Origin of the sequence: Streptomyces sp. NPDC006529, assembly GCF_040611795.1 — a bacterium.
In the GTDB taxonomy this organism is placed as follows: domain Bacteria; phylum Actinomycetota; class Actinomycetes; order Streptomycetales; family Streptomycetaceae; genus Streptomyces.
Genome location: NZ_JBEXPB010000043.1, coordinates 1 through 56,541, shown reverse-complemented (window position 1 = coordinate 56,541; position 56,541 = coordinate 1). Strand labels below are relative to the sequence as shown.

Annotated in this window: 51 protein-coding genes, 2 tRNA genes and 1 riboswitch (1 of these 54 only partly in view); of the genes, 34 read left to right on the top strand and 19 right to left on the bottom strand. The window is 72.3% G+C overall.

What is annotated here, in order from left to right:
- From ABZY31_RS25125 to nudC, 3 genes are all read left to right on the top strand, one after another.
- A protein-coding gene (locus tag ABZY31_RS25125) for an ATP-dependent DNA helicase (protein WP_356414048.1) crosses the window boundary here: on the top strand, positions 1-2,522 show its 3' portion. 919 nt of this gene lie to the left of the window's left edge; the window shows 2,522 of its 3,441 coding nt (coding positions 920-3,441); its start codon lies beyond the left edge, outside the window; it ends in the stop codon at positions 2,520-2,522.
- Positions 2,523-2,532: 10 nt separating this feature from the next.
- Complete coding sequence (locus tag ABZY31_RS25120; protein ID WP_356414045.1) at positions 2,533-3,945, top strand: dipeptidase; 1,413 nt, start codon at positions 2,533-2,535, stop codon at positions 3,943-3,945.
- A gap of 151 nt (positions 3,946-4,096) precedes the next feature.
- Positions 4,097-4,996, top strand: a complete 900-nt coding sequence (gene nudC, locus ABZY31_RS25115) for an NAD(+) diphosphatase (RefSeq protein ID WP_356414065.1) — start codon at positions 4,097-4,099, stop codon at positions 4,994-4,996.
- A 123-nt stretch (positions 4,997-5,119) separates the two neighbouring features.
- On the opposite strand, the gene ABZY31_RS25110 is transcribed toward nudC, so the two are convergent.
- Positions 5,120-5,380: a mycoredoxin gene (locus ABZY31_RS25110; RefSeq protein WP_356414042.1), complete on the bottom strand. Its 261-nt coding sequence runs from the start codon at positions 5,378-5,380 to the stop codon at positions 5,120-5,122.
- A gap of 184 nt (positions 5,381-5,564) precedes the next feature.
- On the opposite strand from ABZY31_RS25110, the gene ABZY31_RS25105 reads away from it, so the two are divergent.
- From ABZY31_RS25105 to ABZY31_RS25085, 5 genes are all read left to right on the top strand, one after another.
- The gene (locus ABZY31_RS25105; protein WP_356414039.1) at positions 5,565-7,733 is read left to right on the top strand and encodes an ATP-dependent DNA helicase UvrD2; all 2,169 of its coding nucleotides are present in this window, start codon (positions 5,565-5,567) and stop codon (positions 7,731-7,733) included.
- Between the two features lie 167 nt (positions 7,734-7,900).
- Positions 7,901-8,233, top strand: a complete 333-nt coding sequence (locus ABZY31_RS25100) for a hypothetical protein (RefSeq protein ID WP_356414037.1) — start codon at positions 7,901-7,903, stop codon at positions 8,231-8,233.
- A 178-nt stretch (positions 8,234-8,411) separates the two neighbouring features.
- Entirely contained in the window at positions 8,412-8,783 is a 372-nt protein-coding gene (locus ABZY31_RS25095) for a WhiB family transcriptional regulator (protein ID WP_330332501.1), read from the top strand.
- Positions 8,780-9,109: a hypothetical protein gene (locus ABZY31_RS25090; protein WP_356414034.1), complete on the top strand. Its 330-nt coding sequence runs from the start codon at positions 8,780-8,782 to the stop codon at positions 9,107-9,109. The genes ABZY31_RS25095 and ABZY31_RS25090 overlap by 4 nt, the downstream gene beginning before the upstream one ends.
- Before the next feature lie 161 nt (positions 9,110-9,270).
- Positions 9,271-9,477, top strand: a complete 207-nt coding sequence (locus ABZY31_RS25085) for a hypothetical protein (protein WP_356414032.1) — start codon at positions 9,271-9,273, stop codon at positions 9,475-9,477.
- Positions 9,478-9,504: 27 nt separating this feature from the next.
- Here ABZY31_RS25085 and ABZY31_RS25080 read toward each other — a convergent pair whose 3' ends face one another.
- Positions 9,505-10,833, bottom strand: coding sequence for an AarF/ABC1/UbiB kinase family protein (locus ABZY31_RS25080; RefSeq protein WP_356414029.1), 1,329 nt, complete (start codon positions 10,831-10,833; stop codon positions 9,505-9,507).
- A 44-nt stretch (positions 10,834-10,877) separates the two neighbouring features.
- Positions 10,878-12,011 (bottom strand): ThiF family adenylyltransferase, encoded by a 1,134-nt coding sequence (locus tag ABZY31_RS25075; protein ID WP_356414026.1) that lies wholly within the window; start codon positions 12,009-12,011, stop codon positions 10,878-10,880.
- Between the two features lie 233 nt (positions 12,012-12,244).
- Between ABZY31_RS25075 and ABZY31_RS25070 the strand changes: the two genes are divergently transcribed.
- From ABZY31_RS25070 to ABZY31_RS25055, 4 genes are all read left to right on the top strand, one after another.
- Positions 12,245-12,784: a M48 family metallopeptidase gene (locus ABZY31_RS25070; protein ID WP_356414024.1), complete on the top strand. Its 540-nt coding sequence runs from the start codon at positions 12,245-12,247 to the stop codon at positions 12,782-12,784.
- A 123-nt stretch (positions 12,785-12,907) separates the two neighbouring features.
- Positions 12,908-14,602, top strand: a complete 1,695-nt coding sequence (locus tag ABZY31_RS25065; protein WP_356414021.1) for a TerD family protein — start codon at positions 12,908-12,910, stop codon at positions 14,600-14,602.
- Positions 14,603-14,631: 29 nt separating this feature from the next.
- The gene (locus ABZY31_RS25060) at positions 14,632-15,312 is read left to right on the top strand and encodes an AIM24 family protein (protein ID WP_356414062.1); all 681 of its coding nucleotides are present in this window, start codon (positions 14,632-14,634) and stop codon (positions 15,310-15,312) included.
- Positions 15,313-15,329: 17 nt separating this feature from the next.
- A complete protein-coding gene (locus tag ABZY31_RS25055; RefSeq protein WP_356414019.1) occupies positions 15,330-16,085 on the top strand; it encodes an AIM24 family protein in 756 nt (251 codons plus the stop codon).
- Positions 16,086-16,176: 91 nt separating this feature from the next.
- Here the strand turns inward: ABZY31_RS25055 and ABZY31_RS25050 are convergent, their stop codons facing one another.
- Together ABZY31_RS25050 and ABZY31_RS25045 are read right to left on the bottom strand one after the other, a co-directional pair.
- A complete protein-coding gene (locus tag ABZY31_RS25050) occupies positions 16,177-16,719 on the bottom strand; it encodes an NUDIX hydrolase (protein ID WP_356414017.1) in 543 nt (180 codons plus the stop codon).
- Entirely contained in the window at positions 16,716-18,167 is a 1,452-nt protein-coding gene (locus ABZY31_RS25045; RefSeq protein ID WP_356414014.1) for a zinc-dependent metalloprotease, read from the bottom strand. The genes ABZY31_RS25050 and ABZY31_RS25045 overlap by 4 nt, the downstream gene beginning before the upstream one ends.
- 191 nt (positions 18,168-18,358) lie before the next feature.
- On the opposite strand from ABZY31_RS25045, the gene ABZY31_RS25040 reads away from it, so the two are divergent.
- The 4 genes from ABZY31_RS25040 (at position 18,359) to ABZY31_RS25025 (ending at position 21,767) form a co-directional block, all read left to right on the top strand.
- Positions 18,359-19,513 carry an SDR family oxidoreductase gene (locus tag ABZY31_RS25040; protein WP_356414012.1) on the top strand — a complete coding sequence of 385 codons (1,155 nt, stop codon included), beginning with the start codon at positions 18,359-18,361 and terminating at the stop codon, positions 19,511-19,513.
- A gap of 266 nt (positions 19,514-19,779) precedes the next feature.
- Positions 19,780-20,241, top strand: a complete 462-nt coding sequence (locus tag ABZY31_RS25035) for a molybdenum cofactor biosynthesis protein MoaE (RefSeq protein ID WP_356414009.1) — start codon at positions 19,780-19,782, stop codon at positions 20,239-20,241.
- A 116-nt stretch (positions 20,242-20,357) separates the two neighbouring features.
- Entirely contained in the window at positions 20,358-20,549 is a 192-nt protein-coding gene (locus tag ABZY31_RS25030) for a hypothetical protein (RefSeq protein WP_356414006.1), read from the top strand.
- A 132-nt stretch (positions 20,550-20,681) separates the two neighbouring features.
- On the top strand, positions 20,682-21,767 hold the full coding sequence (locus ABZY31_RS25025) for a PDZ domain-containing protein (RefSeq protein WP_356414003.1): 1,086 nt from the start codon (positions 20,682-20,684) through the stop codon (positions 21,765-21,767).
- Between the two features lie 30 nt (positions 21,768-21,797).
- Here the strand turns inward: ABZY31_RS25025 and ABZY31_RS25020 are convergent, their stop codons facing one another.
- Positions 21,798-22,367: a PPA1309 family protein gene (locus tag ABZY31_RS25020; RefSeq protein WP_356414001.1), complete on the bottom strand. Its 570-nt coding sequence runs from the start codon at positions 22,365-22,367 to the stop codon at positions 21,798-21,800.
- 150 nt (positions 22,368-22,517) lie between these two features.
- Between ABZY31_RS25020 and ABZY31_RS25015 the strand changes: the two genes are divergently transcribed.
- The 4 genes from ABZY31_RS25015 to ABZY31_RS25000 all read left to right on the top strand — a co-directional run bounded on the left by ABZY31_RS25015 (position 22,518) and on the right by ABZY31_RS25000 (position 27,806).
- Positions 22,518-25,403, top strand: coding sequence for a UPF0182 family protein (locus tag ABZY31_RS25015; protein ID WP_356414059.1), 2,886 nt, complete (start codon positions 22,518-22,520; stop codon positions 25,401-25,403).
- Between the two features lie 60 nt (positions 25,404-25,463).
- Positions 25,464-25,537, top strand: a tRNA-Met gene (locus ABZY31_RS25010).
- Positions 25,538-25,784: 247 nt separating this feature from the next.
- On the top strand, positions 25,785-27,662 hold the full coding sequence (locus tag ABZY31_RS25005; RefSeq protein ID WP_356413998.1) for a tetratricopeptide repeat protein: 1,878 nt from the start codon (positions 25,785-25,787) through the stop codon (positions 27,660-27,662).
- A gap of 70 nt (positions 27,663-27,732) precedes the next feature.
- A tRNA-Met gene (locus tag ABZY31_RS25000) sits at positions 27,733-27,806 on the top strand.
- Positions 27,807-27,970: 164 nt separating this feature from the next.
- Here the strand turns inward: ABZY31_RS25000 and ABZY31_RS24995 are convergent.
- Positions 27,971-28,390 carry a Fur family transcriptional regulator gene (locus ABZY31_RS24995; protein ID WP_356413995.1) on the bottom strand — a complete coding sequence of 140 codons (420 nt, stop codon included), beginning with the start codon at positions 28,388-28,390 and terminating at the stop codon, positions 27,971-27,973.
- 130 nt (positions 28,391-28,520) lie between these two features.
- Here ABZY31_RS24995 and ABZY31_RS24990 point away from each other — a divergent pair, with 130 nt between their 5' ends.
- Positions 28,521-29,990: a catalase gene (locus ABZY31_RS24990; RefSeq protein ID WP_356413992.1), complete on the top strand. Its 1,470-nt coding sequence runs from the start codon at positions 28,521-28,523 to the stop codon at positions 29,988-29,990.
- 82 nt (positions 29,991-30,072) lie between these two features.
- Here the strand turns inward: ABZY31_RS24990 and ABZY31_RS24985 are convergent, their stop codons facing one another.
- Together ABZY31_RS24985 and hisN are read right to left on the bottom strand one after the other, a co-directional pair.
- The gene (locus ABZY31_RS24985; protein ID WP_356414056.1) at positions 30,073-30,483 is read right to left on the bottom strand and encodes a CBS domain-containing protein; all 411 of its coding nucleotides are present in this window, start codon (positions 30,481-30,483) and stop codon (positions 30,073-30,075) included.
- Between the two features lie 109 nt (positions 30,484-30,592).
- The gene (gene hisN, locus ABZY31_RS24980; RefSeq protein WP_356413990.1) at positions 30,593-31,396 is read right to left on the bottom strand and encodes a histidinol-phosphatase; all 804 of its coding nucleotides are present in this window, start codon (positions 31,394-31,396) and stop codon (positions 30,593-30,595) included.
- Between the two features lie 142 nt (positions 31,397-31,538).
- Between hisN and ABZY31_RS24975 the strand changes: the two genes are divergently transcribed.
- Positions 31,539-32,090, top strand: coding sequence for a TetR/AcrR family transcriptional regulator (locus ABZY31_RS24975; protein WP_356413987.1), 552 nt, complete (start codon positions 31,539-31,541; stop codon positions 32,088-32,090).
- Here the strand turns inward: ABZY31_RS24975 and ABZY31_RS24970 are convergent.
- The 4 genes from ABZY31_RS24970 to ABZY31_RS24955 form a co-directional block, all read right to left on the bottom strand.
- Complete coding sequence (locus tag ABZY31_RS24970) at positions 32,056-32,379, bottom strand: multidrug efflux SMR transporter (protein ID WP_330298490.1); 324 nt, start codon at positions 32,377-32,379, stop codon at positions 32,056-32,058. The two genes, ABZY31_RS24975 and ABZY31_RS24970, sit on opposite strands and share 35 nt — an antisense overlap.
- 147 nt (positions 32,380-32,526) lie before the next feature.
- Entirely contained in the window at positions 32,527-33,537 is a 1,011-nt protein-coding gene (gene rsgA, locus ABZY31_RS24965) for a ribosome small subunit-dependent GTPase A (RefSeq protein ID WP_356413984.1), read from the bottom strand.
- A gap of 8 nt (positions 33,538-33,545) precedes the next feature.
- A complete protein-coding gene (aroA, locus tag ABZY31_RS24960) occupies positions 33,546-34,886 on the bottom strand; it encodes a 3-phosphoshikimate 1-carboxyvinyltransferase (RefSeq protein WP_356413982.1) in 1,341 nt (446 codons plus the stop codon).
- Between the two features lie 127 nt (positions 34,887-35,013).
- Positions 35,014-35,739: a M50 family metallopeptidase gene (locus tag ABZY31_RS24955; RefSeq protein WP_356413979.1), complete on the bottom strand. Its 726-nt coding sequence runs from the start codon at positions 35,737-35,739 to the stop codon at positions 35,014-35,016.
- Positions 35,740-35,793: 54 nt separating this feature from the next.
- Between ABZY31_RS24955 and ABZY31_RS24950 the strand changes: the two genes are divergently transcribed.
- The 8 genes from ABZY31_RS24950 to def all read left to right on the top strand — a co-directional run bounded on the left by ABZY31_RS24950 (position 35,794) and on the right by def (position 43,586).
- Positions 35,794-36,609: an SOS response-associated peptidase gene (locus tag ABZY31_RS24950; protein WP_356413977.1), complete on the top strand. Its 816-nt coding sequence runs from the start codon at positions 35,794-35,796 to the stop codon at positions 36,607-36,609.
- Positions 36,610-36,710: 101 nt separating this feature from the next.
- The gene (locus ABZY31_RS24945; protein WP_356413975.1) at positions 36,711-37,370 is read left to right on the top strand and encodes an alpha/beta family hydrolase; all 660 of its coding nucleotides are present in this window, start codon (positions 36,711-36,713) and stop codon (positions 37,368-37,370) included.
- 358 nt (positions 37,371-37,728) lie between these two features.
- Positions 37,729-38,373 (top strand): sigma-70 family RNA polymerase sigma factor, encoded by a 645-nt coding sequence (locus tag ABZY31_RS24940; protein WP_356413973.1) that lies wholly within the window; start codon positions 37,729-37,731, stop codon positions 38,371-38,373.
- Positions 38,370-38,717 (top strand): mycothiol system anti-sigma-R factor, encoded by a 348-nt coding sequence (gene rsrA / locus ABZY31_RS24935; RefSeq protein WP_356413970.1) that lies wholly within the window; start codon positions 38,370-38,372, stop codon positions 38,715-38,717. The genes ABZY31_RS24940 and rsrA overlap by 4 nt, the downstream gene beginning before the upstream one ends.
- A gap of 190 nt (positions 38,718-38,907) precedes the next feature.
- Positions 38,908-40,407 (top strand): HD-GYP domain-containing protein, encoded by a 1,500-nt coding sequence (locus ABZY31_RS24930; RefSeq protein ID WP_356413967.1) that lies wholly within the window; start codon positions 38,908-38,910, stop codon positions 40,405-40,407.
- A complete protein-coding gene (locus ABZY31_RS24925) occupies positions 40,404-41,804 on the top strand; it encodes an HD domain-containing protein (protein WP_356413964.1) in 1,401 nt (466 codons plus the stop codon). The genes ABZY31_RS24930 and ABZY31_RS24925 overlap by 4 nt, the downstream gene beginning before the upstream one ends.
- A 102-nt stretch (positions 41,805-41,906) precedes the next feature.
- Positions 41,907-42,893: a hypothetical protein gene (locus ABZY31_RS24920; protein ID WP_356413961.1), complete on the top strand. Its 987-nt coding sequence runs from the start codon at positions 41,907-41,909 to the stop codon at positions 42,891-42,893.
- Between the two features lie 57 nt (positions 42,894-42,950).
- Positions 42,951-43,586: a peptide deformylase gene (gene def / locus ABZY31_RS24915; protein WP_356413958.1), complete on the top strand. Its 636-nt coding sequence runs from the start codon at positions 42,951-42,953 to the stop codon at positions 43,584-43,586.
- An 82-nt stretch (positions 43,587-43,668) separates the two neighbouring features.
- Here the strand turns inward: def and ABZY31_RS24910 are convergent, their stop codons facing one another.
- From ABZY31_RS24910 to ABZY31_RS24885, 6 genes are all read right to left on the bottom strand, one after another.
- Positions 43,669-43,794, bottom strand: a complete 126-nt coding sequence (locus tag ABZY31_RS24910; RefSeq protein WP_356413955.1) for a hypothetical protein — start codon at positions 43,792-43,794, stop codon at positions 43,669-43,671.
- A 195-nt stretch (positions 43,795-43,989) separates the two neighbouring features.
- Positions 43,990-45,018 carry a ribonucleotide-diphosphate reductase subunit beta gene (locus tag ABZY31_RS24905; RefSeq protein WP_356413952.1) on the bottom strand — a complete coding sequence of 343 codons (1,029 nt, stop codon included), beginning with the start codon at positions 45,016-45,018 and terminating at the stop codon, positions 43,990-43,992.
- Positions 45,018-47,402, bottom strand: a complete 2,385-nt coding sequence (locus ABZY31_RS24900) for a ribonucleoside-diphosphate reductase subunit alpha (protein WP_356413949.1) — start codon at positions 47,400-47,402, stop codon at positions 45,018-45,020. Before ABZY31_RS24900 ends, ABZY31_RS24905 begins: the two co-directional genes overlap by 1 nt.
- A 163-nt stretch (positions 47,403-47,565) precedes the next feature.
- A riboswitch (cobalamin riboswitch) is annotated at positions 47,566-47,715 on the bottom strand.
- Between the two features lie 309 nt (positions 47,716-48,024).
- Positions 48,025-48,222 carry a YbdD/YjiX family protein gene (locus ABZY31_RS24895; protein ID WP_356413946.1) on the bottom strand — a complete coding sequence of 66 codons (198 nt, stop codon included), beginning with the start codon at positions 48,220-48,222 and terminating at the stop codon, positions 48,025-48,027.
- Positions 48,219-50,423, bottom strand: a complete 2,205-nt coding sequence (locus ABZY31_RS24890) for a carbon starvation CstA family protein (RefSeq protein ID WP_356413943.1) — start codon at positions 50,421-50,423, stop codon at positions 48,219-48,221. The genes ABZY31_RS24895 and ABZY31_RS24890 overlap by 4 nt, the downstream gene beginning before the upstream one ends.
- Before the next feature lie 245 nt (positions 50,424-50,668).
- Positions 50,669-51,433, bottom strand: coding sequence for a GntR family transcriptional regulator (locus tag ABZY31_RS24885; protein ID WP_330332537.1), 765 nt, complete (start codon positions 51,431-51,433; stop codon positions 50,669-50,671).
- 291 nt (positions 51,434-51,724) lie between these two features.
- Here ABZY31_RS24885 and ABZY31_RS24880 point away from each other — a divergent pair, with 291 nt between their 5' ends.
- From ABZY31_RS24880 to ABZY31_RS24865, 4 genes are all read left to right on the top strand, one after another.
- Positions 51,725-53,014, top strand: a complete 1,290-nt coding sequence (locus tag ABZY31_RS24880; protein ID WP_356413940.1) for an extracellular solute-binding protein — start codon at positions 51,725-51,727, stop codon at positions 53,012-53,014.
- A gap of 72 nt (positions 53,015-53,086) precedes the next feature.
- Positions 53,087-54,094, top strand: a complete 1,008-nt coding sequence (locus ABZY31_RS24875) for a sugar ABC transporter permease (protein ID WP_356413937.1) — start codon at positions 53,087-53,089, stop codon at positions 54,092-54,094.
- 119 nt (positions 54,095-54,213) lie between these two features.
- Positions 54,214-54,978 (top strand): carbohydrate ABC transporter permease, encoded by a 765-nt coding sequence (locus tag ABZY31_RS24870; RefSeq protein WP_356414054.1) that lies wholly within the window; start codon positions 54,214-54,216, stop codon positions 54,976-54,978.
- 6 nt (positions 54,979-54,984) lie between these two features.
- Positions 54,985-56,484: a glycoside hydrolase family 3 protein gene (locus tag ABZY31_RS24865; protein ID WP_356413934.1), complete on the top strand. Its 1,500-nt coding sequence runs from the start codon at positions 54,985-54,987 to the stop codon at positions 56,482-56,484.
- Positions 56,485-56,541 lie beyond the last annotated feature (57 nt).

The following is a 56,541-nucleotide window of genomic DNA, read 5'->3' as shown; positions in this document are numbered from 1 at the left end:
GCCAGGCGATCTACGGCTGGCGCGGCGCGTCCGTCGCCAACCTCGACGACTTCCCCGAGCACTTCCCGCACGCCGACGGCGCCCCCGCCGACCGCCTCTCCCTGAGCGAGAACCGGCGCAGCGGCGGCCGCCTCCTCGACCTGGCCAACGGTCTGGCCGCGCCCCTGCGCGCCCTGCACGCGGGCGTCGAGGCACTGCGCCCGGCGCCGGGGGCCGAGCGCGACGGCTTCGTCCGCTGCGCGCTGCTGGAGACCCACGCCCAGGAACTGGAGTGGCTCGCCGACTCGATCGCCCACCTGGTGCGCACCGGCAAGGAACCGGGGGAGATCGCCGTCCTGTGCCGCTCCGCCGGTGACTTCGCCGCGATCCAGGGCGCGCTCGTGGCCCGGGACGTCCCCGTCGAGGTCGTGGGCCTGTCCGGGCTGCTGCACCTGCCCGAGGTCGCCGACCTGGTCTCCGTCTGCGAGGTCCTCCAGGACCCGGGGGCCAACGCCGCCCTCGTCCGGTTGCTGATCGGCCCCCGCTGGCGGATCGGTGCCCGTGACCTGGCCCTGCTCGGCCGGCGGGCCCGGCTGCTGGTGGCCCGCGCCCCGGCCGCGGGCGACGACCCCGACCGCCGGCTCGCCGCGGCCGTCGAGGGGGTCGACCCGGCGGAGATCGTCTCGCTGGCGGACGCGCTGGAGACCTTCCTCGGCGACTCCCCGCAGCAGGACGGCCTGCCCTTCTCCGCCGAGGCCCGGGTCCGCTTCGCCCACCTCGCGCAGGAGCTGCGCGACCTGCGCCGGTCCCTGTCCGACCCGCTGATGGACGTCCTGCACCGGGTGCTGGCCGCCACCGGCCTCGACGTCGAACTGTCCGCGTCCCCGCACGCGCTGGCGGCCCGCCGCCGGGAGACCCTGTCCGGCTTCCTGGACGTGGCGGCCGGTTTCGCCGCCCTGGACGGCGAGGCCACGCTCCTCGCGTTCCTCGCCTTCCTGCGCACCGCCGCCCAGTACGAGAAGGGCCTCGACCACGCCCTGCCCGGCGGGGAGAACACCGTGAAGGTGCTGACCGCCCACAAGTCCAAGGGCCTGGAGTGGGACGTCGTCGCGGTGCCCGGGCTGTACGCGGGAGCCTTCCCGAGCGAACGGGCCCGCGAGTCCTGGACCTCGTACGCCAAGGTCCTCCCGCACGCCCTGCGCGGGGACGCCGAGACGCTGCCGGCCGACCCGGAGTGGACCGCCGCCGGGCTGAAGAACTTCAAGGCACAGCTGCGCACCCACCAGGCGACCGAAGAGCTGCGCCTGGGGTACGTCACCTTCACCCGCCCCCGCTCCCTGCTGCTGGCCTCCGGCCACTGGTGGGGCCCGACCCAGAAGAAGCGCCGCGGCCCCTCCTCCTTCCTGACGGCGCTGTACGAGCACTGCGCGGCCGGGTTCGGCGAGATCGAGGCATGGGCCGAGGAGCCCGAGCCGGACGCCGTGAACCCCGCGCTGGCGACCGGCGACACCCCGGACCACTCCTGGCCGCTCCCCCTGGACCCGGCCTCCCTCGCCCTGCGCCGCCGCGCCGCCGCCCTCGTCACCGCCCACCTGGCATCCCCTCCACCCCCGGAGCCCGAGGACGACGACTACCCCTGGCCGGACGAAGAAGAAGCCCCCTGGCCGGACGACCCCGAGGATGAGGCATATCCAGCCCCGCCGACCGCCGAGCCACATCCCGCCTCGCCGGCGTTTGAGGCGCGGGGTCCGGGGCGGAGCCCCGAAGCCCCGCAGGGCCCACCCCCCGCACCCGGAACCGCACCCACCCCCACCCCCGCCCCCACTCCGGAGGAGTCCCGCACGCTGGCCTCCTGGGACCGGGACCTGGACGCCCTGGAGGGCGAACTGCGCCGTTCGCGGGCCGCCGTCCGCGACGTCGTCCTGCCCCCCACCCTCTCGGCGAGCCAACTGCTCCGCCTGGCCGCCGACGAGGACGGCTTCGTCCGCGACCTCGCCCGCCCCATGCCCAAGCCCCCCCAGCCCGCCGCCCGCCAGGGCACCCGCTTCCACGCCTGGGTGGAGTCCCGGTTCGACAACCTGCCGCTCCCGCTGCTCGACGTACTGGACCCCGTCACCGAGCTGCCCGGCTCCGACCAGGAGGTGGCCGACGAGCGGGATCTGGACGCGTTGAAGGAGGCCTTCGAGCGCAGTCCGTACGCCGAGCGCACCCCGTACCGCATGGAGGTGCCCGTCCAGTTCACCCTGGCGGGCCGGGTGATCCGCGGCCGGATCGACGCCGTCTACCGCAATGACGACGGCTCCTTCGAGATCGTCGACTGGAAGACCGGCCGCTCCGCCGAAGCGGACCCGCTCCAGCTCGCCGTCTACCGCCTGGCCTGGGCGGAAGCCACCGGCACCCCGCTCGACCGGATCACCGTCGCCTTCCTGCACGTCCGCAGCGGCCGCGTGATCCGCCCCGCGAACCTGCCGTCCAGAGCCCGGCTTGAGCGGATCCTCCAAGGCGAAACGGTCGCGGACGGTGACCCACAGGGGGAAGGTTAGGCTCGTGGGTATGAGCCAGACCCCGGACAGCGCCGTCCGCGCCTACATCGACACGCACCGCGCCGCCTTCCTCGACGACCTCGCCGACTGGCTGCGCATTCCCTCCGTCTCGGCCCAGCCCGAGCACGCGGACGACGTGGAGCGCAGCGCGCACTGGCTCGCCTCGGCGCTGAAGGAGACCGGCTTCCCGGTCGCCGAGGTCTGGCCCACCCCCGGCGCCCCCGCCGTCTTCGCCGAGTGGCCCAGCGAGGACCCGGCCGCGCCGGTCGTCCTGGTCTACGGCCACCACGACGTACAGCCCGCCGCGCTCGCCGACGGCTGGCACACCGAGCCGTTCGAGCCGGTGGTCAAGGACAACCGGATGTACGCGCGGGGCGCCGCCGACGACAAGGGCCAGGTGTTCTTCCACACCCTCGGCGTGCGGGCGCACCTGGCCGCGACCGGTGCCGCCGCGCCCGCCGTCCACCTCAAGCTGCTGATCGAGGGCGAGGAGGAGTCCGGGTCCACGCACTTCCGCGCCCTCGTCGAGGCCGAGGCCGCCCGCCTCGCGGCGGACGTCGTGATCGTCTCCGACACCGGCATGTGGTCCGAGACCACGCCGACCGTCTGCACCGGCATGCGCGGCATCGCCGACTGCGAGATCGAGCTGAGCGGGCCGGACCAGGACATCCACTCCGGGGCCTTCGGCGGCGCCGTGCCCAACCCGGCGACCGTGGCCGCCCGCCTGGTGGCGGCGCTGCACGACGCCGACGAGCGGGTCACCATCCCCGGGTTCTACGACAACGTCGCCGTCCTGACGGACGCCGAGCGCGCGCTGATCGCCGAACTGCCCTTCGACGAGGACGAATGGCTGCGCACGGCCAAGTCCCACGCGGCCGCGGGGGAGGCGGGGTACTCCACCCTGGAGCGGGTCTGGGCCCGCCCCACGGCCGAGGTCAACGGCATCGGCGGCGGCTACCAGGGGCCCGGCGGGAAGACCATCGTCCCCGCCTCCGCCCAGCTGAAGCTGTCGTTCCGGCTGGTGTCCGGGCAGGATCCGTACGAGGTCGAGAAGTCCGTCACGGACTGGGTCGCGGCCCGGATCCCCGCCGGGATCCGCCACTCCATCGTCTTCGGCGCCCCCACCCGCCCCTGCCTGACCCCGCTGGACCACCCCGCGCTGCGGTCGGTCGTACGAGCCATGGGGCGCGCGTTCGGCGAGAAGATCCGTTTCACCCGCGAGGGGGGCTCGGGCCCGGCGGCGGACCTCCAGGACGTGCTGGGCGCGCCCGTGCTCTTCCTCGGGATCTCCGTACCCTCCGACGGCTGGCACGCGCCGAACGAGAAGGTGGAGCTGGACCTGCTGCTCAAGGGCGTCGAAACGACCGCCTACCTGTGGTCCGACCTCGCCGAGACCTGGAACCCCGCGTCCACCGCCGTCTGATCCCGTCCGTCCCACCACTCCGGGGGAGTTGGAAGTACCAGTGAGCATCTCGACCGAGCACGCCGCGACCGAGCCGACCGCGACCGGGCCCGCCGCGACCGCGCCCGCCGCGGCCGTCGCCGACGGCCCGGCCGCCGACCGGCCCGTCTCGCTGACCGCGCCCAGCGGCATCGACCGCGCCGCGCACCACCGCCTCGACGAGGCCTGGCTCGCGGCGGCCTGGAGCCACCCCTCGACCCGCGTCTTCGTGGTCTCCGGCGGCCAGGTGCTGATCGACGACACCCCGGACGGAGGCACGGAGATCGTCATGACCCCGGCCTTCGAGGCCCCGGCCACCGAGACCCACCGCTACTTCCTGGGCACCGGCGAGGACGGCGTACGGTACTTCGCGCTCCAGAAGGACTCGCTGCCCGGCCGCATGGACCAGTCGGCCCGCCCGGCCGGCCTGCGCGAGGCGGGCACGCTGCTGTCCCCGCGGGACGCCGGCCTGATGGTGCACGCGGTGGCCCTGGAGAACTGGCAGCGGATGCACCGCTTCTGCTCCCGCTGCGGCGAGCGCACGGTGGTCGCAGCGGCGGGCCACATCCGGCGCTGCCCGGGCTGCGGCGCGGAGCACTACCCGCGCACCGACCCGGCCGTGATCATGCTGGTCACCGACGCGCAGGACCGCGCGCTGCTCGGCCGCCAGGTGCACTGGCCGGAGGGGCGCTTCTCGACCCTGGCCGGTTTCGTGGAGCCGGGCGAGGCCATCGAGCAGTCGGTGATCCGCGAGGTGTGGGAGGAGGCGGGCGTCAAGGTCGGCGCGGTCGAGTACGTCGCCAGCCAGCCCTGGCCCTTCCCGTACAGCCTGATGCTGGGCTTCACCGCCCGCGCGCTCACCTCGGAGATCACCGTGGACGGCGAGGAGATCCAGGAGGCCCGCTGGTTCTCCCGCGAGGACCTGCGCCGCGCCATCGAGACCGGCGAGGTGCTCCCCCCGGCGGGCATCTCCATCGCGGCCCGCCTGGTCGAACTCTGGTACGGCGCCCCCCTCCCCAAGCCGACCCCCTGACCCCCCGGGCCCGGCCCGGCCCCGCCTTTCAGGCGGCCTTCCCCGTCGGGGCCCGGCATGCCGCCGCCCCCTGCCGGCCGGGGCCGGAGGGGGCGGTGCGCGGAGCGGGCGGGCGCCGGGCCGTCAGACCGCGAGGGCCTGCTTGACCTGGGCCAGGCTTGGGTTCGTCATCACGGACTCGGTGCCCGTGGGTGCCACGACGAGGAGGGTCGGGACGGTCTGGTTGCCGCCGTTGGCCTTCTCCACGAAGGCGGCCGACGCCGGGTCCTGCTCGATGTTGATCTCGGTGTAGGCGATGCCTTCCCGGTCCAGCTGGCTCTTCAGCCGGCGGCAGTAGCCGCACCACGTGGTGCTGTACATCGTCACGGAACCCTTGTCCTGCATGGCGTGAACTCTCCTCTGGGGGTCGGGGCGGGAGGCCTTGGAACGTCCGAGTACTCGAACGTACGAGGGCGCCCGCCCATTCCCGGCAGGTGCCCCCAGGTGGCGCGGCGCATTCGTACGACCGGTGCCCACCGCCTGTGGACACGTTTCCCGTCCGACCCGGCGGACCTGGCAGCATGGCGGGGTGACAGCAGCAACGCACTCCTCATCCTTCCCGGCCGACCCGGAGTCGGCCGACGCGGTGCTCCTGGGCCTGGACCCGGAGCAGCGCGAGGTCGCCACGACCCTCAAGGGGCCGGTGTGCGTCCTGGCGGGCGCCGGCACGGGCAAGACGCGGGCCATCACCCACCGCATCGCCTACGGGGTGCGTTCCGGCCAGCTGATGCCGGCGAGCGTGCTGGCCGTCACCTTCACCAACCGCGCCGCGGGCGAGATGCGCGGGCGGCTGCGCACCCTCGGCGCGGGCGGCGTGCAGGCGCGCACCTTCCACTCCGCCGCCCTGCGCCAGCTCCAGTACTTCTGGCCGAAAGCCATCGGCGGCGAGGTTCCGCGCCTGGTCGAACGCAAGATCCAGCTGGTGGCCGAGGCCGGGGCGCGCTGCCGGATCCGGCTCGACCGCAATGAGCTGCGCGATGTCACCGGTGAGATCGAGTGGGCGAAGGTCACCCAGACCGTCCCCGCCGACTATCCCGCGGCCGCCCTCAAGACGGGCCGTGAGGCCCCCCGGGACATGGCCGAAATCGCACAGATCTACGGCACGTACGAACAGCTCAAGCGCGACCGGTCGATGATCGACTTCGAGGACGTGCTGCTGCTCACCGTCGGCATCCTGCAGGACCGCCACGACATCGCCGACCAGATCCGCACCCAGTACCAGCACTTCGTGGTCGACGAGTACCAGGACGTCAGCCCCCTCCAGCAGCGCCTGCTGGAGCTGTGGCTCGGCGACCGCGACAGCCTGTGCGTCGTCGGCGACGCCAGCCAGACGATCTACTCCTTCACCGGCGCCACCCCCGACCACCTGCTCTCCTTCCGCACCCGGTACCCGCAGGCCACCCTGGTGAAGCTGGTCCGCGACTACCGCTCCACCCCCCAGGTGGTGCACCTCGCCAACGGCCTGCTGAACCAGGCCCGCGGCCGGGCCGCCGAGCACCGGCTGGAGCTGGTCTCCCAGCGCGAGACGGGCCCCGACCCGGTCTACGCCGAGTACCCGGACGAGCCCGCCGAGGCCGAGGGCGTCGCGGGCCGGATCCGGGACCTGATCGCCGCCGGCGTCCCGGCGGGCGAGATCGCCGTGCTCTACCGCATCAACGCCCAGTCCGAGGTGTACGAGCAGGCCCTGGCCGACGCCGGCGTGCCCTACCAGCTGCGCGGTGCTGAGCGCTTCTTCGAGCGCCCCGAGGTCAAGAAGGCGATGCTCACCCTCAAGGGCGCCGCGCGCTCCGGCGGGAACGACCCGCTGGTCGACGACGCCGTCGGGCTGGCCTCCCAGGTCCGCGCCGTGCTCAGCTCCAATGGCTGGACCACCGAGCCGCCCGCCGGCTCCGGGGCCGTCCGTGACCAGTGGGAATCCCTGGCCGCGCTGGTCCGGCTCGCCGAGGACTTCGCCCGCGGCCGGGCCGGGGCCACCCTGGCCGACCTCGCGGTCGAGCTGGACGAGCGGATGGCCGCCCAGCACGCACCGACCGTCCAGGGCGTCACCCTCGCCTCGCTGCACGCCGCCAAGGGCCTGGAGTGGGACGCGGTCTTCCTGGTCGGTCTCACCGACGGCGTGATGCCGATCACCTACGCCAAGACCGACGAGCAGGTGGAGGAGGAGCGCCGGCTGCTGTACGTCGGCGTCACCCGGGCCCGGGTGCACCTGACGCTCTCCTGGTCCCTCTCGCGCGCTCCGGGCGGCCGGGCCTCCCGCAAGCCCAGCCGCTTCCTGAACGGGCTGCGGCCGGGCTCCGCGGCCGCGGGGAGCCGGGCGGCGGGCGCCGTCACCGAGCGCGCGGCCCGCAAGCGGGGCCGCCGCGGGCCCGTCCTGTGCCGGGTCTGCGGCAAGACCCTGACCGAGGCGGGCGAGCTGAAACTGATGCGGTGCGAGGACTGCCCGTCCGACATGGACGAGGGCCTCTACGAACGGCTGCGGGACTGGCGCGCGGGCCAGGCGAAGGAGCTCGGCCAGCCCGCCTACTGCGTCTTCACGGACAAGACGCTGATGGCGATCGCGGAGGCCGTCCCGACCGAGGCGGGCGAGCTGTCGATGATCTCGGGTGTGGGTGGTCGCAAGCTCGACCGCTACGGAGCCGATGTGCTGGCCATCTGCGCAGGTGAGGAGCCCGGGAGCGGTGCCGCTGACGACGCGTAGAAACTCGTCGGAAAAATAGTTTGCACATGCCCTGCGAAGCCCCATAGGTTCTTAGCAACGGAAACGGTGGCTTCTCCGAAGCCCCGGATCCGTGCTGTACTTATCCGAATACGCATGGGACAGGCCCTCGGGCCGGGTCCCCGAGACGCCGAGAGGAGGCGAAACCCGTGACCACGTTGATGACCACCACCAAACTGACCGATCGCTCGGCTTCCGCCTCCTCCTGCCTGCTTCTCGCCCCCTCTGCGCTCTCCGTCCGGGGTACCGGTCTGTCCGCGATCGCCGCTGTCAGCCCCGTCGCCCTGATCACCTCCGTGGTGAGTGAGCGCAATGAACGACCGATGCAGGCACCGGTGGCAGTAGCAGCTGGCCAGGCCAAGGCGCATGCCTATGGCGGCTTTGCGGCGGCGGCCGGTGCCGGACACCAGAAGAAGACGACGACGCAGCACCACCTGATGTGGGCCTTCCGTGGGCTCGAACCCTGGAGTGATCCAGTCTGATCGCATGATCAGGCCGGCGCCTTCAGGGCCGCGGAACCCCACCCGGGATCCGCGGCCCTTTTGTTTGTCCCCGACCGGGGACGGCAGCGCGAAGGGCCTCGGGACTGGCAACAGGTACCAGCCGATTCCGGCCGACCGGCCGGAACGACTTGACGAACAAGACGAGGAAAAAACCACCGTGCAACTCGAAGCGCACGCCCCGTCCGTACCGCAGACCCAGACGATCTCCCCGCCCGCAGTCCCGGAGGACTCCACCTTGACTCCCCTCACCGCGCTCACCGCGCTCGACGACGCCATCGAAAACCTCGGCGTACCCGTTGCCTGCCGCACCTACGACCCGGAGGTCTTCTTCGCCGAGTCCCCGGCCGACGTCGAGTACGCCAAGTCGCTCTGCCGCACCTGCCCGCTGGTCGAGGCCTGCCTCGCCGGAGCGGTCGAGCGCCGCGAGCCCTGGGGCGTCTGGGGTGGCGAGCTGTTCGTCCAGGGTGTCGTCGTCGCCCGCAAGCGGCCGCGCGGCCGCCCGCGCAAGAACCCGGTCGTCGCTGCATGAACACCACCGGAACCATTGACCGCCCCCTGACGCGCGATCCCCTGAAGCAGGCCCTCATGACCCCGCAGCACACGAGCGAGCAGCCGTCCGGCTCCGCCATCGAAGACTTCATCACCACCGGCGCGAACACCTCGCGTCAGAACAGGACCCGCGAGATGCAACTCATTCCAGAAGCCCTGGCCCGTGCCCATATGGCCGACCGCATGCGTGAGGTGGAAGGCGAACGCCGCGCCCTGCGCGTGGTCGCCGCCCGCCGCATGCAGCGGCGAGCCGAGCGCGTGTCCCTGCGCGCCCGTCGCGCACTGGCCATGGCCGTCATGAACTGAACGGCCGTCATGGACCAGTACGTCCTCACCCGGCACGTCCGGGAGTGACACCGACCGACCCCCGGGGGGCCGCTCCGAACGGAGCGGCCCCCCGGGGCGTGGGAAGCGGCCCCCGGTGCGTCCCGACCGCCGCCCGGGGTGGGCGGCGGTATCGTCGGGAGGTGGACCAGCCGACCCCCCGCCCCGCATCCCCGGGACCCGAGGCCCCGCCCGTCATCTGCGCCCGCTGCGGCGCGCGGCCGCCCGCGGGTGCCCCACCCACCTGGACCTGCTCCAAGGAGAACGGCAGCAGGCAGTACTTCTGCCACGACTGCGCCCGGGCCAACATCCGCGCGATCGAAGGCCGGCTCGACTCCTCCTGGTGGTGACCGCGGCCCCGGACGGGCCGCCCCGGATCAGGACTCCGGCAAGAATCCCGGGAGCCAGGCCTCCAGTTCGTCGCGCAACCGCACCGTCGCCCCCAGCTGGCACAGCACCCCGATCGTGCTCAGGGTCACCCGGTGGATCAGCAGATAGGACGGCGGAAGGTTGATCTGGCGGCCCAACTGGTGCGCGGGGGAGCGCGGATCGGCGATCCGGGCCGCCTGACTGCGCATCCACGTCCGGGTGAAGGTGAACTCGTCCGCCTTCGCCGGCTCGATGATCGGGCGCAGATAGTCCAGCACCGCGTCCGGATCCAGCTCGATGGACTCCTTCACGAAGCCCTCGGCGCGCAGGTGCCCGTAGACACCCTCGGCATCGTCTTCCAGGGTCATCCGCAGGGACCTGCCCACCGGCGTGGGCAGCCCGCCCGGCAGCCGGTCGACCGTACCGAAGTCCAGGACCCCCAGCCGGAGCCGGCCGTCGGCACCCTCCATCAGCCGGAAGTTGCCCGGGTGCGGGTCGGCGTGCAGCAGGCCCGTGCGCGCGGGACCGGAGAAGAGGAACCGGGCCAGCAGCTGCCCGGCACGGTCGCGCTCCTCCTGGGTGCCGTCGGCGATGATCTCCGACAGCGGTGTCCCCTCGATCCACTCCGTCACCAGGACCTCATCGCCCTGGTGCACGACGTCCGGCACGACCACGTCGGGATCGCCCGCGAAGGCCTCCGCGTGGATCCGCTGGGCCTCCGCCTCCAGCTCGTAGTCCAGCTCCTCCGCCACCCGGTCGCGCAACTCCGTGATCAGCGGCTTGATGTCCATGCCCGGAATCAGCGGCCCCAGGAGTCCGGCGAACCGGCCGAGCTGCTTGAGGTCGGAGAGCAGCGCCTCCCCGGCCCCGGGGTACTGCACCTTGACCGCGACCTGCCGCCCGTCGTGCCACACCGCCCGGTGCACCTGACCGATCGACGCGGCCGCCGCCGGCTTGTCCTCGAACTCCTCGAACAGCTCCCGCCAGTCCGGGCCGAGGCGCTCCGCCAGCACCTGGTGCACCCGCGCGGCGGGCAGCGGCGGGGCGGCCTCTTGGAGCTTGGTGAGCGCGGCCCGGTAGGGCCCGGCGACCTCTTCGGGCAGCGCCGCCTCGAAGACCGACATGGCCTGCCCGAACTTCATCGCACCGCCCTTCAGCTCGCCCAGGGTGCGGAAGAGCTGCTCGGCGGTGCGCTGCTGCAGCTCGCGCGCCACGATCTCCGCCGACTTGCCCCCGATCCGCTTCCCCAGCCCCCAGGTGGCCCGGCCCGCTATGCCGAGTGGAAGCGCGGCCAGCTTGACGGTACGAGTGACCGCCTTCCGGGGAAGATCAGACATGCGCCCCTCCAGTTCCCAGACAGCGGTGCCGCGAGCGGCGGCGGTTACCCGGCCATTGTGTCCTGTCCCTCTCGGGCGCCGGAGGAGTCCCCCTCTCCCACGCCCGCCGCCCCGCACCCGCACTCGGGATGCGCTCTCACCCGCGTCCGCTCCCAGTGCAGTCCGGGCAGCGCCGCCTCCCACCGAGCCCCCGCCGAAGCGGGCAGCTCCCCGTCGAGGAAGGCCAGTGAGTGCGCCGCGGCCAGCCCCGCCACCGCCATGGCGAGCCCCAGGTCACAGGCCCCGGGGCCGCGGCGCCGGTGAGCCCCCCGCCACTGCACCAGCATCCGCGCCCACGCCCGGTCCCGCTCCACCCGCACCCGCTCCATGCACCCCGCGCACCCGGTGCTCCCCGGCAGCACCAGCGGCCCCACCAGCCCGGTCCCCTCCAGCACCCCGGCGTACAGATGCGGGATCCCCGCCGCCACCCAGTCCGCGGCGGTGTCCGGATCCGGGGCCCACGCCTGGAGTCCGTCCCGCGGCGCGACCACCACCAGCGCCAGCGCCGGCTCGGGCCCCTCCCGCTCCTGGTCCCGCGGCGCCTTCCCGGGAGCGGACGCCCGCACCAGCGCCCCCGCCGCCTCCGCCCGCAGCCGGCCCACGCTCTGCGGCCCGAGCCCGCCGGGCGCGACGTCCCCCGGCTCCACCCGCCCGCCGTCCAGCACCTCGACCCGGCCCACCCCCGCCCCCGCCAGCACCGCCGCGATCAGCGCGCCCACCCGCCCGCTGCCCCGCACCTGGACCCGTACCGCCCGCCGCGCCGCGAGCCCGCGCAGATCGCCCCCGGGCTCCCGGCGCACCAGGGAGAGCGAGCCCCGGTCGGGTCCCAGCCGCTCCAGCACCTCCGGGCGCCGCAGCAACGACTGGGCCCGCGCCCCGCCGGCCGTGGCGTCATCGATCACCCCCGCATGCGCCAGCCGTCGCACCAGCTCGTCCACCTGGCCGTCCGGCAGCCCCAGGGCGGCGGCCTCCTTGCGCAGCAGCTCCATCCCCCGGGTCCCGTCGAGCCGGTCGAGCAGGGTCCCCGTCGCCGTGTCCAACGGTCCGAACACCACCGCGTGCGCGGGCGTCACCCCGAACTGCACGGTCTCCAGATCCCGCCACGCCCGCGCCAAAGCGGGCTTCACCTTCGGATACATCGCCCTCCCCCTCTTCCCAAGTCCCCACGGAACGGCCACGACGCCGCCCTCGCAGCATGACCGCCCCCCGCCCCCGGAGTGTGAAGTTATCCACAGGCGCACCCCGTCAGGCATATGAGACGACGACCGGATGGGCCCCGTGGGGCGGCCGGGCGGGGCGGAACCGCGAACCGATCGCGCCCGCAGCCCCGCCGGGCGGGACTTCCGCCCTGGCCACCGGGTACGGTCGTGCCGTGTCCGCCGATCCAGCGCCCCGCGCCGTCGAAGTCCGCCGCAGCGCGCGCCGCCGAAGGACCGTCTCCGCCTATCGCGAGGGCGACCGGACGGTCGTGCTCATCCCTGCCCGGATGTCCGAGGCCGAGGAGCGGCGCTGGGTGGGCGTGATGCTCGACAAGCTCGCCGCGCAGGAGAGCAAGCGGACCCTCGGGGACGCGGAACTCACCGAGCGCGCCGAGCGTTTGTCCGAGCAGTACTTCGGCGGCCGCGCACGTCCCACCTCGGTCCGCTGGGTCACCAACCAGAACACCCGCTGGGGCTCCTGCACCCCCGCCGAGGGCAGCATCCGGCTGTCCCACCGCCTCCAGGGCATGCCGGAGTACGTGCTCGACTACGTGCTCCTGCACGAGCTGGCCCACCTGCTCGTCCCGGGGCACGGGCCGGGTTTCTGGCAGCTGCTGGAGGCGTATCCCCGGACCGAGCGGGCGCGCGGTTACCTCGAAGGAGTGGCGGCCGCCGAGCGGCTGCCCCAGGTCCCGGCCGCGCGCGAGGAGTGAGCGCCAGCGTCGTGATGCGTCCGTGATGTGTACCGGCTCGGTACCGACCCGGGCCGATGTCGGCGGAAGCCGTTAGCCTGACGGGCACGCATTCATCGTCGGGACGGGGGACGGTCGTTTCGTATGGCCAGGGAATTCCAGCGCGGCCACAAGGCCAAGATCAGTGATCTCACCGCGGGCACCGATCTGTACGTGGGTGTGCAGATTGCCGGGCCCGGGCTGACCTTCGACATCAGCTGTTTCGGTCTCGACGCACAGGAGCGGCTGTCGGACGACCGCTACTTCGTCTTCTTCAACCAGCCCAAGTCGCCGGAGGAGTCCATTCAGCTGCTCGGCGCGCAGGCCGGCGACAGCGAATCCTTCCGGGTGACCCTGGACCGCGTTCCGGCGAACATCCACCGGCTGTCCTTCACGGCGACGATCGACGGCGCGGGCCAGATGTCGCAGGTCGGCCCCGGCTACATCCGGGTCGTCGCGGGCGGTGAGGAAGTGGTCCGCTACTCCTTCACCGGAGCCGAGTTCAGCACCGAACGTGCCGTGATGCTGGGCGACTTCTACCTCAAGGACGTGTGGCGCTTCGCCGCCGTCGGCCAGGGTTTCGACGGCGGCCTGGAAGCGCTGCTGAAGAACTTCGGCGGTGAGGTCGCCGAAGAGGAGCCTGCGGCTCCGCAGCAGCAGGTCCCGCAGCAGGCCGCCGCCGCACCCTCGTTCGCGGCCCCGGCCTTCGCCGCGCCCGCGGCCGCCGCCCCGCAGCAGCCGCAGTACCAGCAGCCGCAGCCCGCGCAGCACACCCCGCCGCCGGCGCCCCCGGCCCCCGCTCCGTACGCCGCACCGCAGCAGCCCGCCCCCTCCCTGCACGCCGCGCCGACGATGGTGGGCCCGCTCGCGCCGCCCGCTCCGGCCGCCCCCGGCCCGTACGGCCAGCCCGTGCACCCGCCGCAGCCGCCGCCGAGCCCCTCCTACGGGCACCAGGTCCCGGGCCAGGCCCCCGGCGGATACCCGCCCCCGCCGCCCCCGGCCGGTCCCTACGGCCAGCCGCCGCAGCCCTCGTACGGACACCAGGTCCCGGGCCAGGTCCCGGCCGGCTACCCGCCGCCCGGCGCGCCCGGAACTCCGTACGGCCAGCAGCCCGGCATGCCCGCGCAGGCGGCCGCCGCCCCCGGTCTCACCTCGGCCCTCCAGATCTACAAGGAGGCCCCGACCGGCGCGCGCTGGACCCCGCAGAACGCCCAGCTCATGCGCGTCGACCTGGGCATCGGCGGCCAGCCCGTCCTCGCCCGTCAGGGCAGCATGGTGCTCTACCAGGGCAAAGTGGACTTCAGCTACAAGGGTGCGGGCTTCGCCGGCCGCATCGTCGGCAACTCCACCGGCCAGGAGATGCAGCTCATGCGCTGCAGCGGCCGCGGCCAGGTCTTCCTCGCCGAGAACGGCACGCACCTGCACGCCATCGAGCTGCAGGGCGACGGAATCTGCGTCTCCGCCGAGAGCGTGCTCGCCTTCGACGAATCGCTCCAGCACGAGGTGCGCCGGATCGAGGGCCACGGCATCCCCGGCGGCGCCCTGTTCACCATGCAGTTCCAGGGCTCCGGCACCGTCGTCGTCAAGACGCACGGCACCCCCGTCGTCCTGCCGGTCACCCCGACGACCTTCGTCGACAGCAACGCGATCGTCGCCTGGTCCGCAGGCGCGCAGGTGGTCATTTCCAGCCAGGTCCGGCTCCGGCGCAACGCCTACCCCGGTCACAGCGGGGAGACCGTGAACCTCCAGTTCCGGGGCGCCCCCGGAAACTTCGTCATCGTCCAGCCCTACGAGGTCTGAGGGAGCCCGCCATGAACGCAATGAACGCCATGAACCCGCAGCTCGCGGGCTACGCCCCGACCCCGGTCGCCGCCCGCATGGAGAACCACGGGCGCGCGATGCTCAAGGTCGCCATGCAGAGCGGCCACGACCTCTTCGCGCGCACCGGCTCGATGGTCGCCTACGAGGGCTTCGTCCAGTACGAGCCCAACCCGCCCGCCGTGCGCCAGATGGCCTCGCAGTGGCTGACGGGCGAGGGCGCGCCGCTGATGAAGTGCACCGGCGACGGCCTGCTCTACCTCGCCGACTACGGCGCGGACGTCGTCGTCATCAACCTCAACAACGACGCCCTCTCCGTCAACGGCACCAACCTGCTCGCCTTCGACGCCCACCTCACCTGGGGCGTCGAGCGGGTCAAGGGACTGGCCAAGTTCGCCGGCCAGGGCCTGTTCAACGTACAGATCTCCGGCACCGGCTGGGTCGCCCTGACCTCGCGCGGCACCCCGATCGTGGTCGACTGCGGCCGCGGCGAGGACGAGACGTACGTCGACCCGGACGCGCTCGTCGCCTGGTCGCCGAACCTCAAGGTCAAGGGCAAGCGCAGCTTCAAGGCCTCGTCGATGATCGGCCGCGGCAGCGGGGAGGCCTTCCAGATGGCCTTCTCCGGCCAGGGCATCGTCGTCGTACAGCCGAGCGAGGACAGCACCGACCGGCTCCGGGCCCGGGGCTGAGGGGGAGCGGACACATCATGCAGAGCGCACTTTTCGGCCACGCCGAAGCACAGTCCCAGGAGCGGTACGTCGTCCAGAACCCGCAGATGCTGCGGGTCTCCCTCACCGGGCAGGACGACGTCCTCGCCCGCAAGGGCTCGATGGTCGCCTACCAGGGACTGATCGACTTCGACGGCGAGTACCGGAGCACCAACCAGCGCACCGCGCGCGCCCGCACCGGCGAGGGCCTCGACCTCATGCGCTGCTCCGGGCAGGGGACGGTGTACTTCGCCAACCTCGCCCAGGACGTGCACGTCGTGGACGTCGACCAGGACGGCCTGACCGTGGACAGCAGTTACGTCCTCGCCCTCGACTCCACCCTGCACACCGAGGCCATCGCGGTGGACAGCCAGTACGGAATCTCCGGCTCGGGCAAGTACCAGCTCAACATCACCGGCCGCGGCAAGGTCGCCCTGATGACCTCGGGGCAGCCGCTCATGCTGCAGATCACGCCCGACAAGTACGTCAACGTCGACGCGGACGCCGTCGTCGCCTGGTCCACCTCGCTGCGCGTGCAGATGCAGGCCCAGACCCACTCCACCGGCGTGTGGCGGCGCCGCGGCAACACCGGCGAGGGCTGGGAGCTGAGCTTCCTCGGCCAGGGCTTCGCGCTGGTGCAGCCCAGTGAGCTGCTCCCGCCGCAGAACGCGCAGCTGGGGCAGGGCCTCGCCGCGCAGTACGGCGTGGGACAGCAGGGCGCCCACGCGCAGAACCAGAACAACGCCTGGAACTGACGCCGCACACGAACGGTCCGGGACGGGCGGAAACCCTCCGGTTTCCGCCCGCCCCGTCGCTCGCGCGCTCCGCGGCTTCCGCGCCTCGGCGTCAGAGCCGCGCCCGGGTCGCCTCCAGCAGCCGCACCACCGAGGCGTCCGCGACGGCGGCCACCTCGTCGTAGGCGAACCAGCGCAGGTCCAGGGACTCGTCGCTGATCACCGCCTGCGCCCCGGCCGGGGCCAGCGCCGCGTACTGCACGTCGAGGTGCCAGTTGCAGGGCGCCGGAATGGGGTGCCGGTCCAGCCGCACGGGACCGCCCGGCAGCAGCGACAGCCCCGTCTCGATGCCGGACTCCTCGCGGGCCTCTCGCAGCGCCACCTCGGCGAGCGTCCCGTCCCCGGCCTCGCAGTGACCGCCCATCTGCAGCCACATGCCGAGCTTCTTGTGCAGGGTCAGCAGCACGCGGCCGCGCTCCGGGTCGATCACCAGCGCGCTTCCGGTGAGGTGCCCCGCCTCGCACGGCTTCCACATCCCGTCCGGGTGGGCGGCCAGGTGCTCCAGGTACACCTCCCGCAGCGCGCTCTGGTCGTCCGGGGTGCTCTGGTCCCCGTAACCCTTGAGGACGAGGACCGCGTCGTCGTACAGGCTCACTTGGTGTCGTCGCCGTCCTGCTCGCGGCCGTCCCGCTCAGGGGCGTCCTGTCCGGGCTTGCCCGCGGCGGCCTCGCCGAGCATCTTGTCGATCTCGGAGAAGTCCGGCTGCTCGTGGTGCACGAAGCCGTCCGGGTCGTCCAGGTCGGAGGCCGTCGGCAGCATGTCCGGGTGCTCCCACAGCCCGTCGCGCCCGTCCACGCCGCGCGCGTCGGTGAGCGAGGCCCACAGCCGCGAGGCGTCCCGCAGGCGCCGCGGACGCAGCTCCAGCCCGATCAGGGTCGCGAAGGTCTGCTCCGCCGGACCCCCCGAGGCGCGACGCCGGCGCAGGGTCTCGCGCAGCGCGTCCGCCGAGGTCAGACGGGGCTTCGCGGCCTCGTGCACCACCGCGTCCACCCAGCCCTCGACGAGCGCGAGCGCCGTCTCCAGCCGGGCCAGCGCAGCCTTCTGCTCCGGGGTGTCCTGCGGCTGGAACATACCGCCCTGGAGCGCTTCCTGGAGCTGCTCCGGGTTCGACGGGTCGAGCTGGCCGACCACGTCCTCCAGCTTCGAGGTGTCGACCTTGATCCCGCGCGCGTACCCCTCGACCGCGCCGAAGAGGTGCGAGCGCAGCCACGGCACGTGGGCGAAGAGCCGCTGGTGGGCGGCCTCGCGCAGGGCCAGATAGAGGCGCACCTCGTCCGAGGGGACGCCCAGGTCCTTGCCGAAGGCCTCCATGTTCAGCGGCAGCAGCGCGGCCTTGCCCGCCGGGCCCAGCGGCAGCCCGATGTCGGTGGAACCGACGACCTCGCCCGCGAGGGTGCCCACGGCCTGACCGATCTGCTGGCCGAACATGGCGCCGCCCATGGAGCGCATCATGCCGAGCAGTGGGCCCGCCATCGCCTGCATCTCCTCGGGCAGGACGTCGCCCATCGCCGCGCCGACGCGCTCGGCGACCGGGTCGACCAGTTCCTTCCACACCGGCAGGGTCGCCTCGACCCACTCGGCGCGGCTCCAGGCCACGGCCGTACCGGCGCCCGACGGCAGCGACGTGACGGAGTCCAGCCAGTGGTCCGCCAGCCGCACGGCCTCCTCGACGGCCGACTTCTCGGCCGGTCCGACGCTCGCGTCCTTCACGCCGTCGGCGGTGCCCTGCGCGACGGTCTGGCGGGCGATGTCCTTGGCCATGTCCCAGTTCACGGGACCGCCCTCGTAGCTGAGCATCTGCCCGAGCTGCTGGAAGGCGGCGCCGAGGTCGTTCGGGTTCATCGCACCGAACATCGCGGCGAAGGGATTGTCCGCGCCGCCGGGGCCACCGGCGCCCGGCAGACCTCCGGGCAGTCCGGCCCCGGGGAACCCGAACGGATTCGCCGGGCCGCCCTGACCGCCCGGTTGGCCCTTCTTCCGGCCCTCGTCGCCGTCCTCCGGCTCCTCCGGCGGAAGGCCGAATCCGAATGGGGTGTCGCTCACGGGTTTCCTCGGCTCGTAGGGCCGCCGGCGGGAGCCGACGGGCAATGGTCCGACAACACCACCAGCGTAGACACCACAGCCGCATCCGGGCTCGGTGCTCCGCCTACTCCTGGGCTGCGGCAGGATGGACATCACCTGGTAGGGACGCGTCAGGACGCGCACCTACTGAAGACAACCGCTGGAGACGCCCGGTGAGTTCCCCAGATCCGCAGGTTCGAGAGCCGCACGGCGACGAAAACCGCCCTGACCACGGCGACAGCCCCGACGGCGTTCGCCAGCCGCGAAACCCGTCGGTACGGGGCCCCGTCGTCGCCGTGACCGGCGCCGCGGCGGGGGTCGGCGCCGCCCTGGTCGCCCGGCTCGCCGCCTCGGACGAGGTCAAGCAGGTCGTCGCGATCGACGAGCGGCGCGGAGAGTGCGCCGAGGCGCAGTGGCACGTCCTGGACGTACGGGACCCCGCGATCGCCGAGAAGCTGCGCGGCGCGGACGTCGTCGTCCACCTCGCGCTCGACCTGGACCTGGAGACGGACCCGGCGGCCCGTACGGCGTACAACGTGCGCGGGACCCAGACCGTCCTCACCGCCGCCGCGGCGGCCGGGGTGCACCGGGTCGTGCTGTGCACCTCCGCCATGGTCTACGGCGCCCTCCCGGACAACGACATCCCGCTGACCGAGGACTCCGAACTGCGGGCCACCGCCGAGGCCACCGGCGTCGGCGACCTGCTGGAGATCGAACGCCTCGGCCGCCGGGCGCCGCGGGCGCACCCCGGGCTCAACGTCACGGTGGTGCGGCCCGCCGTGCTGGTCGGTGGTACGGACACGGCCCTGACCCGCTACTTCGAGTCGCCGCGGCTGCTCGTGGTCGCCGGCTCCCGGCCGACCTGGCAGTTCTGCCACGTGGAGGACCTGGTCAGCGCGCTGGAGTACGCGGCGCTGGAGAAGGTGGACGGCGAGCTGGCCGTCGGCTGCGAGGGCTGGCTGGAGCAGGAGGAGGTCGAGGAGCTGAGCGGGATCCGCCGCATGGAGCTGCCGTCCGCCGTCGCGCTCGGAGCCGCCGCGCGGCTGCACCGCATCGGGCTCACGCCGTCCCCGGCCGGGGACCTGGCGTACACGATGCACCCGTGGGTGGTCAGCGTCAGCCGGCTGCACGCGGCGGGGTGGCGGCCCCGCTGGACGAACGAGGAGGTGCTGGCCGAGCTGCTGCAGGAGGTGGCGGGGCGGCACACGGTCGTCGGGCGGCGGCTGGGGCGCAAGGACGCCACCGCTGCGGGGGCTGCCGGGGCGACGGTCGCGCTGCTGGGTGCGGCGGCCGTGGTCCGCGCCGCGCGTCGCCGCCGCGGGCTGTAGCCGGTAAGGGGCCGCCGGGGCGTGGCGGCCCGCGGCGCCCCTCGCTGCCCGGGTGCGGGCGCCCGCCGGCTGGGTCTGCCTCCGGCGGCGCCTCAAACGCCGGCGGGGCTGGATGTGGCTGCGGATGCCCCTCGGCCGAGGGTGGGATGTGCACGCGGATGCCCCCGGCACGCCGCCCCGGCTGTAGGAGGCTCCATACGGGAGGGGTCCGGTGCCGGTGGAAAGGGGAGTTCCGGGGGCGGGGGCGGGTGGTGCACGATGGGGGCATGGCTCCGCACTTCGACCACCCCGGCGAGCAGGCCGCCCCGGACCCGATCCGGCTGCTCGCGATCCGCGACACCCCCCTCTCGCTCGACGAGGTCTTCCGCGCCGTCGGCGACGACGCCACCGGCGGCACCGCGCTCTTCGTCGGCACCGTGCGCGACCACGACGGCGGAGCGGACGTCGACGCCCTCGGCTACTCCTGCCACCCGACGGCCGAGGCCGAGATGCGCCGCATCGCCGAGCGCGTCGTGGCCAAGTACCCGGTGCGCGCCCTGGCCGCCGTCCACCGCGTGGGGGACCTCCGCGTCGGCGACCTCGCCGTGGTCGTCGCCGTCTCGTGCCCGCACCGCGGCGAGGCCTTCGAGGCCTGCCGGATGCTGATCGACGACCTCAAGCACGAGGTGCCGATCTGGAAGCACCAGACCTTCTCGGACGGCACCGAGGAGTGGGTCGGCGCCTGCTGAGCCGCGGCCGTCCGCACCCGAACGGCCGCGCAACACGCCCTCGATTTGCGTAACTCCGCCCCGGGCACGAGCGTTGGAGCAACACACAGCTCAATCTCGGGGTAGGGAGCACGCACATGGGTTCTTTGGCGTGGTTGCTGATTCCGTTCTTCGCCGCCATCGGCGCGGCGATATGGGGAAGCTGGGCGGCCCGCGACCGCACATCCGGCGACATATCCGAGCTCGCCGGCTACGCACGATTCCGCGAGGTCATGGACACAGGCCAGGCCGACAGGGCCAAGGCGCATTCCGGTTCCGACGCCGTCTGACGCGTCCCGCGAGTGCCCCGCCGGGCGTCCGACCCGCCTCCCCGCCGGGAGCCCCCGGGCGCCCGCCGCGCACCGCCCCGTACGGACCGGCCCCACGGGCCGCCCCACAGGGCCGTCACGTACTGTCGATCCATGCCACGCCGCACTGCGACGATGCTCGCGTCCACCCTCATGCTGTTCGCGCTGCTCTGCGCCGGAGTGTTCATCAAGGTGCCGTATTCCGAGATGAGCCCCGGGCCGACCGTGAACACCCTCGGTGACTCGCGCGGCGAACCGGTCCTGAGCATCTCGGGCCGCAAGACCTACCCGACCAGTGGCCACCTGAACATGACCACGGTCCGGGTGACCGGCGCGGACTACGACATGAACCTGCTGGAAGCGGTCTACGGCTGGGCGGCCCACGACAACATCGTGGTGCCCCACGAGAACCTCTACCCGCACGGCAAGACGGACAAGGAATCCACGCAGGAGAACGCGGAGGAGTTCAGCCAGTCGCAGGAGAGCGCCAAGGTGGCCGCCCTCAAGCAGCTCGGCATCCCCGTCAGCGCCCGCGTGAACGTCGCGACCGTGGTCAAGGGCAGCCCCGCCGAGGGCAAACTGCACGCCGGTGACGTGATCGTCGCCGTCGACGGCACCCCCGTGAAGGAACCGGGGGACGTCGCCAAACTCGTCACCAAGCACGCGGCCGGCGAGAAGGTCGAGTTCACCGTCATCGCGGCCACCGAGGCCGCCGAAGCCAAGAAGGGTGGCCGCGAGCCGGCCGGCTCCCGGAAGGTCGAGGTCACCACCGCGAAGGCGCCGGACGATGGTCACGCCCTCGTCGGCATCCGGGCCGGGACCGACCACACCTTCCCGTTCCGCATCGACATCAACCTCGCCGACGTCGGCGGCCCGAGCGCGGGCCTGATGTTCTCCCTCGGCATCGTCGACAAGCTGACGCCCCAGGACCTGACCGGCGGCGCGTTCGTCGCGGGCACGGGAACCATCGACGACGCCGGTACGGTCGGCCCGATCGGCGGCATCGAGATGAAGACCATCGGCGCCCGCCAGGCCGGAGCCCGGTACTTCCTCACCCCGGCCCAGAACTGCGCCGCGGCGGCCAAGGACGTACCGGACGGCCTCACCCTCGTGAAGGTCTCCACCATCGGCGACGCGGTGCAGGCACTGGAGAAGATCAGCAAGGGGGACAAGGCCGGACTGCCGCGCTGCGGCGCCTGACCCCGTCCCCGCCGCGTCCCCGCGAAGCCCTCAGGAGAAGGTCGCGGCCAGCGCCTCGGCCAGGCCCGGCACCAGACTGGCCCCGGTCAGCACCTCGCTCGCCGCGTCCTTCTCGCGCAGCCGTACGGCCGACTCGCGCGAACCGTCGCGCAGGACGCCCACCGTCAGGCGCACCTCCTGCCGCTCCGCGTGCCCGGCGACCCACTTGGCCAGCTGCTTGTCGGTCAGGTCGGACGGTACGGCGGCCTCCGCGGAGGGCGGCAGCATCAGCCGCTCCACCGTCAGCGCGCAGCCGACGACCGAGTCGGGCCAGGCGACCGTGCCCAGGAACTTGTCGAGGGCCATGCCCTTCGGCAGCTCGTCCTGCTCGATCGGCGTGAGCTGGACCTTGCCGGCGTCGTCCTGGTCGAGGCCGAGCTGGCGGGCGAGGCGGGGCTCCTGCTTGCGCAGGCGGGCGGTGTCGACGAGGGCGAAGAGCCGGGCGGGCCGGTCCCAGCCCAGGCCGGCGGCGTACTCGTCGATCTCCAGCACGGCGCGGGTGAGCGGGCTGGCCGCCATCGGGGTACCGGGGGAGGGGAAAAGGTTGGACATGGACAACATCCTGCCTCCTTTGGGTGCGATACCGGGAACTGACTAAAGCCTCAGTAAGTTGCATGAGTGGGCTCTACCATCGGGGGCCCCTGCTTTTGAAAACTTTTTCGTTACACACGACACACAGCGACTTTCGAGGTGCGCACCTTGGCTTTCCAGATGCCGGACCGCGGCGGAGGCCCCTCGGGGCCACGGATGAGAGTCGGCCGCCCCTCCCGGCGGGCCCGCACTCTCCTGATGACCCTGGGCGTCCTGGCCGTCCTGGCCATGGTCTTCATCATGTTCGCGGGCTTCTGGACGGACTGGCTCTGGTTCCGTTCCGTCCACTACTCGACCGTCTTCACCACCACGCTCTGGACCAAGATCGGCCTCTTCGCCGTCTTCGGCCTGGTCATGGCGGGCGCCGTCGGGTTCAACATCTGGCTGGCGCACCGGCTGCGGCCGCCGCTCAGCGCGATGTCGATGGAGCAGCAGAGCCTCGACCGCTACCGGATGAGCGTCGCGCCGTTCAAGAAGTGGCTGCTCCTGGGCATCGCGGTGCTCGTGGGGCTGATCGCGGGCGCCTCGGCGGCGGGCCAGTGGAAGACCTGGCTGATGTACGTGAACGGGGTGCCCTTCGGGCAGAAGGACCCCCAGTTCCACATGGACGTGTCGTTCTACACCTTCGACCTGCCCTGGTACCGCTTCCTGCTCGGCTTCGGCTTCGCCGCCGCCGTGCTGTCGCTGATCGCGGCGGCCCTCGTGCACTACCTGTACGGCGGCCTGCGCGTCACCAGCCCGGGCGCCCGCGCCACCGCCGCGGCCACCGGCCACCTGTCGGTGCTGCTCGGCATCTTCGTCTCGCTCAAGGCGGTGGCGTACTGGCTCGACCGGTACGGCCTCGCGGTGAAGTCCAGCGACTTCAAGGCCGCGGACAACTGGACCGGCCTGCGCTACGTCGACGCCAACGCCTACCTGCCGGCCAAGACCATCCTCTTCTGCATCGCCGCGATCTGCGCCGCGCTGTTCTTCGCGACGCTGTGGCGCCGCACCTGGCAGCTCCCGGTGATCGGCTTCGGTCTGATGGTGCTCTCCGCCATTCTGATCGGCGGGCTCTACCCGGCGATCGTGCAGAAGTTCCAGGTCCAGCCGAACGAGCAGGCGAAGGAGTCGCCCTACGTCGAGAAGAACATCAAGGCGACGCGCGACGCGTACGGGATCGCCGGGTCCGACGTCAAGGACTACCCGGGCGTGCCCGCGGCCGGCACCGACAAGGCGAAGCTGCGCCAGGCGGCCGACACCACGGCGAGCATCCGCCTGCTGGACCCGAACATCGTCTCCCCGGCCTTCCAGCAGCTCCAGCAGGTCAAGGGCTACTACGCCTTCCCGTCCACGCTCGCCGTGGACCGGTACAAGGGCCAGGACACGGTCATCGGCCTGCGCGAGCTGAACATCGGCGGCATCCCGAAGAACAACTGGATCAACGACCACTTCAAGTACACCCACGGCTACGGCGTGGTCGCGGCCAAGGGCACGGCCGCCGGTGACCAGGGCGCTCCCGACTTCACCCAGTCCGACCTGCCCTCCAAGGGGATGTTCGGCACGGACTTCGAGCAGCGCATCTACTACGGCGAGCAGACGAAGCAGTACTCGATCGTCGGCGGGCCGCAGAAGGAGCTGGACTACTCCGACGACAAGGGCGAGAAGGAGACCAGCTACCAGGGCGACTCCGGCGTCAACCTCGACAACCCGGTCAACCGGGCGGCGTACGCACTCGCCTTCAGCGAGCCGCAGATCATGTACTCCGGCGCCATCGGCAAGGGCTCGCGGATCCTGTACAACCGCACGCCCAAGGAGCGCGTCGAGGCCGTCGCGCCCTGGCTGACCATCGACGGCGCGCCCTACCCGGCGGTCGTGAACGGCCGGGTCGTCTGGATCGTCGACGCCTACACGACGACCAACGGCTACCCCTACGCCTCGCGCACCACGCTGGGCGACACCACCGCCGACTCCCTGACGAACAGTCAGCGCGCGGTCGTGGCACAGGAGAACCAGGTCAACTACATCCGGAACTCGGTGAAGGCCACCGTCGACGCCTACGACGGCAAGGTCAGCCTGTTCCAGTGGGACACCGAGGACCCCGTCCTCAAGACCTGGATGAAGGCGTTCCCGGGGACGGTCAAGGCCAAGAGCGAGATCTCCAAGGACCTGATGGCGCACCTGCGCTACCCGCAGGACCTCTTCAAGGTCCAGCGGGAGCTGCTCACCCGCTACCACGTCACGGACCCGCAGACCTTCCTCAGCGGCAGCGAGGCCTGGGCCGTTCCGGACGACCCGACGACCAAGGGCACGGCGGTCCCGCCGTACTACCTGTCGATGAAGATGCCGGACCAGCCGGAGAAGGACCAGGTCTTCTCGCTCACGACGACGTTCACGCCGAACGAGCGGGACAACCTGAGCGCCTTCATGGCGGTCAACGCCGACCCGGGCACCGCGGACTACGGCAAGATCAGAATCCTGAAGATGCCGACGAGCAAGCCCGTCGACGGCCCCAAGCAGGTGCAGAGCAAGTTCAACTCCGAACCCAAGATCGCCGAGTCCATCCGGCTGCTGCGCGGCGGCGACTCGGAGGTCGAGTACGGGAACCTGCTCGCGGTGCCGCTCGACGGCGGCATGCTCTACGTCGAGCCGGTGTACGTGCGCAGTGCCGGGCTGAAGTACCCGCTGCTGCGCAAGGTCCTGGTGACCTACGGCGGCCAGACGGCTTTCGAGGACACCCTGGACAAGGCGCTCGGCGTGGTCTTCGGCGCGGAGACGGCGACCCCGCCGGCGACGCCGAACCAGCCGCCGCCGGGCGACGGCACCACCAAGCCGCCCACCGGCCAGGACCCGACGGTCAAGGCGGCCCTCGCGGACGCCTCGAAGGCCTTCGACGACGCCGACAAGGCGATGAAGGCCGGCGACTGGGCGGCGTACGGCAAGGCGCAGGCCGACCTGTCGGCGGCGCTCAAGCGCGCGGTCGAGGCCGAGAACAAGCTGACGACCCCGGCGAATCCGGGCGGCTAGCCGCCCGGCGATCAAGGATGAGGGGTTCCGTTCCGCGTCGTGGTACTGTGGTTTCACCGACGCGGGGTGGAGCAGCTCGGTAGCTCGCTGGGCTCATAACCCAGAGGTCGCAGGTTCAAATCCTGTCCCCGCTACTGAAGACGAAGGCCCGGATCCATGGGATCCGGGCCTTCGTCGTGCCCGATCCGGGACCACGTCGCGACGACCCGTGCCCCCGGCATACGCGGGACACGCCACGAGGTAGCTGAGGTGGGTGAGTTGGGGCCCGGGCGTGTTTGACTTGCCGTAATGGGGGCAAGTCGACAAAGCGCTGTAGTGACCTCCTAGTGACCTCACTGGCTGCGACATACCAGGTGTACGCGGGTAGCAGGTGATGCGACGATGGGATATATGGGGGACAGGTCAACTCTGCTGGAGACAGGGCGGTTTGTGAGGGGGGAGGCCGAAACGGGCACAGGAGCCGGTGAACCGGCCGCTGTCGTGAGCGCGGAACCCGCACGGACCGGTGCGGACCGACGCCCCGCGTACCGCACCGACGAGGTCTTCGACGGAGCCGAGGCCGACGCCGCGAGCGATGCCGAGCTGGAAGCACGGCACCGCAGCGCCGCCGACAAGGGCGACCCGGGCGCCATGAGCGTGCTCGGGGCCCTGCTGCTGCGCCGCGGCGACCTCGCCGGGGCCGAGCCGTACCTGCGCGGCGCCACCGCGGCGGGCGACCGCGCGGCCGCCAACAACCTCGGCGTCCTGCTGCACCAGCGCGGGTACCCGGACGACGCGGCCGGCTGGTGGCGGGTCGCCGCCGTGGCCGGATCCGCACCCGCCGCCCACGCGCTGGGCCGGCACTACCGCGAGCGCGGCGACGAGCCGGCCGCGGAGTACTGGCTGCGCCAGGCGGCGGAATCCGGCCACGCCCTGGGCGCCTACGGCCTCGCCGACCTGCTGGAGCACCGCGGCGACGGCGGAGCCGAGCGGTGGCTGCGCGCTGCCGCCGAACAGGGCCACCGCGAGGCCGCCTACCGGCTCGCCCGGCACCTGAGGCGCCGCCGGCCGCAGGAGGCCGAGCAGTGGTACCGGCAGGCCGCCGCGCGCGGGCACCGGCGCGCCGCGCTGCACCTGGGCGCCCTGCTGGAGGCGCGCGGGGAGTTGAAGGAGGCCGGCCGCTGGTACCTCAGCTCGGCCAAGCAGGGCGAGGCGCGGGCCGCCTGCGCCCTCGGCTTCCTGCTGCGCGACGCCGGGGACGAGGACAGCGCGGTCACCTGGTGGCTGCGGGCCGCCCAGGACGGCGACGGCAACGCCGCCAACGCGCTGGGCGCGCTGCACGCCGCCCGCGGCGAGACCCAGACCGCGGAGCGCTGGTACCGGGCCGCCATGGACGCGGGCGACCAGAACGGGGCGTACAACCTCGCCCTGCTGTGCGCCGCACAGGACCGCACCGCGCAGGCCGAGCAGTGGTACCGCCGCGCGGCCTATGCCGGGCACCGCGAGGCGGCCAACGCGCTCGCGATCCTGCTGCTCCAGGGCGGGGACGCGGCCGGCGCCGAGCCGTGGTTCTCCAAGGCCGCGGAGGCGGGCAGCGTGGACGCGGCCTTCAACCTGGGCATCCTCTTCGCCAGCCGCGACGACGACCGCACGGCGCTCAAGTGGTACGAGCGGGCGGCCTCGGCCGGTCACACCGACGCGGCCCTCCAGGTCGGCATCGCACTGGTGCGCGACGGCGAGGAGCGCGCGGCCGAGCGGCACCTGCGCTGCGCCGCGGGCGGCGGCAGCGCGGAGGCCGCGTTCCGGCTGGCCGCGCTGCTGGAGTCGCTGGCTCCGCCGCCGGAGCCGGTGGCGCTGGGCGAGCCGGTCGCCGGCGCGCCGAAGTCGGAGAGCGAGGAGTGGTACGAGCGGGCGGCCGAGGAGGGCCACCGCCGGGCGCAGGTCCGCGTGGGCATGCTGGCCGCCGGGCGCGGTGACACGGCGGCCGCGGCGCGCTGGTACCGGGAGGCGGCGGAGGCCGGTTCCCGCAACGGGGCCTTCAACCTCGGGGTGCTGCTGGCCCGCGAGGGCAGCGAGCCGGAGGCCGCCCTGTGGTGGACCCGGGCCGCGGTGGCGGGCCACGGGCGGGCGGCGCTGCGGCTCGGGCTGTTCGCCGCGCGCCACGGCGACCTGGCCGAGGGCCAGAAGTGGTGCGCGCGGGCCATGGAGCTCGGACCGGCGGAGGTCTCGGAGCGGGCGGCGCGCCTGCGGGAGGCGCTGGCCGAGGAGCTCTCGGCCTGACCTCCCGCGCGGGGCCCGGACCATCGATTTGCTCCCGCAGCCGACCTTCGCGTAGAGTCAGGTTTACCGACGCGGGGTGGAGCAGCTCGGTAGCTCGCTGGGCTCATAACCCAGAGGTCGCAGGTTCAAATCCTGTCCCCGCTACTGCATCACCGAAGGCCCGGATCCCCTGGATCCGGGCCTTCGGTCGTTTCCGGCTGCGCAGTGCGCAAAGAACGGCAGTGCGCGCAGAACGTACGGCGGAGGGCCGGGGTCGCGACCCCGGCCCTCCTCGTCGCAATGGTGACGGCACGGCCGTCGCCGGCGCGCTACGCGCCCGCGCAGTTCGGGCAGATCCCGCGGTAGGTCACTTCGACGTCCGAGACGGCGAAGCCGAAGCGCTCGCTGTCGGGCAGGTCGGCCAGCGGGTTGCCCGCCGGGAAGACGTCGCGGATCGCACCGCACTGGGCGCAGACCAGGTGCTGGTGGGGCCGGTGGGCGTTGGGGTCGTACCGCTTGGCGCGCCGGTGGTCCGTCGAGACCTCCAGGACTTCACCCAGGGTGACGAGTTCGCCGAGCGTGTTGTAGACCGTCGCCCGGGAGATCTCCGGGAGCTTGGCCACGGCGCGCGAATGCACCTCGTCGGCCGTCAGGTGAACGTGGTCACCATCGAGCACCTCGGCCACGACGCGCCGCTGGGCCGTCATGCGCCAGCCGCGTCCACGAAGTCTCTCCAGCAGGTCACTCATAGAAGCCAGCCTAACAGCGCGGTGACTCGGTGTAGATCCCGAATCAGTGTGGACTTGGATTCTTACTTGACTTAGACAAAGTCCATCGTAGGATCGGTTACGGCAAACGCCAAGGACAGGACTTGCAGGAATGACGCAGGAGGCGCACGTGACGCAGGGACCGCTCACCACGGAGGCCGGGGCTCCGGTCGCCGACAACCAGAACAGTGAGACCGCGGGCGTCGGCGGCCCCGTCCTCGTCCAGGACCAGCTCCTGCTCGAGAAGCTCGCGCACTTCAACCGCGAGCGGATCCCGGAGCGCGTGGTGCACGCCCGCGGCGCCGGTGCCTACGGCACCTTCACGCTCACCCGCGACGTCTCCCAGTGGACCCGGGCGAAGTTCCTGTCCGAGGTCGGCAAGCAGACCGAGACGTTCCTGCGCTTCTCCACCGTCGCGGGCAACCTCGGCAGCGCGGACGCGGTGCGCGACCCCCGTGGCTGGGCGCTGAAGTTCTACACCGAAGAGGGCAACTACGACCTCGTCGGCAACAACACCCCGGTGTTCTTCATCAAGGACGCCATCAAGTTCCCGGACTTCATCCACACCCAGAAGCGCGACCCGTACACGGGCTCGCAGGAGGCCGACAACGTCTGGGACTTCTGGGGCCTGTCGCCCGAGTCGACCCACCAGGTGACCTGGCTCTTCGGTGACCGCGGCATCCCGGCGTCCTACCGCCACATGAACGGCTTCGGCTCGCACACGTTCCAGTGGAACAACGAGGCCGGCGAGGTCTTCTGGGTCAAGTACCACTTCAAGACCGACCAGGGCATCAAGAACCTCACCCAGGCCGAGGCGAACAAGCTCGCCGGCGAGGACCCCGACTCGCACCAGCGCGACCTGCGCGAGGCCATCGAGCGCGGCGACTTCCCGAGCTGGACCGTCCAGGTGCAGATCATGCCCGAGGCCGAGGCGGCGACCTACCGCTTCAACCCGTTCGACCTCACCAAGGTGTGGCCGCACGCGGACTACCCGCCGATCGAGATCGGCAAGCTGGAGCTCAACCGCAACCCGGAGAACGTCTTCGCCGAGGTCGAGCAGTCCATCTTCTCCCCGGCGCACTTCGTCCCCGGCATCGGTCCGTCCCCGGACAAGATGCTCCAGGGCCGTCTCTTCGGCTACGGCGACGCCCACCGCTACCGCGTCGGCATCAACGCCGACCACCTGCCGGTGAACCGCCCGCACGCCACCGAGGCGCGCACCCACTCCCGTGACGGCTACCTGTACGACGGCCGCCACGCGGGTGCCAAGAACTACGAGCCGAACAGCTTCGGCGGCCCGCACCAGACGGACCGCCCGCTGTGGCAGCCGGTCTCCCTCACCGGCGGCACCGGCAACCACCCGGCCGCCGTGCACCGCGAGGACAACGACTTCGTCCAGGCGGGCAACCTCTACCGGCTGTACTCGGAGGACGAGAAGGCCCGTCTGATCGAGAACCTCTCCGGCTTCATCGCCAAGGTCTCCCGCGACGACATCGTCGAGCGTGCGATCAACAACTTCCGCCAGGCGGACGGCGACTTCGGCAAGCGGCTCGACGCCGCGGTCCAGGCCCTTCGCGGCTGACCCGGCCGCTTGTCGTGAGGCGACGGGCCGCAACCCCCACCGGGGTTGCGGCCCGTCGGCTTTCCCCCGGCGGCCGGGGGGCTCAGCGCAGGGGGGACGGGGCGGGCAGGACCGTGCGCCGCTGCGGCAGCCAGCACCGGATGATGTCGCGCACGGACACGATGCCCACCGGGCCGCCGTCCTCCAGCACGATCAGATGCCGGAAGCCGCCGCGGACCATCGCCTCGGCGGCTTCGTTCAAGGTGGCGTCGGGCGAGCAGAACACCACGTCGGTGGTGGCGTGCGCGCTGAGGATCTCGCGGTCGGGGTCGTGCCCCGCGCCGATCGAGTTGAGGATGTCACGTTCGGTGAGGATGCCGATGCCGCTGTGTTCCGGATCGAGCACGACGGCCGCGCCGACGTGCCGCCCGGACATCAGGCACGCGGCCTGCCGGAGGGTGTGGGTGGGACCGAGGGTGAGGATCAGGGTGCTCATGGCGTCACGGACAAGCATCATGAAGACAGCCACCTCCTAGGGGTGAGACCCCCCGCCCGGTTCACAAACCCACAAGCGGAGGAGCCCCAGATTCCCACGGACACGGAGTGTCATCAAGGGGGCGCACTCAGTCGCGCGGGCGCAAGTACCCGAGCAGCTCATCGTGCAGGATGCCGTTGGACGCCGCCGCGTTCCCGCCGTGTACGCCGTCCACGCCGTCCAGGCCGGTGAACCGGCCCCCCGCCTCCTGGACCACGATCGCGTTCGCCGCCATGTCCCACAGGGACAGCTCCGGCTCCGCACAGATGTCCACGGCGCCCTCGGCCACGAGCATGTACGGCCAGAAGTCGCCGTACGCCCGGGTCCGCCACACCGCGCGGGTCAGGTCCAGGAACCCGGGCAGCAGTCCGCGCTCCTCCCAGCCGCCCAGCGAGGCGTAGGAGAAGGACGCGTCCGCCAGGGAGCCCACCCGGGAGACCCCGATCCGGGTGCCGTCCGCCGGGCCGCTGCCCGTGTACGCCCCGCCGCCCTCGGCGGCCCACCAGCGGCGGCCCAGCGCGGGCGCGGACACCACGCCGACCACCGGCCGCCATGCGCCGTCCGCGCCCTCCACCATCAGGGAGATCAGCGTGGCCCACACCGGGACCCCGCGCACGTAGTTCTTCGTGCCGTCGATCGGGTCGACGACCCAGCGCCGCGGGCCCGTCCCCTCGACCCCGTACTCCTCGCCGAGGACCGCGTCGTGCGGCCGCGCGGCCGCGATGCCGGCACGGATCAGCTCCTCCGCGGCCCGGTCGGCCTCGCTCACCGGCGTCATGTCGGGCTTGGTCTCGACCTTGAGGTCGAGTGCCTGGAAGCGGGCCATCGTGGCCGCGTCGGCGGCGTCGGCCAGCTCGTGGGCGAGGCGCAGATCATCGTCATACTCGGACATGGCCGAACAGTACCGAGATCGGATCGGCCGGACCAACGGTGTCCACGGCCGCCCCGCGACCGGCCCGGCGGGCGGCCGACGGCGGCCCTTGACAGCTCTTCCGCACGCGTCAACGCTGACGGACAGACGAGCGGAGGCGAAGATGCCGGCAGCGCGGGAGTCCTTGCTGGAGGCGGCGGGAGCGGCGCTCGCGGCGCGCCCGTGGCCCGTCGTGCGGATGGTCGAGGTGGCCGCCGCGGCCGGGGTGTCCCGGCAGACCCTCTACAACGAGTTCGGCGGCAAGGACGGTCTGGGCCGCGCGCTGGTCCGCCGCGAGACCGACCGCTACCTCGCCGGGGTCGACCGGGTGCTCGGCGCCGGGGCGGGCGACCGGGAGCGGATGGCGGAGCTGGCGGACTGGACCGTGCGCTCCGCCGGCGCGCGCCCGCTGTTACGGGCCCTGCTCACGGGGTGCTGGGACGCCCGGCTCCCGCTGCTCGTGCCCGGCCCGCGGCCGGAGGAACTCGCCCGGGCCGTGCGGGACCGTGCGGCCGCCGCGCTGGCGCCGGGGGAGTGGAGCGCTTACCGCTGCGAGCTGGTCGTGCGCTTGGCCCTGTCCTACGTGATCGCGCCCGCCGGGGACGCCCCGATGGCGGACCTGCTGGGGCTGGGCGCCGGGTTCAGTGCGTGGAGCCGGACAGCTGGAGACCGATGACGCCGAGGATGACCAGCGAGATCGAGACCAGCTTGAGGGTGGACACCAGGTCGCCGAGGAAGACCATGCCGTAGATGGCGGTGCCCGCCGCGCCGATGCCCGTCCAGACCGCGTAGGCCGGGCCGACGTCGAGCTTCTTCAACGCCAGGGTGAGCAGGCCGAAGCTGCCGAGCGCGAAGCACGCGAAGGCGATGGTCGGCCACAGCCGGGTGAATCCGTGGGACAGCTTGAGGCAGACCGCGAAACCGGTCTCCAGGATTCCCGCGACCACGACGAGCAGCCACGCCATGTCGAATGCCTCCCCGCGCTGGTGCGGCCCGGCTCGCGCCGTCGCCACTTGGTGCGATCATGCATTTACCAGACACGGCGTCCGGCAAACCCCGCGGACGATCAACCACCGTCCGCGGACGGCAGGCCGGCCGCCCCCGCCGCCCGGTCAGTCGCCCTCGCGGCGCTCCCGGGTCTCCAGCAGCCGCCGCAGCGAATACAGCCGCGCCGGATCCGCGTGGCCGTCCTCCACCCACTGGTCCAGCGCGCAGTCCGCCTCGTCGTGACTGCAGGCGCGCGGGCAGCCCTCGGTGCCCGGCACCAGCTCCGGGAAGGCCAGGATCACCCGGGACGGATCCACGTGGTGCAGGCCGAAGGAGCGCACGCCCGGGGTGTCGATGACCCAGCCGTCGCCGCCCGGCAGCGGCAGCGCGAGCGCCGAGGTGGTGGTGTGCCGGCCGCGGCCGGTCACCGCGTTCACGACACCGGTGGCGCGTTGGCGGCCCTCGGCGACCAGCGAGTTCACCAGCGTGGTCTTGCCGACGCCCGAATGGCCGACGAAGGCGGTGATCCGCCCGTTCAGCCGCTCGCGGACCCGCTCGGCCGCGTCCCCCGTCGCCAGCTCCTCGCGGTTGGTGACGACGTAGTTCAGGCCGAAGGTCGAGTAGATCTCCAGGATCTTGTCCGCGGAGGTCAGGTCGGACTTGGTGAGGACCAGCAGCGGTTCGAGCCCCGCGTCGTACGCCGCCACCAGGCAGCGGTCGATCATCCGGGGCCGCGGCTCCGGATCCGCCAGCGCGGTCACGATGGCCAGCTGGTCGGCATTGGCCACCACCACGCGCTCGTAGGGATCGTCGTCGTCGGCGGTGCGGCGCAGCACCGACTTGCGTTCCTCGATCCGCACGATCCGGGCCAGCGTGTCCTTCTTGCCCGTCAGGTCGCCGACGATCCAGACCCGGTCGCCGACCACCGCCGCCTTGCGGCCCAGCTCGCGGGACTTCATGGCGTGGATCGTGCGGCCGTCGACCAGGCAGGTCAGCCGGCCCCGGTCCACGGTCAGGACGAAACCCTCGGCGGCGTCCTCGTGCTTGGGGCGGATGTTGGTCCGCGGCCGGTTGCCCTTGGGGTTGGGCCGCTGGCGGATGTCGTCCTCGTCGGTGTTCTTGCCGTACCTGCGCATGACGGTCCCTACGCTCCCGCTCCCGACAGCATCTCTGCCCACATCTTCGGGAAGTCCGGCAGCGTCTTGGCCGTGGTGGCGACGTTCTCGATCAGCACGCCGGGCACCGCCAGGCCGATCACCGCGCCGGCGGTGGCCATCCGGTGGTCGTCGTAGGTGTGGAAGGTCCCGCCGCGCAGCGGGCGCGGGCGGATGTGCAGGCCGTCGGCGGTCTCGGTGACGTCGCCGCCCAGCGCGTTGATCTCCGCGGTGAGGGCCGCCAGCCGGTCCGTCTCGTGCATCCGCAGGTGCTGCACCCCGCGCAGCACGGACTCGGAGTCCGCCAGCGCGGCCACCGCGGCGACACCCGGGGTCAGCTCGCCGACGTCGCCGAGGTCCACGTCGATGCCGTGGATCTTGCCGGTGCCGGTGAACACCAGGCCCGCGTCGGTCAGCTCGCACGAGCCGCCCATCTCGGTGAAGATCGCGCGCAGCGCGTCGCCCGGCTGGGTGGTGCGCCGGGGCCAGTCGGGGATCGTCACCGTGCCACCGGTGATCAGCGCGGCCGCCATGAAGGGCTGCGCGTTGGACAGGTCCGGCTCGACGACCATGTCGCGGCCCAGCAGCGCGCCGGGCGTCACCCGCCACACGTTCTTCTCGCCGCCCGACTCGGGGGTGTCCACCTGGGCGCCGGCCGCGCGCAGCATCTCCACCGTCATCCGGATGTGCGGCATCGAGGGCAGGTTGCCGCCCACGTGCCGGACCTCGACGCCCTGGTTGAAGCGCGGGGCGGAGAGCAGCAGGGCCGAGACGAACTGCGAGGAGTTGGAGGCGTCGATCTCGACCGTGCCGCCCTCCAGGGCGCCCGTGCCGTGGACCGTGAGGGGCAGCGCGCCCCGGTTGTCGTCGTCGATCCGGGCACCCAGGGTGCGCAGCGCGGTGATGACCTCGCCGAGCGGGCGCTCGTAGGAGCGCGGGTCCCCGTCGAAGCGGATGTCGCCCGCGGCCAGGGCGGCGACGGGCGGCAGGAAGCGCATGACCGTGCCCGCGTTGCCGACGTCCACGGTCGCCGGGCCGTGCAGGCCGGCCGGGATGACCCGCCAGGCCTCGCCGGTCTCGCCCTCACCGGCGGAGCTGGAGGAGACCGTCTCCTCGATGCCCACGCCCATGGCCCGCAAGGAGTCCGCCATCAGCTGGGAATCCCGCGAGCGCAGCGGCCGGCGCACCCAGCCGGGCTCGGAGGACAGGGCGGCCAGCACCAGGGCCCGGTTCGTGACCGATTTGGACCCGGGAACGGTGACGGTGGCCAGGACGGGCCCCTCGGCGAGGGGGGCGGGCCAGAGGGCGGACGGCGCGGGGGTGTCGGTCATGGCCCTCACTTTAGTTGGTCGGGCGCGACCCGGATCTTGATCAGCGGGCGGGTCTCAGCGGGTGGGCACCGGACGGGCGCCGGTGCGGGGCGGCGCGCGCGCCCGGCGGCCCCGGCGCGCGCCGGGCTCACAGGCCCAGCAGCCAGCGCCCGCCGCCGATCAGCGAGCACAGCGAGACGGCGTGGAAGAGCAGCAGCCACATCACCGGGTACACGTGGGTGAGCCGCCCGAGCTGGTCCGCGTCCGAGTCCGGCGCTCCGCCCCCGCGCCGCTTGCGCTGGAGCTCGAAGACCGGACGCACCCCGCCCAGCAGCAGGAACCACACCACCCCGTACGCGAACGCCGCCTGCACCTCCGCCGGGGCCAGCCAGGACACCAGCAGGAACGCACCGCCGCTGAGGAAGACCGTCAGCACCCCGTACGCGTTGCGGATCATCGCCAGCATGGCCAGCAGCAGCGCGGTGGCCACCCACAGCAGCAGCGTGATCCGGTGCGCCGCCAGCAGCCAGGCGCCGCCCAGCCCCAGCAGGGACGGCGCGGTGTACCCTGCGGCGGCCGTGAGGATCATGCCGATCCCGCTCGGCCTGCCCCGGCTCACGGTGAGCCCGCTGGTGTCCGAGTGCAGCCGGATCCCGTCCAGCCTGCGCCCGGTCAGCACCGCCACCAGCCCGTGGCCGCCCTCGTGCGCGATGGTCACGGCGTTGCGCGAGACCAGCCAGAGCGGGCGCGGCGCCACCACGGCCAGCGCCACGACGGCCGCGGTGATCACCAGCCAGGTCGCGGGCGCGGGCTGCAGGCCGGTGAGCCGGTCCCACAGGCCGGCCGCCGATATGGTGCTGTGCGTGTCTTCCACGGCGGTGCCGGCTCCCTTGCGGTGGCGATCGGGTGTCATGGCAGTCTGGCAGCCATGTGCGGACGGTTTGCAGCGAGTCGTGAGCCAGAGGAGCTGGCGGGTGTCTTCGGCGTCGAGCGGTGGGAGCCCGCGGAGGCCCTGGCGCCCGACTGGAACGTCGCGCCGACGAAAGAGGTCCTCGTCGTCCTCGACCGTCCGCTGAAAGACGCGCCCGAGCGGCGTCCGGTTCGCCAGCTGCGCGTCCTGAAGTGGGGACTGGTCCCTTCCTGGGCGAAGAGCCCCGAGGGCGCCGCCCGGATGATCAACGCCCGGTCCGAGACCCTGCACGAGAAGCCCTCCTTCCGGCGCCCCTTCGCGCGGCAGCGCTGCATCGTCCCCGCCGACGGCTACTACGAGTGGGTCACCGCCCACGACGAACGGGAGCTGGAGGTCGAGGGCAAGAAGAAGCGGGCCCGCAAACAGCCCTACTTCGTGCTCCCCGCCGACGGCTCGGTCTTCGCGATGGCCGGCATATACGAGTTCTGGCGCGACCGGACGCTGCCCGACGACCACCCGCTCGCCTGGTGGGCCACCTGCTCGGTGATCACCGCCGAGGCCGAGACCGCCCCGCTGGCGGCGCCGCCCGCCGAGGGGCCCCGCTCGCTCTCCGACATCCACCCCCGGATGCCCCTCATGCTGACCCCGGACCGCTGGGACGCCTGGCTCGACCCGGCGCGCACCGAGGAGGCCGAACTGCGCGCCCTGCTGGAACCGCCGCCGGGCGGCTTGATGCGGGCCTACCCGGTCTCGACCTCGGTCAGCAGCGTCCGCAACAACGGCCCCGAGCTGCTGACGGAGCTGGAAGCGCCCGAGGAAGCCACGCTTTTCTAGGGCGTGTTTTCAAAGTCCCGCCTGGCCTGCGACGCCTGGCACCGCACCTCGCCCGCGCCCGCCGCCGCACCCCCCCGCCCCCGCCCCGGCAGGATGGGGGCATGACCACGCGCACGCAGCACGTCCGAAGCGTCGACACCCCGGCGGGCGAGGCCCGGATCACCTGGCACCCGGCCGCGCGGCCGCGGCTGGTGCTCGCCGTCGGCCACGGCGCGGGCGGCGGGATCGAGGCCCGGGACCTGGTCGCGCTGGCGGCCGCGCTGCCCCCGCGGGGGATCACCGTCGCCCTGGTGGAGCAGCCCTGGCGGGTGGCCGGCAAGAAGGTGGCGGCCGCGCCGAAGGTCCTGGACGCCGGGTGGCGGGCCCTGTGGCCCGCGCTGGCGGAGCCGGGGCTGCCGGTGGTGGCGGGCGGGCGCAGCGCGGGGGCCCGGGTCGCCTGCCGGACCGCCGGGGAGCTGGGGGCGGCCGGGGTGCTGGCGCTGGCCTTCCCGCTGCATCCGCCGGGCCGGCCCGAGAAGACCCGGCTGGCGGAACTGCAGGGCGCCGGACGGCCGACGCTGGTGGTACAAGGCGGCCGGGATCCCTTCGGAAACCCCGCGGAGTTCCCGGTCCCGGGCGCGGGGGACACGTACCGGCTCGTGGAGGTGGCGTACGGGGACCACGGTTTCGCGGTGCCCAAGCGGGCGGAGGTCACCCAGGAGGAGGCGCTCGCGGTGATCACGGACGCGGTCGCGGGCTGGCTCGACGGGCTGCCCCTGTGAAATTTCCGGGACCGCCGTGAATGCGATCGGGCAAGGACCTGACACATTTCCCGGCCTTGTGACCCACCTCGCATTCAAGCCGTTTCCGCGCTCCCCGGAAACTGCGCGGGCGCCGGGGAATGCCGTGCCCCGGCCCCGCTGTTGAGCGGGATGTCGGAACGTACGGGATCTCGCCTTGGAGAGGGAGCGCATGAGCCAGGTCATCAGTCAGAACCGTCCGCAGGCCGCGGCCGGCCTGGAGTGGACGGTGCTGCCCGGGTCCAGGCACGGCGCCCTCCGGGCGGCGGATGGCCGGGAAGGTCGACTATTCTCCGATTCGAGCGGGTCCGCTTTCGGAGCCGCCACGCTGTCGGAGGAGGTGGGTCCTGTCGCTGGGACCGACGAAGGCCAGGCGGAGGAGACGACCCCGGAGCGCAACGCGCGCTTCGAGCGGGACGCCCTCGGCTACCTCGACCAGATGTACTCGGCCGCGCTGCGCATGACGCGCAATCCGGCCGACGCCGAGGACCTGGTCCAGGAGACGTACGCGAAGGCGTACGCGTCCTTCCACCAGTTCCGCGAGGGCACCAACCTCAAGGCGTGGCTCTACCGCATTCTGACGAACACCTTCATCAACTCCTACCGCAAGAAGCAGCGCGAACCCCAGCGCAGCGCGGCGGAGGAGATCGAGGACTGGCAGCTGGCGCGCGCCGAGTCGCACATGTCGACCGGTTTGCGTTCCGCCGAGTCGCAGGCGCTCGACCACCTGCCCGATTCGGACGTGAAGGAAGCGCTCCAGGCCATTCCGGAGGAGTTTCGCATCGCCGTCTATCTCGCCGACGTAGAGGGCTTTGCGTACAAGGAGATCGCGGACATCATGGGTACACCCATCGGTACGGTCATGTCGCGACTGCACCGTGGACGCCGCCAACTCCGCGGAATGCTGGAGGACTACGCCCGTGAGCGCGGGCTCGTCCCCGCCGGCGCGGGAGAGTCGAACGACCGGAAAGGCTCGGACTCATGAGCTGCGGAGATCCGCACGAGACGGAATGCTCTGAGGTCCTGGACCACCTGTACGAGTTCCTGGACCGGGAAATGCCGGACAGCGACTGCACCAAGTTCGAGGCGCACTTCGGCGAGTGCAATCCCTGCCTGGAGAAGTACGGGCTGGAACAGGCCGTGAAGAAGCTGGTCAAGCGCTGCTGCGGTTCGGACGACGTGCCGCAGGACCTGCGCTCCAAGGTGATGGGCCGCATCGAGCTGATCCGCTCGGGGCAGGCCGTACCCGACCACGACGTCACCGCCGGTCCGACGGCTGCCGCCGAGCCCACGGCCACCGCCGGTCCGGCCGGTCCCGCGGCGGGCTGATCCCGCTCGTCCCCTCCTGAACGGCCACCCCCGGAAAGAGCCTTCGTTCACCCGAAGGTGCTAATCCGGGGGCGCCCGGACAGCCCAACGGGACAATCCGGCCCCCTCCGCACGGGCCCCCGCCTATTCTCCCCTTCCGGTACGGGTGCGATCCCGTACCCGGTTCGAAGGCACCGGGGAGGAGGGCGCCATGCGGGTACTTCCGCCGGCGGCGCGCGTCTACCTCCTCTGCGCCGTCCTCGGGGCCCTCGCCTGCCTCCTGCCCGCGCCGCCGCGCTCCGGCGCGCCGTGGGCGACCGTCGCCGCGCTCGGCGGGCTCTACCTCGCCTGCGAGCTGGCGCAGCTGCGCCCCGGGCCCGGGGCGCAGACGTCCGCGGGCATCGGGTCCTTCTTCCCCGTCGTCCTCGCCGCCGTCTTCCTGCTGCCGCCCCCGGCCGCCGCCCTGGTCGCCGTACCGGGCGCGCTCGCCGGGAGGGTGCTCCAGCGGCCCGCCGCGGTGCGCCGCGTGTGGCACGCGGCCCAGCAGGCACTGGCCGCCCGCGCCGCGGGAGAGGTGTACGGGCTGCTGGGCGGCCACGCGGCGCCGGGCAGAGCGGGGCCCGCGGGCCGGGTGGCGGACTTCCCCCACGTGCTCCTGCCGGCGGCCGCCGCGGCCGTCGTGTTCTGCCTCGTGCTCACGGCCCTCGAAGCGGGCGTCCTGGCCGCCGCCGAGCGGCGGCCCGCGGCGAGCGCCTGGCGCGGGCCGCTCGCCCGCTCGCTCGGCCCGCACGGCGTGCACGGCCTGGCCGGGCTGATGATGGCCGTCATGTGGCGCAGCCCGTACGGCCCGCCCGCCGCGCTGCTGGTGCTGCTGCCGATGTACATCTCCTGCTGGGTCTTCGCCCAGTACCACCGCGAACGCGCGGCCCACCAGGCCACCATCCGCGCCCTCGTCCAGGCCGTCGACATCAAGGACCGCTACACGCGCGGCCACAGCGAGCGGGTCGGCCAGGCCTCCGCGATGATCGCCCGCGAACTGGGCATGGCCGAGGACCGCATGGAAGTGCTGCGGATCGCCGGGATCCTGCACGACGTCGGCAAACTCGGCGTGCCCACCCGGCTGCTGCGCAAGGACGGACCGCTGACCCCGGAGGAGCGCCGGATCATCGAACTCCACCCGGAGTACGGCCACGAGATGGTGCGCGGCATCGGCTTCCTCGGGGAGGCCCGGGCCGCGATCCTGCACCACCACGAGCGGGTGGACGGCTCCGGCTACCCCTACGGCCTGACCGGTGAGCAGATCCCGGTGCCCGCCCGCGTGGTGGCGGTGGCCGACGCCTTCGACGCGATGACGTCCACCCGCTCCTACAGCCGGGCCCGGCCGGTGCCGACCGCGCTGGGCGAGCTGGAGCGCTGCGCCGGCGCCCAGTTCGACCCGGTCATGGTGGGGGCCCTGGTCCGCGCGATCGGACGGCACGGCTGGCACCCGGTGGTCACCTCCGACGACCACCTCCAGGTCATCCCGCGGACCCCACCGGCGCCGGTGCCCGCGCCCGGGCCGCCCACCGCCCCCGAGCTGCGCGACGGCCCGCCCGGCCTGTCGGGGCTGCCCGCCCAGGGCGAGCCCCGCGGCCGGTCCGGTGCCACGGGACCTGCGGCCCGCGGCGCCGGCCCGGCCGGGAGCACGGGACCGGCCGGGGGCCGGGGGTGAGGGTCCGGGGGGCCGGGGCCCTCCGCGCGGCCGCCGCCGCGCTGACCCTGGCCGCGCTCGGGGACACCCTGTGGCACGGCGTGCGCGACCCCGGCACCGCCCTCTGCTTCGGCATCCTCATCACCCTCGGCGAACTGGCCCGCCGAGATTCCGGCGATTCCAGCGAGCCCCGCGGCTCCCGGGACCTCCCGGGCGCGCGGGACGCCCACGCCCCCCACGGCCCCGGCGGGCACCCGCGCGCCGGGGACCGCCATCCCGCCCCCCTGGGCTCCGCCGGAGCCCTCGCCTACGCGCTGCTCGGGCAGAGCGCCGGGGCGCCCACCCACCACGGCGTGCTCCAGACCGTCGCGGTCGTCGTCGCGGCCGCCCTCGCCGGGATCGCCGTCCACGTCGCCCGCGGCCGCGGGCCCGTCCTCGACCACGTGGCCCGCCGGGTCCTCACCGTCGGTTTCGCCGCCGCCTGCTTCCAGCCCCTCTACAACTCCGGGCGGCTGGAGCAGCTGGTCGGCCAGGGCCCGTACCTGGTCCTCTTCCTGCTCCTCCTGCTCGGCCTCACCGCCCTGTGCGACGCGGTCCTCGCCGCCGCGCTGGTGGGACTGCGCACCGGGTGGCCGTACGGGCCACTGCTGCGGGACGAGCTGCGGGCGCTGCCCGGCGCCGGGTCCGCGATCTGCGCCACCGGCGTCGTGATGTCCCTCGGGGTGGCGGTCGCCGGGCTGTGGGCGCTGCCCGTCCTGAGCGTGCCCCTGCTGCTCACCCAGATGTCCTTCCGCCGGATCGACGCCGTCCGCACCACCTACCGGCAGACGATCACCTCCCTGGCCCGGGCCACCGAGATCGCCGGGTACACCCGCCCCGGGCACGCCCGCCGGGTCGCCGGCCTCAGCTGCGCCGTCGGCCGCGAGCTGGGCCTCTCCGAGCGGGAGCTGACCGTGCTGGAGTACGCGGCCCTGATGCACGACATCGGGCAGCTCTCCCTGGTCGACCCCGTCCCGGCCGGTGCCACCGCCGCGCTGCCCGCCGCCGAGGCCCGCCGGATCGCCGCGCTGGGCGGGGAGGTGGCCCGCCAGACCGGGGTGCCCGCCGAGGTCGCGGTCGTCGTCGAACGCCAGGCCGATCCCTACCGCGACCAGCCGGTCCTGGCCCGCATCGTGCGGACCGCCAACGCCTACGACGACCTGGTGGGCGGGGACCGTCACCCGGGCGGCTCACTGGCCGCCCTGGAGCGGCTGCGCCTCGGCACGGCCCGCGACCACCATCCCGAGGTCGTCGAGTGCCTCGCGCGCGTGCTGCGGCGGAGCGCTTCGAGGCGCGATGGTGCGTGCCTGGAGCGGCCGGAACGGGATGCGCGGGGGCGCGGCGGACGTGCCAGAGTTGTACCTGGCCGACCTGGGTAACCCATGGGTAATGAGCGCCCGTATCCGTGGGCATGGTTGGATGCGAAGTGAGAGTGTCCGCAAGGCTGCACTGTTGCATCGTTGGACCGGCAGGCGGGAATCGTGAGGATCTTCGGGAAGGTACGGCATCGGCCGTCCGCCTCGTGGCGGCAGGCCACCGACCGCGCGTTCACGCTGATCGGCGACGGGCGGTACGAGGACGCGGGTGCGCTGCTCACCAGAGCGGCGGACCTGGAGCCCTGGCTGTCCGAGTCCTGGTTCAACCTGGCCCTGCTGCACAAGTTCCGGCACGACTGGGAGCAGGCGCGGGCCGCCGGGCTGCGCGCCGTGGCCCTGCTGGACCGCGAGTCGGGCGCTCCCGACTGGTGGAACGTGGGCATCGCCGCCACGGCCCTCCAGGACTGGCCGCTGGCCCGCCGCGCCTGGCAGGCGTACGGGCTGAAGGTGCCCGGTGAGGCCACCGGCTCCGGTGAGCCCGTCGGCATGGAGCTAGGCAGCGCCGCGGTGCGGCTCTCGCCCGAGGGCGAGGCCGAGGTGGTCTGGGGCCGCAGGCTGGACCCGGCCCGGATGGAAGTCCTCTCGATCCCGCTGCCCTCCTCCGGGCGGCGCTGGGGCGAGGTCGTCCTGCACGACGGGGTTCCGCACGGCGAGCGCGTGACCTCCGCCGGCCCCTCCTTCCCGGTGTTCGACGAGATCGAGCTGTGGGCGCCCTCGCCGGTGCCGACCTGGGTGGTGCTGCTGGAAGCGGCCACCGAGGCCGACCGCGACGCCCTGGAGCAGCTCGCCTCGGACGCGGGCTTCGCCGCCGAGGACTGGTCCTCCTCGGTCCGGCTGCTGTGCCGGACCTGTTCGGAGAGCGAGATGCCGAGCGGCGAGGGCGACGGGGACCAGCTCGATCCGCACGACCACAGCGAGCCCGGGCACCCCGGTCCGCTGGGCCACCGCACGACAGGATCGGGCTCCCTGTGGGTGCCCGAGCGCGAGTGCGGGATCGCGGCCCCGCCCGGACTGGTGCGCGGACTGCTCGACGGATGGGTCGCGGACAGTCCGGACAGCCGCGAGTGGCGCGATCTCGAAGAAGTCTGCTGACCGGGGGCCGTAGGCTGTACCGGCACATCGGTGACTTAGGGAAGGCGTACGGCGGACATGGCGCAGCAGGAGAACGAGGTCGTCGAGATCGTGAACGACGGGTACGTCGTGGACACCGAGGACTGTGCGGAGCGTGAGCTGGCCCACCGCGAGCGCGGGACCGCTCGTCCGATCACCGTGGTCGGCAACCCGGTCCTGCACCGCGAGTGCAAGGACGTCACCGAGTTCGGCGACGAGCTGGCGCGGCTGATCGACGACATGTTCGCCAGCCAGAAGGCCGCCGAGGGCGTGGGCCTGGCCGCGAACCAGATCGGCGTGGACGCCAAGGTCTTCGTCTACGACTGCCCGGACGACGACGGCAACCGCCACACCGGTGTCGTGGTGAACCCGAGGCTGGTCGAACTGCCCGCCGCATCGCGCGTGCTGGACGACTCGAACGAGGGCTGCCTGTCGGTCCCGACCGCCTACGCCTCCCTCGCCCGCCCCGACTACGCCGAGGTCGAGGGCCAGGACGCCCAGGGCAACCCGATCAAGGTGCGCGGCACCGGCTACTTCGCGCGCTGCCTCCAGCACGAGACGGACCACCTGTACGGGTACCTGTACATCGACCGGCTGTCCAAGCGCGACCGCAAGGACGCGCTGCGCCAGATGGAAGAGGGCACCCCGCGCTACGAGACGGTGCCCAACCCGTAGGACCCGTAAGGCAGTACGAGGCAACCGCGCGAGGCCCCGCTCCGGGAAGAGGAGCGGGGCCTTCGCACGTGCGGCGGACGGGTCAGCCGCGCGACCCGTGGCCGATGATCGTCCAGCCGGTGTCCGTGGCGGAGGCGGTGGCCGCCGTACCGCCGAGCATCAGGGCGGTGAAGGCGAGGGCCGTGAGCATGCGGAGCGTACGAGACATGGAAACCCCTGTGGGTCGACTGCGGGGCCGGCCGGAGCGCTGTGCGGCGGGCTCTGGCCGGGTGGCCCCCACCGTACGTCAGCCTGCGTTGACGGGTGGGGGTGGAACGGGCCAAACGACCGGCGGAATCCGGTCAGGCCCCGCGGGGTGCGGGGCCCGGCCGGAGCCGCGGGCGGCGGACCGGGCGTCCTCGTCCTAGAAGTCCTCGTCCAGGTCGACGGTGCCCTCGACCGCGACCTGGTAGGCCGACGGGCGGCGCTCGAAGAAGTTGGTCAGCTCCTGGACGCCCTGGAGCTCCATGAAGGAGAACGGGTTCTGGGCGCCGTAGACCGGCGCGAAGCCGAGGCGGACCAGGCGCTGGTCCGCGACGCACTCCAGGTACGCGCGCATCGACTCGGTGTTCATGCCCGGCAGGCCGTCGCCGCACAGGTCGCGGCCGAACTGCAGCTCGGCGTCGACGGCCTCCTTCAGCATGTCGACGACCTGCTGCTGGAGCGCGTCGTCGAACAGCTCCGGCTCCTCCTTGCGGACCGTGTCCACGACCTCGAAGGCGAAGTTCATGTGCATGGTCTCGTCCCGGAACACCCAGTTGGTGCCGGTCGCCAGACCGTGCAGCAGACCGCGCGAGCGGAACCAGTAGACGTAGGCGAAGGCGCCGTAGAAGAACAGGCCCTCGATGCACGCCGCGAAGCAGATCAGGTTCAGCAGGAAGCGGCGGCGGTCGGCCTGCGTCTCCAGCCGCTCCAGCTTCTCCACCTCGTTGATCCACTTGAAGCAGAACTGCGCCTTCTCGCGGATCGAGGGGATCTCCTCGACCGCGTCGAAGGCCGCCGCGCGGTCGTCCGGATCGGGGAGGTAGGTGTCGAGCAGCGTCAGGTAGAACTGGACGTGCACGGCCTCCTCGAACAGCTGGCGCGACAGGTACAGCCGCGCCTCGGGCGAGTTGATGTGCTTGTACAGGGTCAGCACGAGGTTGTTCGAGACGATCGAGTCACCCGTCGCGAAGAACGCGACGAGGCGGCCGATCATGTGCTGCTCACCGGGCGTCAGCTTCGCCAGGTCGGCGACGTCCGAGTGGAGGTCGACCTCCTCGACGGTCCAGGTGTTCTTGATCGCGTCCCGGTAGCGCTCGTAGAAGTCCGGGTAGCGCATGGGACGCAGGGTCAGCTCGAAGCCCGGGTCGAGCAGGTTCTTCTCGGCCGCGCTCTTGTGGGGGGAACTCATTACTGGCAGGCCTCGCATGACTCGGGGTTCTCAAGGGAGCAGGCGAGCGCCTCGGCGTCGGCGTCGGCCTGCGGGAGCGCCACCGGGGTGGCGGCCTGCGCGGCGCGGGCGATCTTCGTCGCCGGGCGCGAGCGCAGGTAGTACGTGGTCTTCAGGCCCTGCTTCCAGGCGTACGCGTACATCGAGGACAACTTCCCGATGGTCGGCGTCTCCAGGAACAGGTTCAGCGACTGCGACTGGTCGAGGTACGGCGTACGGGCCGCCGCCATGTCGATCAGGGCGCGCTGCGGGATCTCCCACGCCGTGCGGTACAGCGCGCGCACTTCGGCGGGGATCCAGCCGAAGCCCTGCACCGAACCGCTGGCCTCGCGCAGCGCCTCGCGGGTCTGCGCGTCCCAGACGCCGAGCTTCTTCAGCTCGGCCACCAGGTAGGCGTTGACCTGGAGGAACTCACCGCTGAGGGTCTCGCGCTTGAAGAGGTTGGAGACCTGCGGCTCGATGCACTCGTACACGCCCGCGATCGAGGCGATCGTCGCGGTCGGGGCGATCGCGAGGAGCAGCGAGTTGCGCATGCCGGTCTCGGCGATCCGGGCGCGCAGCGCGTCCCAGCGCTCCGGCCAGTTCAGCTCGGTCGCGTAGTGGTCCGGGTGCAGGACGCCGCGGGCGGTGCGGGTCTGCTCCCAGGCCGGCAGCGGGCCGCTGCGCTCGGCGAGGTCGCAGGAGGCCTCGTACGCGGCCAGCATGATGCGCTCGGAGAGCTTGGTGGACAGCGCCTTCGCCTCGGGGGAGTCGAAGGGCAGCTTCAGCTTGAAGAAGACGTCCTGGAGGCCCATCGCGCCCAGACCCACCGGACGCCAGCGGGCGTTGGAACGCCCGGCCTGCTCGGTCGGGTAGAAGTTGATGTCCACCACGCGGTCGAGGAAGGTCACGGCGGTGCGGACGGTCTCGTCCAGCCGCTCCCAGTCGATCTCACCGGTCTCGGCGAGGACGAACGCGCCGAGGTTGACCGAGCCGAGGTTGCAGACGGCGGTCTCGCCGTCGTTGGTGACCTCGATGATCTCGGTGCACAGGTTCGAGGAGTGGACGACGGTGCCCGGCTCGGCGGTCTGGTTGGCCGTGCGGTTGGAGGCGTCCTTGAAGGTCATCCAGCCCTGGCCGGTCTGCGCGAGGGTGCGCATCATCCGGCCGTACAGGTCGCGGGCGGGCATGGTCTTGCGGGCCAGGCCGTCCGCCTCGGCCTTGCGGTAGGCGGCGTCGAAGTCGTCGCCCCACAGGTCGACCAGCTCCGGCACGTCGGCCGGGGAGAACAGCGACCAGTCGGCGTCGGCGTTCACGCGGCGCATGAACTCGTCCGGCACCCAGTGGGCGAGGTTCAGGTTGTGGGTGCGGCGCTGGTCCTCACCGGTGTTGTCGCGGAGCTCCAGGAACTCCTCGATGTCCGCGTGCCAGGTCTCCAGGTAGACGGCGGCGGCGCCCTTGCGGCGGCCGCCCTGGTTCACGGCGGCGACGGAGGCGTCGAGGGTCTTGAGGAACGGCACGATGCCGTTGGAGTGCCCGTTGGTGCCGCGGATCAGCGAACCGCGGGCGCGGATGCGGGAGTACGAGAGGCCGATGCCGCCGGCGTGCTTGGAGAGGCGCGCGACCTGGTGGTAGCGGTCGTAGATCGAGTCCAGCTCGTCGAGCGGAGAGTCAAGCAGGTAGCACGAGGACATCTGCGGGTGCCGGGTGCCGGAGTTGAAGAGCGTGGGGGAGGAGGGCAGGTAGTCGAGGCGGCTCATCAGCCGGTACAGCGAGGCCACTTCCTCGACGGCCTGGACGCTCTCGTCCGCGGCGAGGCCGCAGGCCACGCGCAGCATGAAGTACTGCGGGGTCTCCACGACCTGGCGGGTGATCGGGTGGCGCAGCAGGTAGCGGCTGTGCAGGGTGCGCAGACCGAAGAAGCCGAAGCGGTCGTCGGCGCCCTCGGCGGCCGCGTGCTCGACGAGCGCGTCCAACCGGGTCGCGTGCGTGGCGACGAACGCGGCGGTGCGCTCCGCGATCAGGCCCTCGCGGTGACCGACTGCGACGGACGCCGAGAAGGAGGTGGCCCCCTGGCCCGCGGCCTCTTCCGCGATCGTCAGCGTCAGCAGACGGGCGGCCAGCCGGGAGTACGCCGGGTCCTCCGAGATCAGGCCGGCGGCCGCCTCGGTGGCCAGGCCGCGCAGTTCGGCCTCGTCGGCCACGGAGCTGCGGCCCCGCAGCGCGGCGGCGGCGACCCGGCCGGGGTCGGTGTCGGCCAGGTCGGCGGTGAGGTCGGTGAGGGTGCGCAGCAGCGCGGCGCCGGGACCCTCGGTGGCCTCGGGCTGGGCGGACTCGGCGCGCGGTGCGGCAGGCGCGATGGTCACGTGGGGGGCTCTCCCTCGCTCGGCTCCGGACGACTCACGGGGCGGGGCGAGGGGGCTGCCGGGCGGGCACGGACGTGCGGGCCCGGGGCAGGGCTCGGCGCGTCTCCACACGGCGTCCACCGGCCCAACCGCGAGGCCCGGACGTATCGGCGTCCGGACCGGTCGGTCCGGGCGCACTGTCGGCAGGTCCTCGGACTTGCGGCAGCACCAATGGGTGGTTGGGTGCAGTTCATACCGTTGCGGGACAGTTCCGGATTCGCACCGGATTCCCCTGCGGCGACAGCGAGCACGAGCATACATGTGGGGGCCGCTCGTTGCGCGACCCCCACATGTTGTGTCGGCGCGGCTACAACTCCATCCGATGCGGCGGCGCGAGGACGGCCGGTACGGGCGCCCCGGCACCCTCCGGGGCCCGGCTGGTCCGGCGGCTCCCGCAGGCCCCGTGGCCCCCGGCAGGGCCCCTCGGCGGTCCCTCCGGCGGGCTCGGACAGGTCCCCCGGCGAGGCCGTGGGGGCGGCCGGAGGCCGGCGACCGGGACCCCGCCGCCGACGGCCCGTCCCACGCGAGAGGCCGCCGGGTTCCCGGTCGGGGAATCCGGCGGCCTCCGGTTCGCGGTGGCTCCTCAGCAGCAGCGGAAGCCCTCGCGGGGGTCCGCCTCGCGGGCGTCGGTGCGGGCCCGCTCGAAGGCCCTGCGGGTGGGCACCTCGGCGTGCGGGTCGTGGGAGCGCGCATGGGCGACGTACCGCTCGTAGGCGCTCTCGCCCGAGAACTCGCGGACGTAGAACCGGATCCGGCCCAGCGCCGCCCGGACGGCGCTCACGCCACCGGTTCCTTGACCCGGCCGCCGCCCGAGTCCAGACCCGCGGCGGCCAGTTCCGCCTTCTCGGCGGCCGTCGGGATCAGGCCGGCCGGAGCGATGATCTTCGACTCCGACCACGGGACCTCGGAGAGCTCCGCGCTCCCCGGGTCGCGGACGGCCTTCAGGCAGGTCCGCAGCGCGTCCAGCAGGACGATGACGATCAGGAGCGCGAAGACCGCGGAGAGGACCCCGTCGACCGTGGCGTTGGTGACCACGGTGTGCATCTGGTCCATGGTCTTGGCGGGCTTGAGCACCTTGCCCGCCTCGATCCCGGCCAGGTACTTGTCGCGCTGGGCGAAGAAGCCGATCGTCGCGTCGTCGGAGAAGATCTTCTGGTAGCTGGCGGTGAGCGTCACGGCCACGTCCCAGGCCAGCGGGACCGCGGTCACCCAGGCCCACTTGAGCCGGCCCGACTTCACCAGCAGCGTGGTGCAGACGGCGAGGGCGACGGCGGCGAGCAGCTGGTTCGCGATGCCGAAGAGCGGGAAGAGCTGGTTGATGCCGCCCAGCGGGTCCTTCACGCCGACCCACAGGAAGTAGCCCCAGCCGCCGACGACGACCGCGCTGGCGAACCAGACGCCCGGCTTCCAGCTGACGTCCTTGAAGGACTTGTGCAGGTTGCCCAGGGTGTCCTGGAGCATGAACCGGCCGACCCGGGTGCCCGCGTCGACCGTGGTCAGGATGAAGAGGGCCTCGAACATGATGGCGAAGTGGTACCAGAACGCCTTCATCGCGGTCCCGCCGACCACGGACGAGAAGATCTCCGACATCCCGAGTGCGAAGGTCGGCGCGCCACCCGTGCGGGAGAGCAGGCTGGTCTCGCCGATGTCCTTGGCCGCCTGGGTCAGCGCGTCCGGGGTGATCGAGAAGCCGAGGCCGCCGATCGCCTGGGAGGCCTCCAGGGCGGTGGTGCCGATCCGGCCGCTGGGGGCGTTCACCGCGAAGAAGAGGCCCGGCTCGATGATGCAGGCGGCGATGACCGCCATGATCGCGACGAAGGACTCGGTCAGCATGGCGCCGTAGCCGATGACCCGGACCTGGGTCTCCTTCTGGATCATCTTCGGGGTGGTGCCGGAGGAGACCAGCGCGTGGAAGCCGGACAGCGCCCCGCACGCGATGGTGATGAAGACGAAGGGGAACATCGAGCCGGCGAAGACCGGTCCGTCGCCGCGGGTGGCGAAGTCGGTGACGGCGGGCATCTTCAGCGTCGGCAGGGCGATGACCACGCCCACGGCCATCAGCGCGATGGTGCCGACCTTCATGAAGGTGGAGAGGTAGTCGCGCGGGGCGAGCAGCATCCACACCGGCAGCACCGAGGCGAGGAAGCCGTACCCGACCATCCAGATGACCAGCGTCTCCTTGTCGAGCGTGAAGACGTCGGCGAGGGAGGAGTCGGCGACCCAGCCGCCCGCGACGATGGCGAGCAGCAGCAGGGCGACGCCGATGAGCGAGACCTCGGTGATCCGGCCCGGGCGCAGCACCCGCAGGTAGAAGCCCATGAAGAGGGCGATCGGGATGGTCATGCCGATGGAGAAGACGCCCCAGGGGGAGTCCGCCAGCGCGTTGACGATGACCAGGGCGAGGACCGCCAGCAGGATGATCATGATCATGAAGACCGCGACCAGCGCGGCCGCGCCGCCGACGGGGCCGATCTCGTCCCGGGCCATCTGGCCGAGCGAACGGCCGTTGCGCCGGGTGGAGAAGAACAGGGTCACCATGTCCTGGACCGCGCCCGCGAAGATCACGCCCGCGACGATCCAGATGGTGCCCGGCAGGTACCCCATCTGCGAGGCGAGCACCGGGCCGACCAGCGGGCCGGCGCCTGCGACGGCCGCGAAGTGGTGGCCGAAGAGCACCCGGCGGTCGGTGGGGTGGAAGTCGACACCGTTGTCGAGGCGTTCGGCCGGGGTGGCGCGGGTCTTGTCGACCTTCAGCACCCGGTCCGCGATGAAGCGCGCGTAGAAGCGGTAGCCGATGGCGTACGAGCCGAGCGCGGCGGCGAGCAGCCAGGCGGCGGAGATCTCCTCGCCGCGGGAGAGGGCGAGCACGCCCCAGCCGACGGCGCCGACGAGGGCGACGGCGGCCCAGACGGCGATGGACGCGGGGGTGAGCCCCCCGCCTCCCGACCGCCCGGCGGTTGCTTCGGGTCCAGCTTCCGGCATGATCCTCGTCCCCTCGTCGATCATCTGCGCGCGCGCAGGGAATCTACGGGGACCACCCGGTGAACGAAAGCCCCCGTCCGCATAGCGGTACGTGAGTCAACTACGGTTCGCGGGGCGGGTCGACGCCGCGGGGCCTCGAACGTATAACGATGGCCGGCGGCATGGCGGGGGCCTGGCCGCAGGGCGTGGACGTGCGGCGGAGCGCGGACCGGGAACGCGCGGGAGAGCCGCGTTCCCGGCCGGAATCAGACCGCCGGCCGCTTGAGGCGGGCCACGAACTTGTAGCGGTCGCCGCGGTACACCGAGCGCACCCACTCGACGGGTTCGCCGTCGGCGTCCAGGGAGTGCCGGGAGAGCATCAGCATCGGCAGGCCCACGTCCGTACCCAGCAGCCCCGCCTCGCGCGGCGTGGCCAGAGAGGTCTCGATGGTCTCCTCGGCCTCGGCGAGCCGGACGTCGTACACCTCCGCGAGGGCGGTGTAGAGCGAGGTGTACTTGACCAGCGAGCGGCGCAGCGCGGGGAAGCGCTTGGCCGAAAGGTGCGTGGTCTCGATGGCCATCGGCTCGCCGCTCGCCAGGCGCAGCCGCTCGATGCGCAGCACCCGGCCACCGGTGGTGATCTTGAGCAGTCCGGCGAGGGTGTCGTCCGCCGTCACGTAGCCGATGTCGAGGAGCTGGGACGTGGGCTCCAGGCCCTGCGCCCGCATGTCCTCGGTGTACGAGGAGAGTTGGAGCGGCTGGGAGACCTTGGGCTTGGCCACGAAGGTGCCCTTGCCCTGGATGCGCTCCAGCCGTCCCTCGACCACCAGCTCCTGGAGGGCCTGGCGGACCGTGGTCCTGGAGGTGTCGAATTCGGCCGCCAGGGTGCGCTCCGGGGGTACCGGGGTGCCGGGCGGCAGGGTCTCCGTCATGTCCAGCAAGTGCCGCTTGAGCCGGTAGTACTTGGGCACCCGCGCCGTGCGAGTGGCTGCCCCGCCTTCCGGCTCCGTGGTCGCCCCTTCGGTGGCCATCGCCGCCCGCCTTCCCGACTCCAGTTTCGCTGCCGTCACCGGCTCCTCCGATATGTGCGGTCACATCGTGACACGGGCCGCGGGGCGGGCCTCGCCCCCACCTGAGGTGTCGGTCCGGTAACGGACCGAGCACCCGCTCATTAGACCCTTGACACCCCTAAAGGTCTAGGCCAAGCTCCGACTACTGGTCTAAACCAATATGGATCAGATCCCGGCCCCACGTGCAGTACTTCGCGTATGTCGCCGCGGCGGGCAAGGGGAAGTGCAGGCAGCATCCCTGAGGAGGGTGGCGTGAAGCGCAAGCTCATCGCGGCGGTTGGAGTCGCGGGCATGGTTATCGGCCTGGCGGCGTGCGGTGGCTCCGACAGCAAGGGGGGCACCGAGACCGACAAGGCTTCGGGTGCCAAGGAGCTCACCGTCTGGCTGACGGTCGACGCCCAGAACAACTGGCCCGAGCTGGTGAAGGCGGCCGACGACGCGATAGTCGCGAAGCACCCGGGTCTCACGGTCAAGCACGAGTACTACGGCTGGCCGGACAAGAACGCCAAGCTGGACGCCGTGCTCGCCACGGACAAGGCCCCGGACGTTGTCGAAATGGGCAACTCCGAGATGATCGGCTACATGGCGACCGGCGCCTTCTCCGAACTCGACGCGTCGAAGTTCGAGAACTCCGCCGCCTGGCTGGACGCCCTGAAGGAATCCGTCACGTACGACGGCAAGAACTACGGCGTTCCCTACTACGCCGGTGGCCGCGTCGGCACCTGGCGCAAGGACCTGGCCGCCGAGGCCGGCGTCACCGCCGCGCCGAAGACCTGGGCCGAACTGACCGGTGCGCTGGACAAGATCCAGACCGCGAAGGGCGACAAGTTCAGCGCCCTCTACCAGCCCTCGCCGGACTGGTACGCCGCGATGTCCTTCGTCTACGACGCGAACGGCACCATCGCCAAGAAGGACGGCGACAAGTGGAAGGCGACCCTGTCCTCCCCCGAGTCGCTGAAGGGTCTCAAGCAGTACAAGGAGCTCCTCGACAAGTACATGCACGCCGACAAGACCAAGGACGAGTCCGACCGTCCGGTCGTGTTCGGCCAGGGCAACGCCGCCGCGATCTTCTCCGCCGGCTGGGAGGGCGCCGACGCCGCCACCCCGAAGAACGACAAGGTCGGCGGCCTGAAGGACAAGGTCGAGACCTTCGTGATGCCCGGCCCGAACGGCAAGGCCCTCCCGGTCTTCCTGGGCGGTTCGGACCTCGCGGTGCCGTCCAAGTCCAAGGCCAAGGACATCGCCGCCGAGTGGATCAACGTCTTCACCGGCTCGCAGGGCCAGAAGGGCCTGATCGCCAAGGGCAACCTGCCCAACAACAAGACGGACCTCGCCCCGCTCAAGGCCGACCCGAAGACCCAGGTCTCCGCCACCGCCGCCGAGTCCTCCTGGTTCGTCCCGACCGCTCCGGGCTGGGGCCAGGTCGAGAAGGGCAAGCTCCTGCAGACCATGCTCCAGGAGATCGGTACCGGCAAGAAGACGGTCGAGGCCGCGGCGAAGGACGCCGACGCCGCGATCGACAAGGTCATCAACACCAAGTGACCTGAAGGAGGGCCCCGCCGCGACGGCGGGGCCCTGCTGCCCGTCAAGAGAGGGACCCCCGAGGAGCACGCGATGAGTGCCGCACAGACAACCACCGCCGATCTGCCGCCCGCGGGGCAGAAGCCTTCGACCGCGGCGAAGACAGGGAACGCGGGCACGCCGGGGAAGACGGGCAGGACGGGCCCCCGCAAGGGCCCCGGCGCCACCCCCTGGCTGCTGCTCGCCCCGTGCCTGCTGGTCATCGCGCTCGTCATGGGATACCCGCTCTACAGGCTGGTGTCCCTCTCCTTCCAGAACTTCGGCAAGTCCGAACTCTGGGGGTTCAAGGAAGCCGAGTTCGTCGGCTTCGACAACTTCTCGAAGTTCCTCGGCGACGGGGTCTTCTGGACCGTGGTCCTGCGCACCGTGATCTTCGCGGTCGGCGCCGTCATCCTGACGATGGTCATCGGCATGCTGATCGCGCTGCTGCTGCAGAAGGTCTCCGGCTGGGTCAAGGCCCTCGTCAACATCGCGCTCGTGGCGAGCTGGGGCATGCCGATCATCGTCGCCACGGCCGTCTTCAAGTGGCTCTTCGACTCCGGCTACGGCGTCCTCAACTACATGCTGAGCAAGCTCCCCGGCGTGGACATGATCGGCCACAACTGGTTCGCCAGCGGCCCCGAGGGCCTCGCGGTGATCATGCTCCTGGTGGTCTGGGGCGCGGTGCCCTTCGTGGTCATCACCCTCAGCGCGGGCCTGACGCAGGTGCCCAAGGAGCTGGAGGAGGCCGCGCGCCTCGACGGCGCCGGCGCCTGGGGCGTCTTCCGGCACGTCACCCTCCCCATCCTGAAGCCGATCCTCGTCATGCTGACGACGCTCTCGGTGATCTGGGACATGGGCGTCTTCCCGCAGGTCTTCGTCATGCGCAACGGCAACCCCGAGGCCGAGTTCCAGCTGCTGACGACCTACTCCTACCAGCAGGCCTTCGTGGTCAACGACTACTCGGGCGGCTCCGCCATCGCCCTGGTGACCGTCCTGCTGCTGCTCGGAGTGGTCGCCGTCTACATGCGCCAGATGCTCAAGATCGGAGAGGTGGAATGACCGCCGCCACCGCGCCCGCCGCGACCCCGTCCGCCGCACCCCGCACGCCGAAGCCGAAGCGGAACCGGAAGAAGTCCAGGCTCGGCTGGAACCTGGGCGGCCTGCTGGTCTTCGTCGTCATGGGCTTCCCGGTCTACTGGATGCTCAACACGGCCTTCAAGCCGGACAAGGACGCGATCGACCCGCACCCCAAGTTCTTCCCGACCACCTTCACGCTGGAGAACTTCAAGCGCGCCCTGGAGATCTCCGACTTCTGGGGCCCGGTCGGCCGCAGCCTGATCGTCTCCTGCGTCGTGGTCGTCATCGGGATCGTCGTCGGCATGCTGGCGGCCCTCGCCATCTCCCGGTTCGCCTTCCGCGGCCGCAAGGCCGTCATCGTCGGCATCCTCGCCGTGCAGATGATCCCGCTGGTCGCGATGATCATCCCGGTCTTCCTGCTGCTCAACGACCTGGGTCAGTACGACAAGCTCACCGGTCTGATCATCACGTACCTGACCTTCATCCTCCCCTTCACCGTCTGGACGTTGCGCGGCTTCATCGTCAACATCCCGAAGGAGCTGGAAGAAGCGGCGATGGTCGACGGCTGCACGCCGACCGGCGCCTTCATCCGGGTGGTCTTCCCGCTGCTCGCCCCGGGCATGGTCGCCACCTCCGTCTACGCCTTCATCCAGGCGTGGAACGAGTACCTCTACGCGCTGATGCTGATGAGCCAGCAGAATCAGACGGCCACCGTCTGGCTCGGCAACTTCACCACCAAGCACGGCACCGAGTTCGCCCCGATGATGGCCGGCTCCACCATGATGGCGCTGCCGATCGTCGTGCTGTTCCTCGTCGTCCAGCGGAAGATGGCCGCGGGTCTCACCGCCGGCGCTGTGAAGGGATAACGGCCCATGACTGTCCTCGCGCACCGCACCGACACGCTCACCCGTGACGCGCTCGCGGTCCTCCAGCCCGGCTTCGAAGGCACCAGCGCCCCCGCATGGGTGCTGCGCCTGGTCGGCGAAGGGCTCACCGCCGTCGGCCTCTTCGGCCGCAACATCGGCTCGGCCGAGCAGCTCACCGCACTCACCGCGCAGCTGCGGGCCGTGCGGGACGACGTCCTCGTCGCGATCGACGAGGAGGGCGGCGACGTCACGCGCCTGGAGGTCCGCGGCGGCTCCTCCTTCCCGGGCAACCTGGCCCTCGGCGCCGTCGACGACACCGGGCTGACCCGCGGCGTCGCCCACGAGCTGGGCCGCCGCCTGGCCGAGTGCGGGGTCGACCTCAACTGGGCCCCCTCCGCGGACGTCAACTCCAACCCGGACAACCCGGTCATCGGCGTACGGTCCTTCGGCGCCGAGACCGGTCTCGCGGCCCGGCACACCGCGGCCTACGTCGAGGGGCTCCAGGCCGCCGGAGTCGCCGCCTGCACCAAGCACTTCCCGGGGCACGGCGACACCAACGTCGACTCGCACCACGCGATGCCCCGCATCGACGCGGACCTGGACACCCTCTACGCCCGCGAACTGGTGCCCTTCAAGGCCGCCATCGCCGCCGGGACCAAGGCCGTGATGAGCGCGCACATCCTGGTGCCCGCGCTCGACCCGGCCCGGCCCGCGACCCTCAGCCCACAGATCCTCACCGGCCTGCTGCGCAAGGAACTCGGCTACGAGGGCCTGATCATCACCGACGGCATGGAGATGCAGGCCATCGCCGGGACCTACGGCATCGAGCGCGGCACGGTGCTCGCCATCGCGGCGGGCGCCGACGCGATCTGCGTCGGCGGCGGCCTCTGCGACGAGGCGACCGTGCTCTCCCTGCGGGACGCGCTCGTCGAGGCCGTCCGCGAGGGCGCCCTCCCCGAGGAGCGGCTCGCCGACGCCGCCGCCCGGGTCCGTGCGCTGGCCACCTGGACCCGGCAGGCCCGGGAGGCCCGGCGGGCCGCCCGGCCGGGCGCGCCCGAGGAGGGGAGCGCGCCCGGCATCGGCCTCGAAGCGGCCCGCCGGGCCCTGCGGGTCACCGGCACCCGGGCGCCCGTGACCGCGCCGTACGTCGCCACGCTCGCCCCGGCCCCGAACATGGCCGTGGGCGACGAGACCCCCTGGGGCGTGGCGGCGGCCCTGGCCGAACTGGACCCCGGCACCGCCTCGGGCGAATACGGCGAGGACGCCCCGGCCGGGGAGATCCTGGCCGCGGCGGGCGCCCGTACGGTCGTCGCCGTGGTCCGCGACGCCCACCGGCACCCGTGGATGGCCGCGGCCCTGGACGCGCTCGTCGCGGCCCGGCCCGACACGGTCGTCGTCGAGATGGGCCTGCCGCGGGAGCGTGCGCGCGGCGCCCTGTACATCGAGACGCACGGCGCGGCGCGGGTCTGCGGGCGGGCCGCGGCGGAAGTCATCGCGGGGGCCTGACCCGGCACACCCTCCCCGCGTACGCGAAAGGCCGGGCTCCCGTCACGGGAGCCCGGC

What these genes read in the sequence shown, in the direction of transcription:
- ABZY31_RS24905 (WP_356413952.1), bottom strand. Translation starts at nt 45,018, where the DNA reads ATGAGTTCCCCCCACAAGAGCGCGGCCGAGAAGAACCTGCTCGACCCG.
- rsrA (WP_356413970.1), top strand. Translation starts at nt 38,370, where the DNA reads ATGAGCTGCGGAGATCCGCACGAGACGGAATGCTCTGAGGTCCTGGAC.
- ABZY31_RS24865 (WP_356413934.1), top strand. Translation starts at nt 54,985, where the DNA reads ATGACTGTCCTCGCGCACCGCACCGACACGCTCACCCGTGACGCGCTC.
- ABZY31_RS25055 (WP_356414019.1), top strand. Translation starts at nt 15,330, where the DNA reads ATGCAGAGCGCACTTTTCGGCCACGCCGAAGCACAGTCCCAGGAGCGG.
- ABZY31_RS24910 (WP_356413955.1), bottom strand. Translation starts at nt 43,794, where the DNA reads ATGTCTCGTACGCTCCGCATGCTCACGGCCCTCGCCTTCACCGCCCTG.
- rsgA (WP_356413984.1), bottom strand. Translation starts at nt 33,537, where the DNA reads ATGCGCAGGTACGGCAAGAACACCGACGAGGACGACATCCGCCAGCGG.
- ABZY31_RS24985 (WP_356414056.1), bottom strand. Translation starts at nt 30,483, where the DNA reads ATGCTTGTCCGTGACGCCATGAGCACCCTGATCCTCACCCTCGGTCCC.
- ABZY31_RS25065 (WP_356414021.1), top strand. Translation starts at nt 12,908, where the DNA reads ATGGCCAGGGAATTCCAGCGCGGCCACAAGGCCAAGATCAGTGATCTC.
- ABZY31_RS25080 (WP_356414029.1), bottom strand. Translation starts at nt 10,833, where the DNA reads ATGTCTGATCTTCCCCGGAAGGCGGTCACTCGTACCGTCAAGCTGGCC.
- ABZY31_RS24970 (WP_330298490.1), bottom strand. Translation starts at nt 32,379, where the DNA reads ATGGCGTGGCTGCTCGTCGTGGTCGCGGGAATCCTGGAGACCGGTTTC.
- ABZY31_RS24945 (WP_356413975.1), top strand. Translation starts at nt 36,711, where the DNA reads ATGACCACGCGCACGCAGCACGTCCGAAGCGTCGACACCCCGGCGGGC.
- ABZY31_RS24885 (WP_330332537.1), bottom strand. Translation starts at nt 51,433, where the DNA reads ATGGCCACCGAAGGGGCGACCACGGAGCCGGAAGGCGGGGCAGCCACT.
- ABZY31_RS25060 (WP_356414062.1), top strand. Translation starts at nt 14,632, where the DNA reads ATGAACCCGCAGCTCGCGGGCTACGCCCCGACCCCGGTCGCCGCCCGC.
- ABZY31_RS25090 (WP_356414034.1), top strand. Translation starts at nt 8,780, where the DNA reads ATGAACACCACCGGAACCATTGACCGCCCCCTGACGCGCGATCCCCTG.
- ABZY31_RS24995 (WP_356413995.1), bottom strand. Translation starts at nt 28,390, where the DNA reads ATGAGTGACCTGCTGGAGAGACTTCGTGGACGCGGCTGGCGCATGACG.
- ABZY31_RS25005 (WP_356413998.1), top strand. Translation starts at nt 25,785, where the DNA reads ATGGGATATATGGGGGACAGGTCAACTCTGCTGGAGACAGGGCGGTTT.
- ABZY31_RS24875 (WP_356413937.1), top strand. Translation starts at nt 53,087, where the DNA reads ATGAGTGCCGCACAGACAACCACCGCCGATCTGCCGCCCGCGGGGCAG.
- ABZY31_RS25030 (WP_356414006.1), top strand. Translation starts at nt 20,358, where the DNA reads ATGGGTTCTTTGGCGTGGTTGCTGATTCCGTTCTTCGCCGCCATCGGC.
- ABZY31_RS25035 (WP_356414009.1), top strand. Translation starts at nt 19,780, where the DNA reads ATGGCTCCGCACTTCGACCACCCCGGCGAGCAGGCCGCCCCGGACCCG.
- ABZY31_RS25120 (WP_356414045.1), top strand. Translation starts at nt 2,533, where the DNA reads ATGAGCCAGACCCCGGACAGCGCCGTCCGCGCCTACATCGACACGCAC.
- hisN (WP_356413990.1), bottom strand. Translation starts at nt 31,396, where the DNA reads ATGTCCGAGTATGACGATGATCTGCGCCTCGCCCACGAGCTGGCCGAC.
- ABZY31_RS25020 (WP_356414001.1), bottom strand. Translation starts at nt 22,367, where the DNA reads ATGTTGTCCATGTCCAACCTTTTCCCCTCCCCCGGTACCCCGATGGCG.
- ABZY31_RS24950 (WP_356413977.1), top strand. Translation starts at nt 35,794, where the DNA reads ATGTGCGGACGGTTTGCAGCGAGTCGTGAGCCAGAGGAGCTGGCGGGT.
- ABZY31_RS24930 (WP_356413967.1), top strand. Translation starts at nt 38,908, where the DNA reads ATGCGGGTACTTCCGCCGGCGGCGCGCGTCTACCTCCTCTGCGCCGTC.
- ABZY31_RS25110 (WP_356414042.1), bottom strand. Translation starts at nt 5,380, where the DNA reads ATGCAGGACAAGGGTTCCGTGACGATGTACAGCACCACGTGGTGCGGC.
- ABZY31_RS24975 (WP_356413987.1), top strand. Translation starts at nt 31,539, where the DNA reads ATGCCGGCAGCGCGGGAGTCCTTGCTGGAGGCGGCGGGAGCGGCGCTC.
- ABZY31_RS25075 (WP_356414026.1), bottom strand. Translation starts at nt 12,011, where the DNA reads ATGTATCCGAAGGTGAAGCCCGCTTTGGCGCGGGCGTGGCGGGATCTG.
- ABZY31_RS24890 (WP_356413943.1), bottom strand. Translation starts at nt 50,423, where the DNA reads ATGCCGGAAGCTGGACCCGAAGCAACCGCCGGGCGGTCGGGAGGCGGG.
- ABZY31_RS25025 (WP_356414003.1), top strand. Translation starts at nt 20,682, where the DNA reads ATGCCACGCCGCACTGCGACGATGCTCGCGTCCACCCTCATGCTGTTC.
- def (WP_356413958.1), top strand. Translation starts at nt 42,951, where the DNA reads ATGGCGCAGCAGGAGAACGAGGTCGTCGAGATCGTGAACGACGGGTAC.
- ABZY31_RS25015 (WP_356414059.1), top strand. Translation starts at nt 22,518, where the DNA reads ATGCCGGACCGCGGCGGAGGCCCCTCGGGGCCACGGATGAGAGTCGGC.
- ABZY31_RS24870 (WP_356414054.1), top strand. Translation starts at nt 54,214, where the DNA reads ATGGGCTTCCCGGTCTACTGGATGCTCAACACGGCCTTCAAGCCGGAC.
- aroA (WP_356413982.1), bottom strand. Translation starts at nt 34,886, where the DNA reads ATGACCGACACCCCCGCGCCGTCCGCCCTCTGGCCCGCCCCCCTCGCC.
- ABZY31_RS24990 (WP_356413992.1), top strand. Translation starts at nt 28,521, where the DNA reads ATGACGCAGGAGGCGCACGTGACGCAGGGACCGCTCACCACGGAGGCC.